Source organism: Gordonia sp. 852002-50816_SCH5313054-c, from assembly GCF_001665925.1.
GTDB lineage: Bacteria > Actinomycetota > Actinomycetes > Mycobacteriales > Mycobacteriaceae > Gordonia > Gordonia jacobaea.
On the sequence record NZ_LZTE01000061.1, the window covers coordinates 1 to 57,671 of the forward strand.

Genomic DNA, 57,671 nt, shown 5'->3' on the forward strand with positions numbered 1-57,671 from the left:
GTCGATCAGCGCGAGCGCGATGCCCTGCTTGAGGGTCGGCGAGAACGTCCCGGACGTCGTCTCGCCGACGGTCTCGCCACCCGGCCCGGCCAGCACCGTCAGTCCCGCACGCGGAACGCCGCGACCTGTTGCCTTGAGCCCGTAGAGGCGTCGGGCCGGCCCGGCCTCCTTCTCCGCCACAAGAGCGTCATGCCCGAAGAACGCGGGCTTGTCCCACCCGACCGCCCATCCGCTGCGTGCCTGGTTGGGCGTGATCTCTTCGGTGAGTTCGTGGCCGTGCAGCGCGTAGCCCATCTCGGTGCGCAACGTGTCACGGGCGCCGAGCCCGGCCGGCTGGCCTCCGGCGTTTGTCACCTCGGTGAGCAGAGCGTCGAACACGGGGCCGGCGTCGCTCCATCGCGGGAGGATTTCGTACCCCCGCTCGCCGGTGTATCCGGTCCGGCATACCCGCACCGGATACGACGCATCGTCGGTCTTGAGGTCGGCATCCGCGTACGCCATGTACTCCATGTCGGTCGGAAGACCAACGGCGGCAAGCACATCGGGGCTCTTCGGCCCCTGGACAGCAAAGACTGCGTAGTCACGATGTGCGTCGGTGATCTCGACACCTTCCGGCGCGACGGCCTGTAGCGCCGCGACGACCTTCGCGGTGTTCGCGGCGTTCGGCACCAGGAACACTTCGTCGTCGGAGACGAGGTACGCGATGAGGTCGTCGACCACTCCCCCGGATTCGTTGCAACACAGCGTGTACTGCGCCTTGCCCGCGTGGATCTTCCCGAGATCGTTCGTCAGCGTCGAATTGACGAAATCTGCTGCGCCAGAACCCTTCACGAGCGCCTTGCCGAGATGACTGACATCGAAGATGCCGACTGCCTCGCGGACGGCGTTGTGTTCTGCGACGGTGCCGGCATACGAAACGGGCATATGCCATCCACCGAATTCGGCGAAGGTGGCACCGAGTGCGTAGTGACGGTCGGCGATGGGTCCGGCGAGCAATTCGGTCATGCGGGCAGATTACCGATCGACGTCGAGCCCGCGCACCTCGCACGACACGACGACCGGCTCAGGGGACGCCATAGCCCTGCACGCCCTCGACCGTCCGCAGATCGAAGTGGTCGACAGTGATCCCCTGCGCTTCGGCGCCGCCCACTGTCGTCACCCGCGAGGCCGGACGCCACCGCCCGCTCGCGTGCAGATAGTCGGTAAGCGTCGCGACGCCGGGAATTCGCCATGATCCGGAGTTCGGATTGTCAAACGGCACACCGGCTTTGCGCATCACCGTGCTGACGAAGTCGGCACACCACGATTCGTCGACCCCCTCGGAGTAGGTCGTGCCCGCCGCGTTGCGGTCGTACTCAGAGTGCACGATGTCGACGATCCGTGAGCGCACCGGATCCACTCCGCTGGTGTCGACCGCGGGGAACGCCTGACGAGACGAACCCACGCCGACCTTCGCGACGGCCAGGCGCGCCTCTTCGAACTCACGCTCACCGGGTCACCGTAGGCAGCGTTGCCGGTGTCGGACCCGCTCGGCGGAGATCGTGTCGGTCCGCGGAATGACGTGGCAGAGTTGAGCGGGTGAGTAAGAACGAGAGCGTCGACCGGACACGCGGTCCCAAGATCCAACTGGCAACCTCCCTCGACAAGAACGACGAGGTACTCGTCATCGGGCTCGTGTCACCCGAGAGTTCTGAACCCGAGGACTCCACGAAAACGGACTCCGACGCGGCGCCCACCCTGTTCATCGGCGACGGACTCCTCGACGACGCGCAGGCGTCGGCCATCAGCGACGCGCTCGTCGCGGTCGGTGCCAGCGGCGCACACGGGGATGTCTCGACCGTTCCCGCCCCCGAGTCGCTCGGCGTCGACGCCGTGGTGGCCGTCGGCCTCGGCTCGTCCGACGACGTCGAGAATCCCGAGAAGCTTCGCCAAGCCGCGGGCATCGTGGCTCGAGCACTGAACGGTCACGAGCAGGTCGCCACCACTCTCGCGGCGGGGGGCATCGAGCCCGTAGCCGAGGGCTTCTTCCTCGGCGCCTATCGGTTCGACGAATTCCGTTCTGCCAAAACGCTTCCCACGAAGACTCCGCCGACCTCGGTGCGCCTGCTCGTGGAGAACACCGGGAAAGCTGCCACCGCGCAGCTCGAGCACGCCGTCTCCGTCGCCGATGCCACCGCGATCGCCCGCGACTTCGTGAACACCCCGCCGAGCCACCTCTATCCGGAGGAGTTTGCCGAGCGCGCCCGCTACCTCGGTAGCAAAGTCGGCCTGAAGGTCGAGATCCTCGACGACACCGAGCTGGAGAAGGGCGGGTACGGCGGGATCGTCGGCGTCGGCAAGGGCAGTTCACGCCTGCCGCGACTGGTCCGGCTGACGCACACGGGAAAGAAGGACGCCAAGAAGGTGGCGCTCGTCGGCAAGGGCATCACCTTCGACACCGGCGGCATCTCGATCAAGCCCGCAGCCAACATGGATCACATGACCTCCGACATGGGGGGTGCCGCCGCCGTCATCGCGGCCACCATCCTGGCCGCTCGTCTCGACGTCGACGTGTCGGTCACCGCCACGGTGCCGATGGCCGAGAACATGCCGTCGGGCACCGCCCAGCGTCCCGGCGACGTACTCACGCAATACGGCGGAACCACGGTCGAGGTCTTGAACACCGACGCCGAGGGTCGACTCGTCCTCGCCGACGCGATCGTGCGCGCATGCGAGGACGAGCCCGACTACCTCATCGACACCGCAACGCTCACCGGCGCCCAGATGGTCGCGCTCGGAGCGCGCACACCGGGTGTCATGGGCACCGAGGAGTTCCGCGACCGCGTCGCCGAGCTCTCGCAAGAGGTGGGCGAGAACGCGTGGCCGATGCCGCTTGCCTCCGAACTGCGAGCCGATCTGAAGTCCCGGGTCGCCGATCTCGCCAACGTCACCAATCACCGCAACGGCGGCATGCTCGCCGCGGGCCTTTTCCTCAAGGAGTTCGTCGCCGACGGCGTGCAGTGGGCCCACATCGACGTCGCCGGACCGGCTTTCAACTCCGGAGCGCCGTGGGGTTACACCCCCAAGGGCGGAACCGGCGTTCCGGTCCGCACCATCGCGCGCGTGATCGAAGACATCGCCGAGAACGGCTGAGCGCACCCCTATCCGCCACCATCCCCGACTCGCCAACGCAGTTGCGTCGACACGCCACATGGCGCGGGCCGGTGGCGGGTAGGGTTTAGCGCGTGGGCATCGGCCACCCGCCGACGCCCGTGTCTCGGAGGCGCACACACCACCGCGACAGACCACACATAACCCAGACACATACGTCGAGTCGAGGAGTCAACAACGATGGCCTTCTCCGTCCAGATGCCAGCCCTTGGTGAAAGCGTCACAGAGGGGACAGTCACCCGGTGGCTGAAGGAGGAGGGAGACACCGTCGAGGCCGACGAGCCATTGCTCGAAGTCTCCACCGACAAGGTCGACACCGAAATCCCCGCTCCGACATCCGGTGTGCTGACGAAGATCGTCGCCCATGAGGACGACGTCGTCGAGATCGGCGGCGAGCTCGCGGTCATCGGCGAGGAGGGTGAAGCAGCCCCGTCCGACGATTCGGATTCGGATTCGGCAGGCGGCACCGAGCCGGAGCAGGCCGCCGAACCCGAGCCGGAGCCCGAGGCACCGTCCACCGACGCCGACGCCCCCGCCGAGAAGCCCGCCGCGCAGGCTGCGCCCAGCGGATCGGCATCCGGAACCGACGTCCTGATGCCGGAACTCGGCGAGTCCGTCACCGAGGGCACCGTCACCAACTGGCTCAAGCAGGTCGGCGACGAGGTCGCCGAGGACGAGCCACTCCTCGAGGTCTCGACCGACAAGGTCGACACCGAGATCCCGTCGCCCGTCGCAGGCACACTGATCGAAATCGTCGCCAACGAAGACGATGTCGTCGAGATCGGCGGCAAGCTCGCGGTGATCGGCGACAAGTCTGCGGCCGGCGCGGCGCCAGAACCCGAGCCGGAGCCAGAGCCCGAGCCGGCAAAGGCAGAACCCGAGCCAGAGCCGGAACCCGAGCCAGAGCCAGAGCCAGAGCCCGCCAAGGCTGCTCCGGAACCCGAACCCGCGAAGGCCAGCACTGCGCCAGCGGCCAAGGAATCCTCTGATCCGCCGACCGTCGAATCCACGCCGTACGTGACCCCGCTGGTCCGTAAGTTGGCCTCCGACAACGACATCGACCTCAACTCCATCAAGGGAACCGGTGTCGGTGGCCGTATCCGCAAGCAGGACGTGCTCGCGGCAGCAGAGGCCAAGAAGGCACCCGCGCCCGCTGCTGCACCGGCGGCATCGTCGGCTCCGGCTGCTGCCGCATCGGCGCCGGCCGCACACGGCCCCGAGGTTCGCCCCGAGCTCGCCGAGCTGCGCGGAACCACGCAGAAGATCAACCGCATCCGGCAGATCACGGCGAAGAAGACGCGCGAGTCGCTGCAGGAGAGCGCACAGCTCACCCAGGTCTTCGAGATCGACATGTCGAAGGTCGCCACCCTGCGCAAGGCGGCCAAGGAGTCGTTCAAGGCCGCCGAGGGTGTGAATCTCACCTACCTCCCGTTCATCGCGAAGGCCGTCGTCGAGGCGCTCAAGGCGCACCCGAACGTCAACGCGTCGATCAACGAGGAGAAGAAGGAGATCACCTACTACGACAAGGTGCATCTCGGAATCGCCGTCGACACCGAGAACGGACTGCTGTCCCCGGTGATCCACAACGCCGACGACCTCTCGCTCGCAGGTCTGGCACGCGCCATCGCCGACATCGCGGCGCGGGCTCGCTCGAACGGCCTCAAGCCGGACGAGCTGGCGGGTGGCACGTTCACGATCACCAACATCGGCAGCCAGGGCGCGCTCTTCGACACCCCGATCCTCGTTCCGCCGCAGGCGGCGATGCTCGGTACCGGCGCGATCGTCAAGCGTCCGGTCGTGATCACCGGCGACGACGGTTCGGAGTCGATCGCGGTGCGCTCGATGTCGTTCTTCCCGCTGACCTACGATCACCGCCTCATCGACGGTGCCGATGCGGGCCGCTTCCTGACGACCATCAAGAAGCGTCTCGAAGAAGGCGCGTTCGCAGCGGAATTGGGGCTGTAAGGCTCGCATGCTGATTGCCGTCGCGGGTTCTCATGGGCTGATCGGTTCGGCTCTGGTCACCTCGCTGACCGAAGCCGGCCACACGGTCCGACGCCTGGTTCGTCACGAACCGCTGTCCGACGACGAATTCGGTTGGGACCCCGAGACTCTCGGGGTCCCGGCCGAAGCCCTCGACGGTGTCGACGCTGTGGTCAGCCTCGGCGGCGTCGGGGTGGGCAACCAGTTGTGGACGGGCCGGTTCAAACAGGAGCTGCGCGACACCCGGATCACTCCGACCGAGGTGCTCGCCGAAGCCGTACGGACCGCGGGAGTCCCGACGTTCCTCAGCGCCAGCGCGTCGGGCTACTACGGCGATACCGGCGAACACGCGGCGATCGAGTCCGACGGCCCCGGAGGCGGTTTCCTCGCCGATCTCGTCGTCGACTGGGAGGACGCAGCGGTGAGCAACGCGGGTGAGGACACTCGCGTCGTGCTGTTGCGCACAGCTCCGGTGCTCTCCGGCTCCGGCGGGCTGCTCGCAAAGCTCCGACCCCTGTTCAAGCTCGGCCTCGGCGGCACCATCGGCAGTGGGCGCCAATACTTTTCGTGGATCACGCTTGAAGACGAGATCCGCGCCATCGAGTTCCTTCTGTCGTCGACGATCAGCGGACCGGTGAACCTCGCCGCTCCCGACGCGGTACCGTTCGCCGACTTCGTGTCGGCGTTCGGTCGGGCCGTACACCGTCCGACGATCGCACGGGTGCCCGGTTTCGCCGCGAAGTTCGTCGGCGGCGAGATGGCGCAGGAAATGATTCTGTTCAGTCAGCGCGTTGCACCCGGAGTGCTCAGCGACAACGACTTCACCTTCACCCACCCGGACATCGACTCCGGGCTGGCCTACGCGAACCGGTAGGGATCCCCATGCCACGCGAATCCATCCGTACCGATCCTGAGACCCCTTTCGAGGTACGCACCCTCGGCGTCGTCGACTATCAGGACGCCTACGACACCCAACACTCCCTCGCGGCCGAGCGCGCCGACGGCACGCTCGATCACGATCTCCTCCTGCTCCTCGAACACCCCTCCACATACACGGCGGGCAAGCGCACCGAGCCGTCCGACCTCCCGACCAACGGCGCCAACGTCGTCGACGTCGACCGTGGTGGACGCATCACCTGGCATGGTCCCGGCCAGCTCGTGGGCTACCCGATCGTCGCTCTCGCCCAGCCGCTCGACGTCGTCGATTACGTACGACGCATCGAGTCGGCGCTCATCGCGGTCTGTGCGCGGTTCGGCGTCAGCGCCGGGCGCGTCGACGGCAGGTCGGGAGTGTGGGTCTGCGACGACGCGGGCGAACGCAAACTCGGCCAGATCGGCATCAGGGTTGCACGCGGAATCACCCTGCACGGGTTCGCACTGAACGTGAACCCCGACATGAGCGCATTCGACGCCATCGTCCCGTGCGGCATCGCCGACGCAGGCGTCACCTCGCTCGCACTCGAAGCGGGCCACGAGATCACCGTCGACGAGGTGCTCGTCGACATCGTCGACGCGGTGCGCTCGGCATTCGACCACCGTGACGTCGGCGCCGATGTGATCGGGGTAACGGACCAGCAGGCGAGCGTCGCGCCGGGCGTAGCATCGGTGCGGTGACCGTGTCTGATTCACAAGCCTCCACTCCCACCGCCCCCGACGGCCGCAAGCTGCTGCGTCTCGAGGTCCGCAACGCGCAGACCCCGATCGAACGCAAACCCAAGTGGATCAAGACGCGCGCGACGATGGGCCCCGAGTATTCGGAGCTCAAGGGACTCGTGAAACGCGAAGGGCTGCACACGGTCTGCGAAGAAGCGGGGTGCCCCAACATCTACGAGTGCTGGGAAGACCGCGAGGCCACCTTCCTGATCGGTGGCGAACAGTGCACTCGACGCTGCGACTTCTGCCAGATCGACACCGGTAAGCCGGCCGATCTCGACCGCGACGAACCACGACGTGTCGCCGAGAGCGTGCAGGCGATGGGTCTGCGCTACTCGACGATCACCGGCGTCGCGCGCGACGACCTCCCCGACGAGGGCGCGTGGCTCTACGCCGAGACTGTGCGAGCAATCCACCGACTCAACCCCGGCACCGGTGTGGAGAACCTGATTCCCGACTTCCACGCCAAGCCCGACCTTCTCGACGAGGTCTTCGACGCACGTCCCGAGGTGCTGGCGCACAATCTCGAGACGGTCCCCCGCATCTTCAAGCGCATCCGGCCTGCGTTCCGATACGAGCGGTCGCTCGACGTCCTCACCCAGGCACGCGACTTCGGGCTCGTCACCAAGTCGAATCTGATCCTCGGGATGGGCGAGACACCCGAAGAGGTCCGCGAGTCCATCGTCGACCTGCATGAGGCGGGCTGCGACATCCTCACGATCACGCAGTACCTGCGGCCGTCTCCGCGGCACCATCCCGTCGAGCGCTGGGTGAAGCCCGAGGAGTTCGTCGAGCATTCCGACTTCGCGCGTGAGGTCGGGTTCGCCGGTGTGATGGCCGGACCGCTGGTTCGTTCGTCGTATCGTGCCGGGCGTCTCTATGCACAGGCGATGGCCCATCACGGTCGCGAAATCCCCACCGCGATGGCTCATCTCGCCAACGAGGGGTCGGCGAGCCAGGAAGCGTCGAGCGTCCTCTCACGCCTCGCGCGCTGATTTCCGACGAACCCTCAGGCGTCGGCTCCAAAAGCCCTGACGCCTGAAAGCTCGGCCAACCCCCGGCGTGCCGGTCGGCGGTCGGACGTATCCTAGAGGGCATGGCAAAGGCGTCTGCAGCAAGCAAAGAGGAAAAGGCCGCGGCGAAGAAGGCTCGTCGTAAGGCCTCGCGCGAGCGTTACACGCAGCTCTGGCAGGCGTTCCAGATGCAGCGTAAAGAAGACAAGCGGCTCATCCCGTACATGGTCGGTGTCTTCTTGCTGGTCGTGGCGGTGTTCGTCGTTCTCGGATTCGTGTTCGGCAGTCCGTGGCTGTTCATCCCGGTGGGCGTCATCCTGGGTCTGCTCGCGGCGTTCGTCCTGTTCGGTCGTCGTGTCCAGAAGACGGTGTACACGCGGGCCGAGGGACAACCGGGCGCAGCCGGTTGGGCGCTGGGCAACATGCGCGGGCAGTGGCGGGTCAGCCAGGCCGTCGCGGGCACCAGCCACCTCGACGCCGTGCATCGCGTGATCGGCAAGCCCGGGGTGATCCTCGTCGCCGAGGGCTCCCCCACCCGAGTGCGCTCGTTGGTGGCACAGGAGAAGAAGAAGGCCGCACGCGTCGTCGGCGACACACCCATCTATGAGGTGTACGTCGGCAACGACGACGACCAGGTGCCGCTCTCCAAGCTCGAACGCCACCTCAACAAGCTGCCCCGCAACATCGACGGCAAGCGCATCGACGCCCTCGAGGGTCGGCTCAGCGCGCTGAGCAGCCGCGGCTCCGGACCTGCGATGCCGAAGGGCCCGCTGCCCGCGAACGCGAAGACGCGCAGCATGCAGCGCACCGCGCGTCGTCGTAGCTGAGCTCGCGGCACCCCGATGCGTGAATTCAGAGAAGCGGTCGAGCGCGGCGACGAAGCCGCGATGGCCGCATGCCTCGCCGACGACGTCGTCTTCACCAGCCCGGTCGCCTTCACGCCGTATGAGGGCAAGGCCATCACGGCGGCGATTCTGCGCGGCGTGATGCGGGTCTTCGAGGACTTTCACTACGTGCGAGAGATCGGCGATCCCGACGGGCGCGACCATGCACTGCTGTTCGAGGCAAAGGTGTCGGGTAAGACCGTGTCCGGTTGCGACTTCCTCCACCTCGATGACGACGGCAGGATTGTCGACTTCACGGTGATGGTGCGGCCGTTGTCGGCCGCGATGGCCCTCTCCGAGGCGATGGGCGCCCAGTTCGACCAGATTCGCGCAGAGGCGACGGCAGAGCTCAGCGGGTCCTGATCATCGCTGTGCCGGTAGCGCGATCATGCAGCGCGCGGCCGTTGTAGTCGTTCATCAGCGCGGGCACGATGAACACAATCAGCACCTGGCGCGCAAGCGCGCGGATCGGGCCGACCGCTGCGAAGTGCTCGGAGCCGCTCACCTCTGCGGAGGTGCGATCGGCGCCGTAGTCGACGCGGGCCACGCGGGTACCCACGGCGAATTGCCCCGGCGTGAAGCCGAACAACGTCACGGTGACGACACCGACGACGAACCACACCGCCAGAATGACCGTGCCCATGTCGGGTGAACCGAAGCGGACGAACAGCAACGAGAGCCCGCCTGCGATCAGCCAGTCGACCATCAATCCGGCGACGCGATGCCAGCCACCCGCGAGCGAGCCGGGACCGGTCTCGGGGAGCCCGAGGTCGGCGCCACGGTATTCGACGTCGACGTCGTGCCCAGCCTGAGGCCCCGACAGCCATGATCCGGTAGCGCGGCCCATCGCAGGCACCCTCTCTCCTCGACCCCCGACAGGTGAACCGCCGGCGGGATGTACGCCCGACGAGCCCGTGCAAAGCGCTCGTCCTTGCACGTCAGTGTATGCCCCGCACATGAGAGCACCGGCAGCCCCGCACAGGTCGGCATCGGCACTCGTCGTCGAGCTTCCGTACGTATCGCCGATGAGTGGTCAGATTCACCACGCGCGCAAGGCCGGAATCAGGAATAGTTATGGTGTCCCACGTCCGCGGTGTGTAACACAGGAGAAACACGTCCTTGACGCGCGGGCAACGTCCGATCCATACGGTCTGAGCTGAGATCCGCTGCTGTCTCTCGGTGGCGGACGAGCGTGTCGGGTGACCGTCTCGTGGCCACCCGCCGGCGAAATAGTGAAGGAGTCACCGCACGGTGTACAGCAGCAAAGAAGAACTACTCGAGGGCATCAAGAAGGAAGGTGTCGAGTACGTCGACATCCGATTCTGCGACCTGCCCGGCGTGATGCAGCACTTCTCCATCCCGGCAACGGCGTTCGACGAGAGCGTCTTCGAAGAGGGCCTCGCCTTCGACGGTTCGTCTGTCCGTGGATTCCAGTCCATCAACGAGTCGGACATGATGCTGCTGCCGGATCCGGCAACCGCTCAGATCGATCCCTTCCGCAAGGCCAAGACGATGAACGTCAGCTTCTTCGTCCACGACCCGTTCACCCGTGAGGCCTACAGCCGCGACCCGCGCAACGTCGCCCGTAAGGCCGAGGACTACTTGGCCTCTACCGGTATCGCCGACACCTGCTTCTTCGGTGCCGAGGCCGAGTTCTACATCTTCGACGGCGTGTCCTACGGCTCGGAGATGAATGGCACCTACTACGAGGTCGAGTCCGAGTCGGGCTGGTGGAACGCCGGTTCGCCCGTCGACCCCGACGGTTCGCCGAACCTCGGTTACAAGGTCCGCCCCAAGGGCGGCTACTTCCCGGTGGCGCCGTACGACCACTACGTCGACCTGCGCGACGAGATGTCGACCAACCTGACCAACGCGGGCTTCGAGCTCGAACGTGGCCACCACGAGGTGGGCACCGGCGGCCAGGCCGAGATCAACTACAAGTTCAACACGCTGCTCCATGCGGCCGACGACGTGCTGCTGTTCAAGTACATCATCAAGAACACGGCGTGGGCGAACGGCAAGTCGGTCACCTTCATGCCGAAGCCGCTCTTCGGCGACAACGGCTCGGGCATGCACGCTCACCAGTCGCTGTGGAAGGACGGCAAGCCGCTGTTCCACGACGAGGCCGGCTACGCGGGGCTGTCGGATCTGGCTCGCTACTACATCGGCGGCATCCTGCACCACGCGCCGTCGCTGCTGGCGTTCACCAACCCGACCGTGAACTCGTACAAGCGTCTGGTGCCGGGCTACGAGGCTCCGATCAACCTGGTGTACAGCCAGCGCAACCGGTCGGCCTGTGTGCGTATCCCGATCACGGGCAACAACCCGAAGGCCAAGCGCCTCGAGTTCCGCTGCCCCGACAGCTCGGGCAACCCGTACCTCGCCTTCGCCGCGATGATGATGGCCGGACTCGACGGCATCAAGAACAAGATCGAGCCGCACGAGCCCGTCGACAAGGATCTCTACGAGCTTCCCCCGGAGGAGGCCAAGAACATCCCGCAGGCACCGACCTCGCTGAGCGCCGTCATCGACAAGCTCGAAGAGGATCACGAATACCTCACCGCCGGTGGAGTATTCACCGAGGACCTGATCGAGACCTGGATCGCGCTCAAGCGTGAGAACGAGATCGAGCCGGTTCAGATCCGCCCGCACCCGTACGAATTCGCGCTGTACTACGACTGCTGAGTCGCAGCACAACAGCACCGCACGCCGCCCGCCCGACCACTTGGTCTGGCGGGCGGTGTGCGTCGGGCGTCATCCACACGGCAGACCCTGACGCCGACAACAGAACTCGACTCCGACCCGCATCCGACCCCATGCGATGCTGTTTCCATGACCTACCCAGGATCGGGACAAAACGGACCGTGGCCCCCGCAAGGACCTCCACCGCAGGGCCCCTATCCCTCCTACCCTGGCGGTCCGGGACCAGGGGGATACGGAGGCGGAGGATACGGAGGCGGAGGGTTCGGAGGACCCCCACAGCCGCCCCGACGCGGCAACGGCGGGCTCGTCGCCATCCTTGCGGCCGTGGGAGTGCTCGTCGTACTCGCGATCGTCGCGGTGGTCGGTGTGGTGATCTGGGCGTCCAACCGCTCCGACGACTCGTCGACCGTTGCGTCGTCGAGCACGACGACCACGACGACGACCGATGACTACAGCGCGCCGACGACCCGCGACTTGGATTCGACCGCTACTCCCGGCCTCCCTCCCGCGGCCCCGGCCCCTGCTCCTGTCGACTACTACGGCGCCATCGCGGTCTCGACGCAAACCAGTGACGTCGGCTATGCCGTCAACTCGCTGTCGCGGGCGGAGGCCGAGCGTAACGCTCTCTCTCAGTGCGGAGTGTCGAGTTGTCAGGCGGCGATCTGGTGGCGCAACGCCTGCGGTGCCATCGTTCAATCCCAGGCCGACCTGTCGTGGGGATGGGCATGGGCGACGACCGAACGGGCCGCGAGCGACGCGGCAGCCACGCGACTGACCGGCGGTTCACCAAAGGTGATCTTCAGTCGTTGCACCTCCAACGCGGGCTGACTCCACGCCGGTGATGCACTTCACAGGGGCTAATGGGGCCTTCGTACCCTCACACGACATGCCAACTACACGTAATCTCTTGGTCATGACCCGCATGCTCTTTGTTGAAGATCTCGTGCCAGGTGACCGCATCAGCATCGACGGGATCAAGGCCGTCGTCCGCAAGCAGGTGCCCCACGGAGAGACTCAGCGACTCATCGAACTCGCACACAGCTCCGACAGTCGCACCGACATGATCGTCGACGTCGGCGTCAAGATCGAAGTCTTCTGAGTTCAGCACTCTCCTGACGATCGGCCACGTCGGACGTCCTCGTCATCCACACCACGAGTAGCGCTGTGGACACGAGCACCCCGACGCCGACCCAGGCCGCGACCGACGCCCCTTCGACAAATGCTCCGCGGGCAGCGTCGAGCACATTCGACGCCTGAACCTTGTCGAGATGCTTTGCGGTCGCCGCTGCACCCGCAAGGCTCGTACCCGCCTGCCCCACCGCCAGATCCGCGGGAAAAGCCATGCGGTACACCAGGTTCAACACACTACCGAGCACCGCGATACCGACTGCCCCGCCGAGTTCGCTCGAGGTCTCCAAGAGTCCCGACGTCGCACCGGCGCGCTCAGCGGGCGCCACACCGATCACGTAGTCGGCGATCACCGACGACGCCGAGACGATTCCTGTCGCGATCGACGTCGACCCGATCAGCGCAACGAGAAGCGTGTGCACTCCCAGCAATCCCGCGAGCACACCGAATCCTGCTGCTCCCGTCAGCAATCCGGCGATCATCACCATCGGTCTGCCCCATCGCACCGAGGCGACGGCTGCGAGTGGTGCGGCCACCGCGACCAGCGCGCTGGGCGCGATACTCCACAGCGCGGCCTTCAGCGGCGAGTAGCCGAGGACCGACTGCAGGTACTGCGTCACGATGATCGAATTCCCGAGCAACGCGAACATACACACGACGTTGGTCCAGATCGACACCGAGAAGCGCCGATCGTCGAACAGCCCGAGGTCGATCATCGGATCGCTGAGTCGTTTTTGGCGCGCGACGAAGACCGTCCCGAGCGTCAACCCAACCACGAGTGCGAACCCACGCTCCACCGACCATCCTTCCGCGGCGAATTCCTTGATCGCATAGATCGTCGGCAGTATCGCTCCGAGGACGAGCAGCGCACTGAGGATGTCGACGCGCCGATCGACGACCGCGGTATCGGCCGGTAGGAGCAGGGGCGCGACAACGAGCAGCACGGCCATCACCGGAACGTTGATCAAAAACACCGATCCCCACCAGAAGTGTTCGAGCAGCAGGCCGGAGACGATAGGGCCCACCGCGACCCCGCCCGCGAGCACCGCGTTCCACGCCGCGATCGCCTTGGCCCGATCGGCGTCGTCGAGGAAGATGTGGCGGATCAACGCCAACGTCGACGGCATGAGCGTCGCACCGGACACCGCCAGCACCGCTCGTGCCAGGATCAGCAGCGAAGCCGTCGGGGCAAAAGCAGCAAGAATCGACGCGCCGCTGAATCCGACGGCACCGATCATCAGCAAGCGCCGATGTCCGACACGATCGGCGAGCGAGCCCATCGTCAACAGCAGGCCGGCCAACACGAATCCGTAGATGTCGAAGATCCAGAGCTGTTGTGTTGCAGATGGATTCAGGTCCGAAGCGATGAAGGGAACCGCAAAGAACAGCACCGAGACATCCATCGAGACGATCAGCATGGGCATGCACAGCGCCGCTAGCGCTGCCCACGGTGAACGAGAAGACATGACACCACCACCTCTTTCTGCGTATTGCATAGACTGTTTATGTAGTACGCAGATACTAAGCGGTTAACTGCGTACAGCACAAGCAGTTTGTAGGATGGCGGCATGAGCACCACGGAAGATTCGACACCCTCACAGCTCCCCCGCTCGGTCGCGCAACTCTGGGGACGCGAACCCGTCGCCGTCCGACGGGGGCCCAAACCGTCGCTGACGATCCGCGAGATCGCACGCGCCGCGGTCGCCATCGCTGACGAGCGCGGCTGGGAAGCGGTGTCGATGAAGGCCATCGCCGACTCGCTGGGACTCTCCACGATGTCGCTCTATCGCTACGTCGACGGCAAGGACGACGTCGTCGACCTCCTCGTCGATGAGGCTTACGGCCTTCCGGACCCCGAACTGACCGCATCGGGGCCGTGGCGCGACCGGGTCGGTGCGTGGGCAAGGTCGGCGGCAACGGTACTGCGGGCCCGGCCGTGGATCACCGAGATCCCGATGTCCCGCCCGCCGATGGGTCCCAACACCGTGTCGTGGACCGAAGCGGGTGTGCGAGCGTTCGACGACGTCGAACTGTCGGGTCAGGAGAAGCTCAACGCGCTGCTACTCGTCGACGGATTCGTGCGCCACCATGTACGCCAGGCGACTCAGATGGGACTGCTCGGACAGCCAAACGACACCGATACGTCCGGGAGTGGCAACGACTACGAGACGACGATGCTTGCCCTGGTCGACGCGGAGCGGTTTCCAGCGCTCACGGCGGCGGTATCTCAGATGCACGATGGTGATGACGACTACTTCACCGAACAGTTCGACTTCGGGCTGCGAGTGCTCCTCGACGGACTCGAGGCAATGATCTCGCGCGCTCAGGCCGGTCGGGCACCCACGCGCGCGGCGTCGAGATCCGCGAACAGCTCCTGATTCAACTCGAACGCCGAGATCGCTTCTGCCACAAGGTTGTCGACGCCGCTCTCGTCGATGTCGAGTGCGTCGATCCGATCCCGGTAGGCGTCCTTGTAGCGCTTGAGTTTGTCGATACCGTCGAACGAGTAGAAGCTCAGCGTCGACGCGTCGAGACCGTAGTGCTCACGCATCCGATGAGCGACAACCTGCCCGCCCGACAGGTCGCCGAGGTACCGCGTGTAGTGATGCGCGATGTAGCGTGCCGGCTCGTTGATCGTCGCCTCGATCGCGGCGACGTACCGTTCGACAGCGGGCAGCGGTGTGATGGTCTGCGGGTCGATGCCGAGCGCGACGAGATCGGAGCGGAGCCGTTCGGTCCGACGCAGCCGATCGTCGAGTACGGCGCCGGCAATCGGATCTCCGGCCAACACGGTGCCGACCTCTTCCAGCGCGCGGTACACGAAGTACAACTGAGCGGCCAGCCGTCCGTACTGATCGGCGTCGAGGCGGCCGGACAGCAGATCGTCGATGAAGGTGGCGCTTTCGGCCTGCCGGTGGGCGACGGCGGTTGCCTCGCGCAATCGTTGGGAGATGGTCGTCATGGTGCAACCAGTGATACCACCACGCCGCGGTGATCGGAACCGCGGAGATCGAAGGTATCGACCGACGACGCGGTGAAGCCACGAACGACGACGTGATCGAGCGCGAGGAACGGCTTACCGCCCCATTTGTCCGTCGGATAGGTGGGCACGAAGCCCGCGCCGGATTGCTCGGCGGTGTCGGCGAATCCGTTCTGGAGGAAGTCGCGATAACGAACCTGATCCCACGTCGCGTTGAAATCACCGGCCATGATCGCCCGCCCAGCCGGAATCGACTGCATCCGAGTGTGTAGGAGGTCCATGTCGCGTACCCAGACGTCCGTCCGGCCTCGCAATGGAGCTCCGGGATGCATCGCGAACACCTGGGTGTCGCGCGCTCCCGGCAGGTCAGTACGTGCCTTCAGATTGTGCAGAACCGTGTTCGGATCCATCTCGCCCTGCCCGCTCAGCGGCGTACGACTGAATATCGCGGTGCCCATCGCGAACGTGCCGGGCACGGCGTAGGAGTACGGGAGTTCCCTCGCGACACCGCTGGCGTTCAGACGCGCGAGCGACTCGGGTGTGACCTCCTGCAACGACGCGAGGTCGACGCCTTCGCGCGTCACCACATCGGCGAGCTGGTCGACGTCGGCCTGGCCGAACAGCAGATTGGCCGTCAGCACGGTGAACCTCTCCCCCGCAGGCGGCGTCTGTGCGACCCACAACGGCAACTGGGTGAAACACAGCGCCAGCACCGCGGCAATGGCCACCGGCAGGATCAACCAGCGTCGGAACACGACGAACACGACGACAGCCAGCACACCGGGAACGATCGCGAACGGCACAGCGCTGGTGAGGAAGATGGTCAGCTCGCCGCGCGAGCGCGAATAGTGCAGCCAGACCGCAACACCGACTGCGACCACCATCGCCCAGCCGACGAGCAGCAGTGCGAACCTGAAAAACCGACGCATCAAGCCCCGAATACTCTCATCACGCGCCAAAGACCTTCAGCACAACGGCTTTCGCGCGGCGCGTGACCCGGAGGTAGTGGTCGAGGAACTCAGCCGCCTGGTCCTCCGGCCAGCCTGCGGCAAACGCTATCTGCCGCAACTGCTTGCCCGGGCCGGGGAGCTGGTCGACGGGTTTGCCACGTACCAGGACCAGGCAGTTGCGTGCCTTGGTCGCGGTGATCCACGCGTCCTTGAGGAGCGCGACGTCGTCTTCGGCGAGCAGCTCTGCGGACCCGATCGCGTCGAGCGACTGCAGCGTCGACGTGTTGTGCAGCGACTGATAGCGGTGCCCGTACTTCAGTTGCAGCAACTGGACGGTCCACTCGATGTCGGCGAGTCCGCCGCGGCCGAGCTTGGTGTGGGTGGCCGGATCCGCTCCGCGCGGCAACCGCTCGGCGTCGACACGTGCCTTGATCCGACGGATCTCCTTGACCGCGTCGGCGGAGACGCCGCCTTCGGGGTAGCGGATGCGATCGGCCATGTGCAGGAACTCGATTCCGAGATCCTCGTCGCCCGCGACCTGGTGGGCACGCAGCAATGCCTGCACTTCCCACGCCTGCGCCCACTGCTCGTAGTACGCGGCGTACGCGGCGAGCGTACGCACCACGGGACCGTTGCGTCCTTCGGGACGCAACCCCGTATCGACGATCAGCGGCGGGTCGTCGCTGGGCGTTCCGAGCATCGAGCGGACCACCTCGGCGATGGTCTGCGCCCACCGCACGGCCTTGGTCTCGTCCTCGCCGGGGTTCGGTTGGCACACGAAGAGCACGTCGGCATCGGAACCGTAGCCGAGTTCGCCACCGCCGAGCCGGCCCATACCGATCACCGCGATCCGCGCGGGCGCGGGGCGACCCTCGTCGCGCTCGGAGTCCTGGATCGCAAACGTCAACGCGGCGTTGAGAACTGCGGCCCACACGCTCGACAGCGCCTCACATACCTGCGGTACGTCGAGCAGGCCGAGAACATCCGCGGACGCGATGCGTGCGAGTTCGGCGCGCCGGTGCGACCGCGCCGCCGCAACCGCACGACGCAGGTCGGGCTGTCGGACCGTCGACGCGACGAGTCCCTTCGCCACGTCCTCGGGTCGCACCTCGCACAGTCGTGGACCGTCGGCTCCGTCGGTGTAGAGATTGATCACCTCAGGTGAGCGCATCAACAGGTTGGCGATGTACTCCGACGTGCCCAGCACATGCATCAGGCGAGCCGCGACGACGCCGTCGTCACGCAGCAGACGCAGGAACCAGTCGTTGTCCATCACGTCGCACAGCCTGCGGTAGTTCAGCAGACCGGCGTCGGGATCCGGTGTGTCGCCGATGTATTCGAGTAGCTGCGGCAGGATCAACCGCTGCACCTGGCCACGTCGCCCCGACACGGATGCGAGCGCGCGGATGTGACTGAGCGCCCGCTCGGGCTGCGCGTAGCCGAGCGCGGAGAGGCGCCGCTGCGCCGACTCGTCGGTCAGCGTCAGCTCTGTGGTGTCCAGGCGCACCGCCGCCTCGAGCAGCGGACGGTAGAACAGCTTCTGGTGCAGTCGTCGCACCCGCAGGCTCTGATGCTTGATCTGCCTGCGCAACACCGACGTGGCGTCGAGGTCGCCCTCGCGCCTGATGTGGGCGGCGCGTGCCAGCCACCGCATGTTGTCGTCGTCGTCGAACTCCGGGAGCAGGTGGGTCCGCGACATGCGCTGCAACTGCAGGCGGTGTTCGAGCAGTCGCAGGAACTGATACGACGCGTTGAGGTTGGCGCCGTCATCGCGGCCGACGTATCCGCCTGCCGTCAGCGCATCGAGTGCCTCGACGGTCGAGCGAACCCGCAACGTCTCATCGACGCGGCCGTGCACCATCTGCAGCATCTGCACGGCGAACTCGACGTCGCGGATGCTACCGCTTCCGAGCTTGAGGTTGCGGTCGCGTTCCTCTTCGGGCACAAGCGATTCCACACGACGTCGCATCGCCTGGACCTCGGGCACGAAGTCGTCGCGCTCGGAGGCCTGCCACACCATCGGGTTGATGGCGTCGTGATAGCGCTGACCGAGCTCCATGTCGCCGGTCATCGGTCGCGCCTTCAACTGCGCCTGGAACTCCCACGTCTTGGCCCACCGGTTGTAGTACGCGACGTGTGAATCGAGCGTGCGGGTGAGCGCCCCGGACTTGCCCTCCGGGCGCAGCGCGGCGTCGACCTCGAAGAAGGCCAACGACCCGACGCGCATCATCTCCCCCGCGATACGCGCCGACGTCCCGTCTGCCGGCTCACTCACGAACACCACGTCGACGTCGCTGACGTAGTTCAGTTCTCGCGCACCGCATTTGCCCATCGCGATCACCGCGAGTCGGACCGGGATCGGCTTGTCGCCACACACCTCGCGGAATGCGACAGCGAGCGCGGAGGTCAGTGCTGCGTCGGCGAGGTCGGCGAGAAGCGCTCCGATCTCGGGAAACCAGATGACCGGTTCGTCCTCGACAGTCGAGGCCACGTCGTGCGCCGCGACCTGCAAGACGAGGTTGCGGTAGGCGGCCCGCAGCGCGACCACTGCCTTCGGACCACTGAATCCCGCACGATAAATCTTGTTGCCGCGCTCGATCTCGCCCGGTTCGGCGACCGCGTCGACGGCCGCGAGCATTTGCCGGTTGATCTCCGCGGTGTCGGGCAGTTCCGCCGGAATCAGACGTCGCCACGCCTCCGGCTCGGCCACCATGTGGTCGCCGAGGGCGTCCGACGAGCCGAGGACTGCCAGGAACCGGCCGCGAAAACCCTTGTCGGTGCGCAGCAGCGTGTCGATCTCCGACCAGTCGTCGCCCAACTGCGATCGCATCCGGACAATCGCGCGCAGTGCGAGGTCGGCGTCGGGAGAACGCGACAGCGACCACAGGAGTTCGATGGACTCCTCGTTGTTCCAGCCGAGGTCGGAGAGATTCTTCTCGGCGTCGGGGTCAAGCAGACCCAGACGCCCTGCTGCCGGTACGCCGCCCCGACCTCGAAGTGTTGTCACACCTAAGAAAATAGCGTCCCGCATACCGATACCGGACACGGGTTGCCAACATGGAGCTAGAGCGGCAGGTAGTTCTTCAGCTCGAACGGCGTGACCAGGCTGCGATAGTTGTCCCACTCAGCCCACTTGTTGCGCAGGAAGTAGTCGAAGACGTGCTCGCCGAGTGTCTCGGCCAGCAACTCCGACTTCTCCATCTGGTGCAGTGCATCGGCGAGGCTGCCCGGCAGTTCCTTGTAGCCCATTGCACGACGCTCCGCGGGCGTGAGCGCCCACACGTCGTCCTCGGCCTCATCGGGCAGTTCATAGTCCTCGACGACCCCCTTCAGCCCAGCGGCGAGCAGCACCGCGAAGGTCAGGTAGGGGTTGCACGCGGAGTCAGGGCTACGGACCTCGACGCGACGCGACGACGCCTTGTTCGGCGTGTAGAGCGGCAGACGCACGAGCGCCGAGCGGTTCGCACCACCCCAGGTGGCCGCTGTCGGAGCCTCACCACCGTAGATGAGGCGCTTGTAGCTGTTCACCCACTGATTCGTGACCGCGCTGATCTCGTTGGCGTGGTGCAGGATTCCCGCGATGAACTTCTTGCCGGTCTCCGACAACTGCATCGGATCGTCGGGGTTGTGGAAGGCGTTGGCGTCACCCTCGAACAGGCTCATGTGGGTGTGCATCGCCGATCCGGGGTGATCGCTGAACGGCTTGGGCATGAACGTCGCCCACACACCCTCACCGATCGCGACCTCCTTGATGAGGTACCGGAACGTCATCACGTTGTCGGCCATCGAGAGCGCATCCGCGTAACGCAGGTCGATCTCCTGCTGCCCCGGCGCACCTTCGTGATGCGAGAACTCGACGGAGATGCCCATCGACTCGAGCGCTTCGATCGCGTGCCTGCGGAAGTTGGGAGCGGCGTCGTGAACGGCCTGATCGAAGTAGCCACCGCTGTCGGCGGGCGTTGGCACGCTGCCGTCGAGGGGTGCGTCCTTGAGGAGGAAGAACTCGATCTCGGGGTGGACGTAGCAGCTGAATCCCTGGTCGGCAGCCTTGTTGAGCTGGCGACGCAGCACATGCCGCGAGTCGGCCCAGCTCGGCGTGCCGTCGGGCATCACGATGTCGCAGAACATGCGTGCCGAGTGGTGTCTGCCCGACGACGTGGTCCACGGCAGGATCTGGAACGTCGACGGATCGGGCTTGGCGACGGTGTCGGCTTCGGAGACACGCGAGAAACCTTCGATGGCCGAGCCGTCGAAACCTATACCCTCTGAGAACGCGCCTTCGAGTTCTGCGGGCGCGATCGCCACGGATTTCAGATATCCCAGGACGTCGGTGAACCAGAGACGAACGAATCGGATGTCGCGCTCTTCGAGGGTCCGCAGCACGAATTCCTTTTGGCGATCCATGACCGCCGACATTAGAAGTAGCCTGTTAAATCGGTGTTACGTTCATAATTCAAACTCGACAACCTGCACATTTGGCGCGGCCATCTCAGCATGCGAGAGGTCCGTTCAACCCATCGAGATTCAAAAGGTAATCGTCAACGGCCTCGTCGACACACCGATTACCCTGTAGCGCCGCGGTGTGGCCGTATCCGTCGACGGTGATCAACGTGCCGTGTGTCCGCCGAGCCATCTCCTCGCCCACGGCGTACGGGGTCGCCGGATCGTGCGTCACCGCGACGATCAGCGGCGTGGGAGTCGGCACACTCGACGCCACCCCCGGCTCCGACCGAGCCGTGGCAGCGCTCTCCGGCGGCCAGAAGGCGCACGGATCGAGCGGGGCGTGCCCTGTGCCGCGGCCGTCGTCGGAGTAGGGCGCGGCGGCGCGAAGTCTGCGATCGAGGTCGTCGTTGGCGGCGCGGTCGGTGATGCGCGGCCCGTCGGCACACCCGATCGCGAGGTAGGCGTCGGCGGAGTTGTCGTAGGTTCCGCCGGGTCCACGGCCCTCCAACAGGTCGGCGAGTGACATCAGCGTCTCCCCGCCACGTCCGGCAGCGAGGTCGGCGAGTCCTGAGCGCAGCGTCGGCCACAGGTCGGTGCGATACAGCGCCATGCTCGTGCCGTCGACGGCCGATTGAAAGTCGAGAGTCCGGCCGCCTCCTGCGGGCACGGGGCGCTGTGACAACGGCCGCACGAGACGTTGGTACTGCACCAGCGCGCCCGCGGGGTCGGCGCCGAGCGCGCACCCGGGCATCCGCGTGCAGTCACGAGCGAAGGCGTCGAAGACCTCCTGGAACGACCTCGCCTGCGCGACGGAGGTGTCGACCGGATTCGCGGCGGGGTCGACCGCGCCGTCGATGACCATCCGAAACAGTCGGTCCGGGTAGCGCTGCTCGTACTCGAGCGCGATTTTCGAGCCGTACGAGAATCCGATGAAGTCGATCCGGGAGCGGCCGAGTGCAGCGCGGAGTCGGTCGACGTCGTCGACGACCTGCGACGTACCGACGAGTCCGAGGAACTCGTCGCCGGTTCGCGTCGAACACTTGCGTGCAATGCCACGATTGGTCGCCTCGGCGGCGGCGATTCCCTGCGGCGAACGATCCCCGCTGTCGGCCTCGCGCTCGGCGTCGAGTTCGGTTGCCGTCCGACACCGCACCGTCGGCGCCGACGCACCGACACCTCGAGGATCAAACGCGACCACGTCGCTGTGCGTCGTGAATCGTTGCGCCGCAAGACGATCCGCCGCCCCCAGCAGATAGTCGACGCCCGACGCGCCGGGTCCTCCAGGATTGACCACCACCGTCGAGTCGCTGCGCTGCGATGCCCGCAGCCGGGCGACCGCGAGCGTGATCGTGCGGCCCTGCGGCTTTGCCGGGTCGAGTGGCACCGCGAGCGTCCCGCACTCCACCCGCGCGGCGGACGGGCCTGTGCCCACACCCTGTGCGCACACTCCCCACTCGATTGCCCCGGTGTCGGCGGCGTGCTCGGTCGACGCGCAACCCGCGCACACCAGCAGACCCACCATCACCGCGGTCAGCAGCCGCACGTGACGCCGGCCTGACACACGCCGAGACCGCACAGGCCGCCGCGCAAGAAAAGAGCAGGTCACCACGGTGATGGTACGGGCGCGAGCATCGCCGCCCCGACAACACCCGCACTCCAGATGTGAGCAATCACACGTCTACCGGGGGTTTTCGCGGAGCGCTTCGGTGGGACCATGGAGGCGTCCGAACACAGCCCGGGTACCCGCCATGCGGGACTCGAGGAAGAAAAGAGACAACGATGTCCCACGAGGCAGCTCATTCCGACGCGCCCATCTACGGTGGCGCTCCAACATCCGGCGAAGCCGCTCCGCGTCGACGCACCACCCGCATCCATCATCTGGCACAGATGAAAGAGCAAGGCGAGAAGTGGTCGATGCTGACCGCATACGACTATTCGACGGCCCGCATCTTCGACGATGCCGAGATCCCGGTTCTGCTGGTCGGCGATTCCGCCGCCAACGTCGTCCTCGGTTACGACACCACCATCCCCGTCTCGATCGACGAGCTGATCCCGCTCGCGCGCGCCGTCGTCCGCGGCGCACCCCACGCGCTCGTCGTCGCCGACCTCCCGTTCGGCAGCTACGAAGCAGGCCCGCAGCAGGCACTCGAGACGGCCGTCCGCTTCTTCAAGGAGACCGGAGCACACGCGGTCAAACTCGAAGGCGGAGAACGCGTTGCCGACCAGATCGCCACGCTGACCGCAGCCGGAATCCCCGTGATGGCGCACATCGGTTTCACCCCGCAGAGCGTCAACGGACTCGGCGGCTTCCGCGTCCAGGGTCGCGGCGACGCGGCGGACCAGCTCATCGCCGACGCGATCGCCGTCCAGGAAGCCGGTGCATTCGCCGTCGTCATGGAAATGGTCCCCGCAGAACTCGCGGCACAGATCACGCGCAAACTCACCATCCCGACGGTCGGCATCGGAGCGGGCAACGAAACCGATGCCCAGGTGCTCGTCTGGCAGGACATGGCAGGCTTCACGCACGGCAAGACCGCACGGTTCGTCAAGCGGTACGCCGACGTCGGCGGCGAATTGCGCACAGCCGCAGCGACTTACGCCGACGAGGTGCGCCGCGGAGTGTTCCCCGCTCCCGAGCACAGCTACTGACCGACAGATCTGATCCACACCCGGCGCGGCCGGTCTGATTCGCATCGGCGCGGCCGATCCGAATCAGGTCGGCATAGGGTGAGGGCATGCGAAGCCTCTACCCGCCCATCGAGCCCTACGCGTCGGGACATCTGGCTGTCGACGACGGCCAGGAGATCTATTGGGAGACCTCCGGCAATCCCGAGGGCAAGCCGGCGGTGTTCGTCCACGGCGGTCCCGGCGGAGGCACCTCCCCCGATCAACGTCGCTTCTTCGACCCCGCGCGCTATCGGATCGTCTTGTTCGACCAACGCGGCTGCGGAAAGTCGCGTCCCCACATCGCCGACGGCGCCGACCTCTCGGTGAACACCACTCCCAAGTTGATCGCCGACATGGAGTCGTTGCGCACACACCTCGGCATCGAGCACTGGCAGGTGTTCGGCGGCTCGTGGGGTTCGACGCTCGGGCTCGCCTACGCGCAGGCACACCCCGACCGCGTCACCGAGTTGGTGCTCCGCGGCATCTTCCTGCTGCGTCGCAGTGAAATCGACTGGTACTACAACGGCGGTGCCGCGCGTATCTACCCCGACGTGTGGGAGTCGTATCTCGCACCGATACCCGAAGACGAACGCGACGGTGACCTCGTCGCCGCCTATCACCGACTACTCACCTCCGATGACCCCGACGTCGCGGTTGCCGCCGCACGTGCCTGGACCGGCTGGGAGCAGGCGACGAGCTACCTCATCCCCAAGCCCGAGGAGGCAGCGGCGTCGAAGGAAGACGCGGGACCGCGGTTCGACCTCGCGTTCGCCTCGATCGAGAATCACTACTTCGTCAATCACGGCTTCCTCGAGGATGGCCAGCTACTCCGCGACATCGACCGCATCGCACACATACCGGCGGTGATCGTGCAGGGCCGATACGACGTCGTGTGTCCGATGCGCAGCGCCTGGGATCTCCACCGCGCGTGGCCGTCGGCGACCCTGCACGTCGTCGCCGACGCAGGCCACGCATCGTTCGAGCCGGGCATCGCACATCACCTCGTCGAAGCGACCGATGTCTTCGCCGATCGCTGACCCGGTCGCCTAGACTCAAATCACCTAATACCGACAGGAGAACGAGTTGCCCGCAAGCGAGCAGGTCGAGGTGGAGCTCAAATTCGATGTCGATCCGGGCATCACACCGCCCGACCTTCGCGTCCTCCCGGGCGTGGTGGCGGCCACGGAGCCGGAGACGTTCACTCTCGACGCGACGTACTTCGACACAGAGAACCTCGACCTGGCGTCGAACCGAATCACCATGCGGCGCAGGCGCGGTGGGCACGACGAGGGGTGGCACCTCAAGCGGCCCGCCGATGTCCCCGGCGCACGACGCGAACTGCAGGTGACCTTCGACGACGCGCCCGCCGACGGCGACATCCCCGACGCACTCGTCGACCCGGTACTCGTCTACACCCGACATCGGCCACTGATGCCCGTGGCGGCGATCTCGACCGTCCGCACGATCACGACGCTGCTGGGAACCGACGGCGTGAAGCTCGCCGAGTTCGCCGACGACCGTGTGACAGCGCAGTCGCTGCTGCCGGGCGGGTCGTCGCAGCAGTGGTCCGAGTGGGAGATCGAACTCCTCGAGGGCGGCACCCCGAAACTGCTCAAGGCCGCACACAAACTGCTCCGTGGCGCGGGCGGTCGGGAACCGTCGAGTGCGTCGAAACTCGCACGAGCCATCGGCTCGACGCCTGCGGTGACACCGCCTGCCACACTGGGCCGTCACCCGTCGGCGCTCGAATTGGTGATCGCCGACGTCACCCGGCACCGGAACTCGCTCATCGCCTGGGATCCGCTGGTTCGTGAGGACGCCGACGACGCCGTGCACCAGATGCGCGTGACCGCACGCCGCATGCGCAGTGTGTTCTCCGGCTTTCCGACGGTGCTCGACGCCGCGCGCACCGACCACATCGCAGGCGAACTGAAACTGCTGGCACGCATTCTCGGCGACGCACGCGATTCCGAGGTGCAACTGGAGATCGACAGCGCTCTGCTGCGCGACGAGGTCGCGTCGGAGACGCTGGTGAACGCGTTGGCGGGCAAGGAATCCGCGGCACACGACCGCGCCGTCGCCGCGACCCACGCGGCGATGAATTCGGAACGCTACTTCCGACTACTCGACGCCATCGACGAACTGATCGCCGATCCGCCTGCCGGACCAGACGCCGACCTGCCCGCGACCACCGCAGTCGACAAGGCGATCACCAAGAGCCGCAAGCACATTCGGAAATCCCAACGCGAACTCGCAGAGCTGACCGAGGGATCGCACGAGTGGTCGGAGCAGTTGCACACCATCCGCAAGCGCGCAAAACGACTGCGCTACAGCACCGATGCCGCCGAGCCCCTGCAGAAGAAGAAGTACAAGAAGATCTCGCAGACGGCCAAAGAACTCCAGTCGGCGTTGGGCGACTACAACGACTCGCGGATCAACCGCGCGCGGCTGGCCGAGCTGGCGGCGTCGGGCGAGTTGTCGGGCTTGGACCTGTTCGTGCTCGGCCGGATCGACGCTCGTGAACAGGCCAACGGCGAGCAGGCGATTGCCGCATACCGCAAGGCATCCAAGGATCTCTGACGCCCAAGCGTCCGATGCGAGCGATCGCTAGGCGTCCGATGGCGCGAAGCGGACCGTCCGCGACGTCGGGTCGGCTGCGGTCAGGGTGACCTCGATGTTGGAGGCCGCGGTCGGAGAACCCTCGGATTCGGCGAGGATCGGCGGTTGCTCGATGAAGATCTTCGCGCGCTTCTTCGCTGTCGCCTCGGAGAGGACCACGGCGTCGAAGCGCTCTCCGACACGGTCGGCGAGGATCACCGACTCGGCGAGGTCGAGACTCTCCCGGTCGGCAGACGACCCGAGCGAGTCGGCGGATCGCAGGATGCCCGGCAGGGTCGGCAGCGCACGTAACACCCAGTCGGGCACCGGGTTTCCCGATGTGACGGCCAGGCACACCTCGGTGGCGAATCGATCGCCGAGGCGTCGCAGCGGCGCGGTCACGTGTGCGTAGACCCCACCGATCGCCGAGTGCACCATCTCGTCGCGCGTTGCAGGGGCCGTGTTCGCCTCGCCGGTCTGCACACCGAGCGGCAGGTACCCCGCGCCACGCATCAGCGAACTCGCCTGCGACATCAGGGCGAGGGTCGACGGCTCGTCGACCGGAAGTCCGGCGAGGAACTGTCCGGGAGTCGCGTCGTCGGGCCATGTCACGTCGAGAGCGTCGGCGGTCGCCCTGAGTTTGTCGACGGCATCTGCTGGCGCCGGCGGCAGCGTGCGCAGCAGACCGATTCCTGCGTCGGCCATGATCGTTCCCGCGCAGGTGCCGGTGAGTAACGACAACTGCGAGTTCCACATATCGGCGGGCGTGCGAGCCGCGAGGGAGAGCACCCAGCCGTCGTCGACGCGGGTCACCTCTTGGTCGGGAAGGTCGAGCTCGATTGCTCCGCGCGCCAACGCAACTCGACGTCGGAGCTCACCGAACGCCGGGAGCGCGCTGATCGACGGATGCAGGGTGCGCGCGGCGGCGTCCGCGGTCACTCCCGCATAGTCGAGTCGTGCGACCGATTCCACGAGTGCGCGCTCGAGTTGCACTCCGGCCACTTCGCCGTCGGGTGCGACGCGAATCGTCCACAGCACCGCGGGACGCGTCACGCCGGGGAGCAGCGATCCCGATCCCTCCGACAGCACCCTGGGATGCAACGGCACCGAGCCGTCGGGAAAGTAGATGGTCGCGCCGCGGCGTCGACTCTCGGCGTCGAGTGCATGCTCAGGCCGAACGAGCGCGGCGACGTCGGCTATCGCGTAGTGGACCTCGAAACCGTCTGCGTCGAACGACATCGCAACCGCCTGGTCGAGGTCCATCGACCCCGGCGGGTCGATCGTGACCAGCGGAATGTCGCGGCGGTCAACCCGCTCGGCGGCGTGTGCGTCGACCGCGTGCTCCGCCTCGTCGAGCGCGGCTTCGCCGTAGTCCTCGCAGATCCCCAGCTCGGTGCGGATCGACTCGAAGTCGATATCGGGGGCGGAGAATCTGCGCTGCACACACTCGACACTATCGCCGACCGTGCGCTCCAGAATGCCGACTGGGCGCACCAGAACGCCGACTGGGCGCCTCTCACCGTCGACTGGGCGCCTCTCACCGTCGACTGGGCGCAGCAGGACGTCGATCGTGCGCTCCCCACTGCTCACCGGGCGTGCTGTGCGCGCGTGTCAGCGGGCTAAGCTGTACGGGCGAACGAGTCGGCCGGGCGGCCGCGGCGAGCGGAACGGCCAGGTCACTGGTAATGCCGCGCGCCGAGGAAAGTCCGGACTCCGCAGAGCAGGGTGGTTGTCAACGGCAACCCGGGGTGACCCGCGGGACAGTGCCACAGAGAACAGACCGCCGACCGCGAGGTCGGTAAGGGTGAAACGGTGCGGTAAGAGCGCACCAGCGGCGCGGGTGACCGCGCCGGCTTGGTAAACCCCACCCGGAGCAAGGCCGAAGCACGGACCGTGAGGTGCGTGTGCACGGATGATCGAGGGCTGCTCGCCCGAGTCCGTGGGTTGGCCGCTCGAGGCACCCGGCAACGGTGTGTCCAGATGGATGGTCGCCGCCGACTTCGTGTCGGCACAGGATCCGGCTTACACGCCGACTCGTTCGCCCTCGGTCCTGATATACCCACTCGGCACTACACGACGCCCACTCGGCGGTATGCGACGCCCAGTCGACAGTGTGTGACGCCCAGTCGACAGTGTGTGACGCCCAGTCGGCGGTACGCGACGCCCAGTCGGCCCGGTCAGGGCAGGTGCGCGGTCTCGTTGACCGAGCGCACCACCGAGCCGCCGTCGGGGTAGAACTCGGTGACCGATACGGACGCGAGGTCGAGGTGGAGGTGGAACAGCAGCTCCGGCCCGACCGTCAGCGCGTGTTGGAGCAGCGTCTTGATCGGGGTCACGTGCGACACCACCACAACGGTCTGCCCCGAATACTTCTGCACCAGTTGGTCTTTCGCGGCGACCACCCGCTCAGCAACCTGCGCGAAGCTCTCGCCGTCCGGTGCCGGGGCGGTGTGGTCGCCGAGCCAGCGGGCGTGTATCTGCGGGTCGCGGGCAGCGGCCTCGGAAAACGTCAGCCCTTCCCAGCCACCGAAGTCGTTCTCGATGAAGCCGGCATCCTCGATCACCTCGCCGCCGATCCGGTCGACAACGGCCTGCGCGGTCTGGCGTGCGCGGTCGAGTGGCGAACTGACCACGGCGGCGACCTCGACCTCCGCGGCGATTCTCGACGCCGCGGCGAGTGCCTGCTGCTCCCCCAGCTCGGTCAGCCGCGGGTTGCCCCGCCCCGAATAACGTCGTTCGATCGACAGCGGCGTCTGGCCGTGACGTAGGAGCACCAGGCGCGTCGGTTCTGCGCGCTGTCCCTGCCACGACGGTGTGGCCACGGAGCCAGAGCTCACGGTTACGCCTACAGACCGGACTCGTTGGTGCGGACGAGAACCGCGCCGCACTCCTCGCACCGGACCACGTCGTCTGCGGCGGCAGCGGCGATCGACGCGAGGGTCCCGCGGTCGAGCTCCATCCGGCATGCTCCGCAGCGTCGTGCCCGCAACAGACCCGCGCCAACCTTGCCCGCGGCGCGCTGACGGTCGTAGATCGCGAGAAGGTCGGCGGGAATGTCACCGGCGATCGCCTCGCGGCGCGTCGTCGCGACCTCACGATCGGCGTCGATGGTCGCTTTGGCCTCGTCGCGTCGTTTCTCGGCGTCGGCGAGCTGGGTCTGCAGATGTTCGACTGTCGCCGAGGCGCGTTGCCGTTCTGCTTCGACGGCTTCCTGTCGTTCCATTACGCCGAGGAGGTCGTCTTCGAGGACTGAGCGGCGGCGCGCGAGGCTGCCGAGTTCGTGCTGCAACTCCGACAATGCCTTGGGCGCCAGGCCCCCGCCGGCGAGCAACGCGGAGTCCTTGCGCTCGCGGTCGGCCATCCCGGTCACCTCGCTGTCGACGCGTCGATACTCGCGGGTGAGGTCTTCAGCGGAGATGTCGGCGCGCACGAGGTCGTCGCGAGTCGAGTCGATCCGGGTGGTGAGCTCGGCGATCTCGGCTACCTCTGGAAGTGATCTGCCGCGATGGTCGACGCGGGCAACGACGGCATCGGCGTCGGCAAGGTCGAGCAACTGCCGCTGCGCGGACGGGTCGGCCTTCACTCGGCATCGACTTTCATGGGGCCTCCTCGGTTCACACGTTCGGTCAACGGTACGCGGTACCCGCCGTGGCTCAGCAATCCGCATGCACCGTGAACGGGTCCGTCGGCGTCGCGAAGACCTCGACGTCGAGCGCGAGCTTGTCCGCCAGCAGTTCGGCAACCTGTGTGCACCACGGGAATTCGGTGGCCCAGTGCCCCGCGTCGACCAGCACCGGTCCGCCGGCGCGTAGTGCCTCGTCGACCGGATGGTGCCGCAGGTCGCCGGTCAGATACAGGTCGACGCCGAGGCCCCGCACCGTATCGAGCAGCGAGTCGCCGGCCCCGCCGCACACAGCAATGGTCTCGACTACACGGTCGGGCTCACCGGTTGCACGCACTCCCCACGGCGAGCGCAGCGCGCCGGCGGCTCGCGTCACGAACTCCCCGACCGTCGACGGCGATGCGAGCCGCCCGATTCTGCCGAGACCGGTATCAGAGTCGATGGCTTCCTCGGCGAGGATGTCGAACGCGGGCTCCTCGTAGGGGTGAGCAGCGCGCAACGCGGCAAGCACTGAGCGGCGCAGCCCCCGCGCCGCGACCATTTCCACCCGCGCTTCGTCGACATGCGTACGTTCGCCCAGCGACCCGATCGTCGGGTTGGCCGCACCTCGCGCCTCGAACTGCCCGACGCCGACCACCGACCACGCGCAGTCGCGGTATTCACCGATCGCCCCGGCTCCCGCGGCGAACATCGCCTCGCTGACCTGCTCGGCGCTGCCCTCGGGCACCATGACCACCCACTTGTCCATCGGTGCCAGCGGCGCCGGCTGCAGCGGCGACGTGTCGACGACACCGAGTACGTCTGCCAGCGCATCCGACACCCCCGGACGCGCGCTGTCGGCGTTGGTGTGCGCGGTGAACAACGCCGTGTGCGAGCGGATCAGCCGATGCAGCACAGAGCCTTTCGCGGTGTCGGCGGCAACCGAATCGACGCCCCGCAACAGCAGCGGATGATGCGCGACGATGATGTCGACGTCGCCTGCGACCGCCGCGTCGACGACGGCATCGGTGACGTCGACGCAGATCAGCGCCCGCGCAACGGCTTCCGTGCGATCCCCACACACGAGTCCCACCGAGTCCCACGCTTCCGCCAACCTCGGCGGGTAGACGCGATCGAGTAGATCGGCAACCGACCCCACTGATGTCTCAACCCCTGATGTCCCCGTTGCGAACTCATCCTCATGCGTCATCGTCGACGTCCTTTCGTGCGCGGGCGAGTGCGTCGACCATCGCGGTGACAGTGGCGTTGTCGCGTACCGCGAGCCGCAGGTGATCGCCGTCGAGGCCGACGAAGTTGGCGCAGCTCCGCACTCCGAAACCCGCTGCGCGAAGGGCATTCTTGACCGCGATGCCATTCGGCATCTCGATGAGGATGAACGGCGCGGTGGGTGGTGTGCACACCCTGATCCCCGCGAGTGCGAGCCGCTCCAGCATGAATTCTCGCTCGGCCGCGACGGCGCGAGCGGCGTCGTCGCAGAAGCGTTGTCCGGCGGGACCGACGCACTCCGCCAGCGCGGCGAGCGCGGGCGTCGACAACGGCCATGGTCGACGCCCTCGGCTCAACCGTTCGACGATCTCGGGTGACGCCAGGAGGTACCCCGCGCGCAGGCCGGCAAGTCCGAAGGTCTTTGTCACACTGCGGATCACAACGACGTCGTCGGCTCGCATCGACGCGACGGACTCCGGCTCACGCTCTCCGGTAACCGCGTCGACGGTGAGGTCGGCGAACGCCTCGTCGACGACGAGTATTCGACCCGGCCTGCGCATGGCATCGAGCGCGGCTCTACTGTGCAACACCGACGTCGGGTTGGTCGGGTTGCCGACGACGACGAGGTCGGCATCGTCGGGGATACGGTCGGCGATGTCGTCGGGGTCGATGCGCCACGGCGGCGGCAATTCCACCTGGGTGATGGGGATTCCGGCTGCCCGCAGCGCGATCTCCGGCTCGGTGAACGACGGCTGGACGAGCGCGGCATGCCGAAAGCCGAGCCGCGGCAGCATCTCGAACCCGTCCGCGGCACCCGCGAGCAGCATGACCTCGCTCGGATCCCGTTGGTGCAGCGCACAGATCGCAGCGATCGCGGTATCGGCGTGCGCGGCACTCGGATACGACGCGAGGTGTGCACAGGCGTCGACGATCGCTGCGCGGACGAACTCCGGCGCCTCGCCGCGGACGTTGACGGCGAAATCGACGACGCCGGGCTCAACGTCGACGTCGCCGTGTCGGCTGAGCCGGTACACGCCGTCCTGCGGAATCGAGCCTGCTGTCATAACCGTCGAGCCTAACGGTCGAGGGCCGACGGACACCCCGACCGCACCACGCTATTCGGACACCCACGGCGGTACATGTCACGATGGAGCCGTGACTTCTCCGGCAGATCCGCGTGATCCGCGGACAGCACTGTTGTTCGACCTCGACGGCACGATCACCGACAGCTTCTCCGGCATCGTCAACAGCTTCCGGTACGCCCTCGCCGAGGTCGGAGCGCCCGAGCCACCCGACGACGTGGTCGCGGGAGTCGCGGGACCGCCGATGATCGACACGCTCACCGGCCTCGGACTCGATCAGGAGACCGCCGACGAGGCGATGCGCGCCTATCGCAAGCGCTACACCGACGTCGGATGGCTCGAGAATTCGGTGTTCCCGCAGATCCGCGAGCTTGTCGAGGATCTGGCGGCCCGAGGCCGGAAGATGACGATCGCGACGTCGAAGAACGAGAACACGGCGCGAGCGATCCTCGAGCATTTTGCGCTCGCCGACCACTTCGAGGCGATCTGCGGTGCCAGTGACGACGGTTCACGTCGCAGCAAGGCCGACGTGATCGCGTGGGCACTGAGGCAATCGGGCATCGCGCCCGACCCGGACACCGGACTTCCCGATCACCCCGTCGTGATGATCGGCGACCGTTCGCACGATGTCGAGGGTGCCGAGAGCTTCGGAATCCCGACGGTCTTTGTCTCGTGGGGTTACGCTCGGGCCGGGGAAGGGGACGCTGCCTCGTGGCGCGTCGATTCTGTTGTCGATCTGCGTGAGGTCCTAGGTGTCTGATCAACTACACGTCTGTTTCGTGTGCACGGGCAACATCTGCCGGTCGCCGATGGCGCAGAACATTTTCCGCTCCGCCATCGACGACGCCGGGCTCTCCGACAGGGTCCGAGTGACCAGTCGGGGTACCAGTAGCTGGCACGTCGGCGAACCCGCCGACAATCGCGCACGCACCGAACTGCTCGCCCACGGCTACTCCGACGCCCACACCGCGGCACATCTGGCCCCCGACGACTTCGATGCGGACCTGCTCGTCGCGATGGATTCCGGCCACGCCAAGGATCTCGAACGCAAACGGCTCGGCGACCGCGTGCGCCTGCTGCGCAGCTTCGACCCCGACGCAGGCGACGACCTCGACGTCGCCGACCCGTACTACGGGACACAGGGAGATTTCGCGCTCACCCGTCAACAGATCGAGGCGGCCGTTCCGGGTATGTTGGCCTGGGTCAACGACCGCCTGGGCAACAGTTAGCCGCCGCGGCGTCGAACGGCGCCCCGCACAGGCGACGTCTGCGGGCACCTCGGTACCGTTGAGGCATGCGTGTGCTGCGAACCTTCCTCCGACCTGGGTGGATTGCCCTGGCCGTGGTGGTCGTGGCATTCGCGGCGCTGTGTTTTTCCATCCTCGCTCCGTGGCAACTGGGTAAGAACAGCAAAACCAGCGACCGCAACCACCTCATCGAGCAGGCGGTGTCGATCGCGCCCGTTCCCCTGGCGTCCGTGGCGCCTGCCGGTAGCGGATTCCGATCCGACACCGAGTGGCGCGAGGTTCACATCACCGGCACCTTCCTGACCGACAAGCAGGCCCTCGTGCGATTGCGTTCGGTCGGCGAGCGCCCGGCCGTCGAGGTCCTGACACCGTTCCGGGTCGCGGATTCAGACCGCGTGCTGGTCGTCGACCGTGGATACGTGCGACCCGAGCAGGGCCAGACTCCGGTCGTTCCCCCACCGCCACAGGGTGAGGTGACCATCGACGGTCGAATCAGGGCCGGCGAGGGCACGTCGCCGGGTCGGGGCGCGGCGGTCGTCGACGGCGCGCTGTCGGTGTACACGATCGACCCCGGTGAACTGTCGCGCGCGACGTCCACCGCAATGGACCCCTTCTATATCCAGATTTCGCCGAACCAGCCGGGAGCGCTCGGTGAGATCCCGCTTCCCCAACTCGATTCCGGCCCCTATCTCTCCTACGGGCTGCAGTGGCTCGCGTTCGGAATCATGGCTCCGCTCGGGGCCGGGTACTTCATCTATGCCGAGATCAAGCAGCGTCGCCGGACACGCGGCACGGCGTCGACGGATTCCGCTGCGGTGACCACGGATTCGCAGCCCCCCGCCGCCGCGACCTCTGCGAGTGTCACCTCCGAACGCGCCGCGCGCCGCAAACGATTGCGCGCAGAACTGCGTGGCGACACCGCCGTCGACGACTCCGACCACTCCGAGACGACTCGGATCGGCCTCGGTCCGGACACCGAACACGCGCCCGACGACGTCCGCGACAAGCTCACCCAGCGCTACGGCGGCTGAGCAGCCGACGCTGTCGAACTGCGCCGAGCACGCACGCGATCAACGCACTCGATGCCAGAGCTCCGAGCTGTACCCGCCGCGACAGGTGCGTCGTCGAATACAGATCCGCAACCTCCGGCGGGTGACCGTCTCCGAGCGCGGGACGCTCTTCGACGCCGTGCGGGTACACCGTGCGACCGCCCAGACGAAGCCCCAGCGCTCCCGCGAACGACGATTCGACGACGCCCGCGTTCGGACTCGGATGCGCCGCGGCATCGCGTCGCCACGCGCGCAGAGCGCCTGCGCGGTCGTCTCCGAGCACAACGACCAACACCCCGGCGAGCCGTGCCGGCACGAGGTTTGCGACGTCGTCGAGTCGCGCCGAAGCCCATCCGAACCGTCGGTACCGGTCGCTGCGGTAGCCGACCATCGAATCGAGGGTGTTGACGGTTCGGTACGCGATCAGCCCCGGCACACCCGCGACGCCACCCCAGAACAGCGGGGCCACAGCAGCATCCGAGGTGTTCTCGGCGATCGATTCGACTGCGGCACGCACGATCCCGGCAGCGTCGAGGTGTTCGGGGTCGCGACCACACAGGCTGGGTACCAGGGCGCGGGCGGCGTCGATGTCGTCGACGGAGAGACTGTCCGCCACCTCGCGCCCGACCCGGTTGAGCGTGGTGCCACCGAGTACTGCCCAGGTCACCGCGGCAATGGTCGCAATCCGCACAGGGGAGAAATCGACGCGCCTGGTGGCGCTGTCGACTCCGACGCCGACGGCGATCGCCGCACAGACCGACGTCGCGGCGAAACCTACGCCCGCCGAGCGCGAGTCGGCGTAGACGCTGCGCTCGAGTCGGCCGATCGCGCGCCCGATACCGGCGACGGGATGCCACCGGCGTGGGTCGCCCAGTGCGCGGTCGAGGAGGTAGCCGACGCACAGGCCGACGGGGACGTCGAGTGCTCGACCCGCCGGACCTAACGCGCGCGGACTGGTACTGGATGGGGCTCGACGCACCGCGCGATCGTATCGTCACCTCATGGCCAAACCCCGTCCCGCACCCGTCCCGGGTAGCCACCCGATCGACAGCGGCACCGCCGAGGTGGTTGCCGATCCCATCTCGGGCGGCTGGCTGCTCCTCATCAACGGGACACACAGTTCGCACATCCACCCCGACGATCCGTCGGCACTCGATTTCGAATATCTCCGGCAGATGGCGGCGGTCATCGAGGACAGATATCCCGATACGTCGACGCCGCTACGAGTTCTCCACCTCGGCGGGGCGGCGTGCGCGCTTCCCCGGAACCTGGCCGACCGCTACCCGCGGGCGAGGCAGGTTGCGGTCGAGATCGACGCGGAGCTCGCCCGATTGGTGCGGGAGTGGTTCGACCTGCCGCGCACCGCTGTTACGTATTCGCGTCGGCGATGCGCGGTCCGTGACCGAGTCGCTGACCGAGGGGTCGCGGGACGTGGTGATCCGCGATGCCTTCGCCGACGCGCGTACGCCGTCGCATCTGACGACCGTCGAGTTCGTACAGGCGGTCAAACGAGTGTTGACTCCCGGCGGGCTCTATCTCGCCAACTGCGGCGATGCGCGAACTCTCGACCTGGTGCGCGCCGACGCCGCAGCAGTCGCGGAGGTCTTCGCCAATGTCATGCTGATCGCCGATCCCGCGATGCTCAAGGGACGTCGAACCGGCAACGTCGTCGTCGTGGGCAGCGACGACGACCTCGGTCCGTCGTCGACCTTGGTGCGCACCCTGCTGAGCGATCCTCTACCCGCACGCACGATTGCAGGAAGCGAAGCCCGAGCGTTCGGGCGTGGAAAGCAACTTCGCGATCCCGAACAAGGTGTGCGATAGGGGTATTTAATACCCCCCGATACCCCCGGTATCGATCGTTCAGATGACACTTTCTTGGGTAACTAAAATTGACCGATGCGATATCTCAAAACCCGATAGAAAACCCGTTCGACGTCTCAGATCACATAGTCGAGCCGAGCGAGCACGTCCTTCGCCAGCCCCTCGTCACCGGTGACGTGCACCGTGCTCGGATCCGCATCACGCCGACCGCCGACCAGGCGGGCCAAGTCGACTCCGTCGACCCGCAGGGTGACGTCCGCGGCGTCGTCGCCACCGTCGAATGACTCGACGAGCCCGGCACGCCCCTCCACCGCGACCCTGGCGTCACGAGGTGCGACACCACCGATCTCGAACCGAACCCTGCTGCCCTCGGGCGCCGACGCACGCTTGCCCACCACGAACGGCAACGACGAGCAGATCTCGTCGAGTGCGACGCCCGCGGCGACAGGATCGGACGGCACGCCGTCGGCAAGGGCGTCACGCAGATCGATCTCGTGAATCCAGCAGTCGAAGACGCGGATGCGCATGAATCGCCCGTAGGTGTCGGGCCCGGCCGGAGTGGCCGTCTGCGCGTCGAACTCGTCCCGCGTCATCGCCGTGAGTGCTGCGGTGCGCACCTCGATGATCTCGTCGAGTGCGGCGAGTACCTCTTCCCGAGGCTTGTCACGGAAGTGATCGGCCCATCGCTCGTTGAGTTCGCCGATCGGATTCTTCACGTGCGTTCGCGAGGCGATGTCGTCGGCAGCCTCGACATCCCGGCCGGCGAGCATGCTCTCCGTGCCGATGATGTGCGCAACGATGTCGGCGTTGGTCCAGCCCGGGAGCACAGATGGCGCCGACCACTGCTCGTCGCTCAGTTGCGCCGCGAGTGACCGCACAGTGGACCACTCGGCGAAAAGTGCCGCGGTGATCGAGTCCTTGTCGACGACGGTGAGTGGCATGTTCTCGTCCTTCGGGTCCTGCGGCGCTGTGCGCCTGCGCGCGGGGCTGTCAATGCACCGCTGACACTAGCGGTTCTCGAGGGCTCCGAGGTGCGGTTGGCGGTCGCCGAAATGGCGAAAGTGGGCGCGCTCAACGGCTTTGGCACCGAGAAACTCGAGGTAGCGTTCGCCGACCGGCGTTTTGCCGATGATGCGGTGGTTCACCGTATTGCGCAGCCACGCGGAACCGATTGCCCACGGAAGTGCCTGTCGCTGCCCCAGATCTCGCATTCCTCTAGGGCCGAGAAAAGCTTGCAGCATGCTGAGCAGTCGGAGCCGGGTGTAGATTGCCGACGCAGCGGGAAACCACTTGTAGTTCAGATCTTTCTGCGAATCGACCAGCGCTGTCGTGAGCTGCGCTCCGGCGTCGGTGACGTCACCCTGCGCCAACAGCACCGCGTAGCTGAACTGATGCTGGGCTACCTCCTCGTCGAACAACCAGTCGTCGTCGACACCGACCAGCCACCCCACGTACTTCCACAGATGCATCAACGCGCGAGAGTCCTCGCGACTGACAGGCACTCCCAGCGCCCGCACACCCATCAGGAGCGTCCCGCTGAACAGGCTGAGCGTTCCGGCCAGGTCGGCTTGATTGATCGGTAGCCCGTGACGGGCGACGTCCCACCGGCCGTTGTTCTCGAACGAGTGGTTGACCAGTGCGTGCATGAGTCGCACGTGAACCGTGAGTTTCCAGCCTTCGCCCCTACGCTGCATGCCGCCACGGCGGCCGACCTCGATCCCCCAGGCCTGGGTTTCGCCGAGCCTGCGCATGACGGTCGATCCGGTGAGGCCTCCGGTGGCGACAAGGAGATCGGGAGGCCCACCGAATCGATAGCCTCCGATCAACGACAGTTGCAGGAGGACATCGTTGGCGTTCTGTCCCAGCCGTCTGTACACACCGGCGCCTCGCTCGAGGAGGTCGGAATCAACCCACTCGGGCGTGTTCTCGACGGTGGCGAAGAACTCGCGCAGGGCCGGGGGTGCATCGGCAGGAACCTCCTCGAGCGCGTCGCGGAACTGTTGCATGCTGACCCGATCGGCCGAATCCCGTGGTGCGCGCATCGCCCGGACCAGAGCGGCAGCAGGTTCGTCGCGCATCATCATGCGCTGACCGATGATGTCGAGTTCGGCGGTGGTCGGCTCACGCAGGCGCATGGAGACCTTCAGGATGCGTCCGATTCGTCGACCTCGTCGCTCGGCCGAGTGGAATCGCAATGGTGGATGTATCGCCGAGCCCTCGGGCCGTTCCATGACCGACATGAGACTAAACTAACAATCTGTCTCACTCACCGCAATGACCACTTGTCCGACACACGGATCGCTGCGGGTCAGCGCACCGGCTGGTCGCAACTCGCGGGAGCGGCGACCAGCGAGCACCACTGGGCGGGGCGAGTCGGACGATACGTCGACCCCACCCCGTTGCGCGCGGTGATGTCGCGATAGGCCGCCACCGCGTCGGTCGGTTGTCTGCGCAGCGTCGGATCTGTCTTGACGTCGACGGTGTACAGCCCGAATCGTGGTGTGTACGAACCCCATTCGTAGTTGTCGGTCAGGCTCCAGTAGTTGAACCCGATGACCGGGATGTGGGCTGCGCGCGCCCGTCCGACCCAGTAGACGAGGTCACGCAGGTGATCGCCGCGCCGATAGCCGTCGGGGCGCGGTGCGCCGTTCTGGGTCGGCATGCCCGTCTCGACGACGTAGAGGGGCGTGCCGGGATAGCGCCGCGCGAGATCACGGAGGGCGTAGTAGATGCCGTCGGCCGATACCGTTGCGTTCCAGTTCTTTCCGGTGGCCGCGTTGATCGCGCTCAGATCGGTGACCGATGCCGAGTAGTAATAGTCGACGCCGATGAAGTCGAGCGAATCGCGCACCCGATCGACGAACGCGGCGTCGACGATCGGCTCGACTGTCGGGACGTATGCGATGTTCGACGACACCATGGCGCCGGGCTGGCGTTGGTGAATGTATCGGTAGATCGAGGTGTGCACGTCGATGAGCCGATCGCGCATCGTCACGCTCGCGGACACGGGAAGCCCACCCATGCGCAACTCGTTGACGGCGTAGATCGTCGGCTCGTTGATCGTGATCCACAGCGGATTGGCACGTGCGTACCTGTCGACGACGAATCGCGCGTTCCGCAGCCACGCCCGCGGAGTCGACGCATCTGCCCACCCACCGCGTGCTGCGACCCATCCCGGGTAGACCCAGTGGTCGAGGGTGATCATCGGCCGCATCCCCGCGCTCACGATCGCTGCGATGAGGTCGTCGTAGTAGGCGAGCTCACGACGGTCGACGACTCCGGGCTTCGGCTCGATGCGGGCCCACTCGACGCTGACCCGAAAGACCGTGACACCGAGCGACTTCGCGAGCGCGATATCCGAGCGATACCGATGACGAAAGTCGACGGCCGACCCCACCTTGTCGTCGGTTTTTCCCGCCGCGACATATCGTGTCCAGTTGCTGTCCGGTGACGATCCTTCGGACTGGAAACCCGACGACGACACTCCCCAGAGGAATCCCGGAGGCAGGGTTCCCGGTCCACCTGCCGACGGATGCGCTCCAGGCGGTTGCGCTCCTGCCTGGGCGGGAAGAGCACACACCGCCGCGAGCAAGGCGACCACCAGCAACATCAGCGGTGTGCCAGCGTATTTCCGACGAAGAACCCCACAGACTCCCCTGCCGATCGGTGTGTGGGCCGGGCGACGCACCATCATGGCGCTCAGCATCGCAAACAAGACGCTTCGGTCGTGCCGAATCGGCACGACTGCACCGCGAGGCTGCGCCGGCACGTGAATCCCCCGGACGGATCACACCGATGTTTGCGCCGACCCACTATTCTTGCCGGGTGCCGCGATCCGCCCGACGCCGTGCCTGGCGCACTGCACTCTCACTCGTCCTCGGCGTTCTCACCGCTGTCGCTGTTGCCTCGGTTGCCGAGACCGTCCCGGCGGCGAACGCCGTCGAACCACGTCATCACGTGGCCGACCTCACCGGTTGCGCCGGGCCGCACCGCCTCGCACCGGGGACGTCGAAGCATACGACGACTGTCGGCGGCGTCGAGCGCACCTACAGCGTCAACGTGCCCGCCGGTTACAGCGGGCAGTCGACGTACCCGTTGATTCTGGCGTTTCACGGGCACGCCGAACCCGCAGCGACCTTTGCACGGTTCACCGGTCTCGCGCAGCTCCCCGCGATCGTCGTCTATCCGGAGGGACTGCGCGGCACCGATGGCTCGTCTCGTGGCAAGGGGCGCCGTACTCCTCGCCGCGCGCCGACGACATAGCCTTCACCAGAACGATCCTGCGCGAGATGCGGGCGGCGGCATGTATCGACTCGAGCCGCACGTACGCGGCGGGCCGGTCGAACGGTGGCGGACTCGTCGCGATGCTCGCGTGCAGGCTGCCCGCCGAGTTCGCCGCCTACGCGGTGGTGAGCGGGGCGTTCTACGACGCCGGGCGCCCGAATTGTCCCGGTGCCCCGCCCGCGTCCATCATCGATTTCCACGGCACGGCCGACCGAACGATCCACTACGACGGCGGCGTTCGCCACGGCGGCGCCTATACGCCCGTGATGGATTGGCTGTCGGGGTGGGCGGCACGCGACGGTTGCCTGCCGCAGCCGCTCAAGTTTCCGGTCAATCGCTACGTCACCCGTATCGACTGGCCGTTCTGCGCAGCGTCGGGTCACGAAATCACCCACTACCGCGTCAATGGCGGCGCGCACGTGTGGCCGGGCTCCACCGGAAGCCCGTCACAGGCCGGGCAGATGAGCAATTCGATCTCGGCAACGTCGTTGATCTGGCAGTTCTTCACCCGCCACACAAAGTGACACGATCAGCGCATTGCGGACCACAATTGTCCGCAATGCGCGCAACAATGACCCCATGCTCGATTCGTCTGCGCGACTACTCCAGCTCCTGTCCCTACTCCAGATGCGCCAGGAGTGGTCGGGCGACGATCTCGCCACGCGACTGAACATCACCAAGCGGACGGTCCGGCGCGACGTCGACAAGCTGCGCGACCTCGGATATCCCGTCGACTCGACAGTCGGTGTCGGAGGCGGGTACCGGTTGGGCGCGGGAGCGGAGATGCCCCCACTGTTGCTCGACGACCAGGAGGTACTCGCCGTCGCGCTGGGACTCAACGCGATCAGCAGCGCCGCCGTCAGCGATATGACCGAGGCGTCTTCGGGTGCACTGGCCAAGTTGCGGCAGGTGATGCCCTCACGGTTGCGGCATCGACTCGACGCGCTCACGCTCGATTCCCTTCCGCAGGGACCGCGCGACACCGAAGTGGCCGCAGAGGTGCTGTCCGACATCGCGACCGCCTGCCACCGCACGGAACGCCTGCGATTCGACTATCGACGCCACGACGGAACCGAGAGTCGACGCGAGGTCGAGCCATACAGACTGGTGCGCAAGGGATCTCGGTGGTATCTGGTGTCCTGGGACCCCGACCGCGACGACTGGCGTTCGTTTCGCGTCGACCGCATGACGGTCAAGACACCCAACGGGGCACGTTTCGTCCCTCGTGAACTCCCCGAAGGTGGTGCCGCCGCATATCTGGCGCGCAGCCTCGGCGCTGCGTATCGGTCCGCCACCGCGCGGGTGCGCATTCACGCACCACTGGCCGTTGTCGAGAAGATGGTCGACGATGCTTGGGGCACAATCGAATTCGGCGATGGTTCGAGCTGCGAGCTCACGATCTACAGCACCTCGCTCACCTCGATCGCACGCTGGTTACACGCCTTCGACTCCGACTTCTCGGTTCTCGAACCCGCGGCACTGCGCGACGAGTGCCGGGCCGTCGCGGAACGCCATGTGCAGCTCGCCGAACGGTACCGCCGCGCCTGACCCCCGCGCGATGTCGCCGTGATGCGTCCGTGATGCCGTAATCACGAGTGGGCCACGCCGCGGTGTGCTGGCTAGTGTGGCGACAATGCGGCTCCTGGTCACCGGTGCAACCGGATACGTCGGCTCACGACTCGTCGACGCCCTTCTCGCGTCCGACCACGAGGTGGTCGTCGCGTCACGATCGCCAAAGCGGTTGTCGCGGTACGGATGGTCCGACGATGTGACCGCGGTCGAGATGGACGTCGACGACGCCGATTCGGTACGTGCCGCCATCGACGCGGCCAGCCCCGACGACCACCCGGTCGACGCCCTGTACTACCTCGTGCACGGCATCGGGCAGGCCGACTTCGCCGACGGCGACCGCGCCGCCGCACGGGCCGTCGCACAGGCGGCGCGCAGTCGAGGCATCCCCCGCATCATCTACCTCGGCGGTTTCGTGCCCGACGGCGACGAGATGTCGGCGCACCTACAGAGCCGCGCGGACGTCGGTGAGGGACTCGCTATCGACGGCGGCGCCGAACTCGTCTGGTTGCGTGCAGCGGTGATCCTCGGGGCGGGCTCGACGTCGTTCGAGATCCTGCGCTACCTCGCCGACCGCTTCCCGGTGATCCCCGAGCCCGGCTGGATCGACAATCCGATGGACCCGATCTCCATCCGCGACGTCATCCACTACCTCGTCGCGGCCGCCGACCCGTCACTACCGGCGGGCTCCTACGACATCGCCGGCCCGGACACCGGCGTCTACCGATCGATCCTCGACGAGTATCTCCGCGCGGTCCGCATGCCTCGCCTACGCGTGCGCGTTCCGTCGATCAGCACCCGGCTCGCGGGTAAGGTCGGGGGCATCATCACGCCAGCCCCAGCAGCATTGACCGAAGAACTGGTCACGTCGCTGCGGTATCCGATGCGCGCCTCCGAGCACCGCATCACCGAGTTCGTGTCCCCACCGACCGGAGGTCTCACCACCATGCGAGACGCCATTCGCGCGTCGGTCGAGTCGCCTTATCCCCGTCCGGTTTCCGAGCTCGACGATCTGCACCACCTCGCCGACACCGACCCCGACTGGGCGGGCGGCGACCTACTGCGGGCCCGCCGCGCAGCACTCGGCGCGGCGGTCGGCGTGATCGGAACAGTAGCGGGCGTGACGCTCGTCGCCCGGCGTGTTCTCGGGCAGTTCCTGCCCTGATGTCGACCGCCTCCCTGCCCCGGTCGGTGACCCGACTCCTCGACGCTGTCGCCGTCGACCGCAACACAGATCAACCCATCTATTCGACGCGCCGTCGCCTCGCCGTGGTCGGATTCCTGCTCATCGGCGCCGTCTTCTTGGGGGTCTCTCTCTCGGTGACACCCGGCGACACCGCGTTCTACCCGCTGACGCTCGGCCTCGCGGCCACCTGGATCATCGGGGCGATAGCCACCAGCAGGCTCTCTGCCGGAAGGTTCTCCCTCGACGGCGAGGGCTCGACGTCGGGCGCCGTTGCGCTCGGAGTGGTCGCGGGCGTTGCGATGGGCGCGGTGTTCGTCATCGGCGCATTCCTCACCAAGCTGATCGGACCGCTCAGCGAGCTCGTCAGCAACGTGCTCGCCTTCGCCGACTACGGCAGCATCGCGGTCGTCACCGCGATCACCCTGATCAATGGCGCCGCCGAGGAATTGTTCTTCCGCGGCGCGGTGTACTCGGCGGTGCGGCCGCATCACCCGGTCGTCGTGTCCACGGTCGTCTACACGATCGCGACCCTGGCCAGCGGAAACGTGATGCTCGGATTCGCCGCGATACTCCTCGGCGCGGTGTGCGCCATCCTGCGTCGCTGCACCGGCGGAGTGGTGGCACCGATCTGCACGCACGTCGTCTGGTCGACGATCGTTCTGTTCGCCCTGCCGCCGATTTTCGGGTGACCCCGGTTTGCGGCTGACCCCAGGACGCTTCCGGCCCTCCACCGCCGACCCGCGTCGTAGATGTGTGTCTTATCGAAGGATGTGTGTGCTGCAGCACCCACATCCTTCGATTCGACACACATTTACGGTGCCGCTCGGCCGCCCGGGGCTTGCAGTTTGGGTTCCGACCAGCCGACCGGCTAGATTCGTGTGTTGACGCGCGAGGCCTCGGCCCGACGACGCGTCGAGCGCGTATAGCTCAGCGGTAGAGCTCTGGTCTTACACACCAGCGGTCAGGGGTTCGAATCCCTTTGCGCGCACACATTCATCATCATCCCGGCAGTGTGATTCCAGCAGCGTGATCAGGGCATCTCACCTCCGCACCCACTCGCTCGGGCTCGCTGTCGGTACCGGCTGATACGTTTCCGCCATGCTGATCAAAGACGCGCCGGTCGACGTTTTGCCGCACGACGGTATGCAACACGACGACGCGCAGAACGTTCGCGCCTCCCGACGCGCCGACATCGTCTGGCCCATCGCCGTGACCGTTCTCGCCGCGAGCGCGCTGGTCCCCGCCGCGACGGCGCACGCCGCGCCCGCGCCGGTCACCCCATCTCAGGTGGCGCAGTCGAGCGCGCGCACGACGCTCGAGTCGCTCGCAGTGAAGGGACGCGCGCCGAAGACCGGTTACGAGCGGTCACAATTCGGACAGGCATGGTCCGACGACGTCTCGGTCGCCGACGGCCACAACGGGTGCGACACCCGCAACGACATCCTCGGACGTGATCTGTCCGGCGTGACCCTCAAACCCGGAACCAACGGATGTGTGGTGCTGTCGGGAACGCTCGACGATCCGTACACGCGAACGTCGATCGCTTTCACGCGCGGCTCGGCGACGTCGTCGAAGGTCCAGATCGACCATGTCGTCGCGCTGTCCGACGCGTGGCAGAAAGGCGCGCAACAGCTTTCGGCCGAGCAGCGCCGCAACCTCGCCAACGATCCGCGCAATCTGCAGGCCACCGACGGCCGCACCAACCAGGCCAAGGGTGCCGGCGATGCCGCGACATGGTTGCCGCCCAACAAGTCGTATCGATGCACCTACGTCGAGCGGCAGATCGCGGTCAAAGCCAACTACCACCTGTGGGTGACCGCGGCAGAGAAGCAGGCCATGATCCGCATCCTGTCGAATTGCTCTGCACCCGAAGCTGATTCACCCAAGCCCGCCCCGGCCCCACAGACCGCACCGCCAGAGGCCGTGGCCCCGCCGCAGGTCGCACCGTCGAGCACCACCTACGCCAACTGCGCCCAGGCACGTGCGGCCGGCGTCGCGCCCCTGCACCGCGGGCAGCCGGGCTACTCCGCGAAGCTCGACCGCGACGGCGACGGGGTCGCGTGCGAATGAGCAGGTTTCGTCGCCGCGATCAGTCGGGCGCGCCCAGGTTCATCTCGTCCGGGTGTATGCCCACCCGCTGACCGTCGTCGAGAGCGGCGATCCGAGCCATGTCCTCGTCGTCGAGTTCGAAATCGAACACGTCGATGTTCTGCTTGATGCGGTCGTCGTGCACCGATTTCGGGATCACGATCAGCCCGAGCTTGATGTGCCAGGCGAGGACCACCTGGGCGGGTGACCGTCCGTACTTGGTCGCGATGTCGCCGATCGTCGGGTCGGTCAAGACGGTGTTGGGCTTGGAGTTCGGACCCCACCCCGACCCCGACGTTCCGCCGAGCGGGCTCCACGACTCGATCGCGATTCCGTGCTCCCCCGCGAACTCCCGCAGTTCGCGTTGTTGTAGGTGCGGATGCAGTTCCACCTGGTCGACGGCGGGCAGCACTCCCCCGCGATCGATGAGCCATTGCAGGTGATGCGGCTCGAAGTTGCAGACGCCGATCGAGTGCGCCTTACCGTCGGCAAGGATCTTCTCCATTGCGTCCCAGGTGCGCAGCAGTCGGTCGCGATCCTGCAGCGGCCAGTGGATCAGGTACAGGTCGACGTAGTCGGTTCCGAGCGCGCGCAGACTGGTGTCGATCGCCGCGAGAGCGCGGTCGTATCCGTGATCGGAGTTCCAGAGCTTCGTCGTGACGAACACCTCCGAGCGCAGCACCGACGCGGAGGCAATGCCCTCGCCGACGCCCGACTCGTTGCCGTAGGCCGCAGCCGTGTCGATGTGTCGATAGCGGGCCTCGTCGATCGCGAATCGGACGGCGCGCTGCGCCTCCTCCGGAGTCGACTGCCACACCCCCAGTCCGAGCTGAGGGATCTCGATGCCTGAATTCAGTTCGATGAGGGGAGCACTCATCTCTCCGGTCTACCAGAGGCACCCGCCCAGTCGGCACGGCTGCCGCAACCGCTTTGCTCCCGTATCGTCACCTTCGGCGTCGCGCGATCGCCGAGACGTGATCGTCTCGCCGCCCTCACCGACGAGAAGGGACGTTGATGACCGGGACCATCTCCCCCGGAGATCCGTCGATCCTCGGAGCGACCGTCACCGAACGCGGAACCAATTTCGCCGTCAGTTCGGGCGGAGATGCGGTGTGGCTCTGTCTCTTCGACGACGCCGGCGCCGAGACCCGACTGCTGCTTCCAGGGCGCGAGATCGACGTGTGGCACGGCGTCGTCGACGGCGTGCGTGCCGGAACCCGATACGGATTCAGGGTCGACGGCCCCTTCGCACCCGAGCGCGGTCGGCGCTACAACCCGGCCAAACTCCTCCTCGATCCCTACGCCCGACGCATCGTCGGCGACATCGAGTACTGCGACGCGCTCCTCGACCACGACGTCGACGACCCCTCACGTCCCAGCGCGCTCGACTCCGCACCGTTCGTACCGCGCAGCGTCGTCGTCGAGCAACCGGCGGTAGCCCGGACCGCCGCCACACCGGGCCCGCGCCGACCGGCGTCGGAGCTGGTGATCTACGAGGTGCACGTCCGCGGGTTCACGCAGTCCCACCCCGACATTCCCGCCGAGCTCCGAGGCACATTCGCCGGACTCGCACACCCGGCCGCACTCGACTACCTGACATCGCTCGGGGTGAACGCCGTCGAGCTGCTTCCGGTGCATCGCAGCGTGTCCGAACGCGAACTCGCCCAACGGCACCTGACGAACTACTGGGGTTACAACACCATCGGCTTCTTCGCCCCGCACAACGCCTACAGCGCCGCCGACCGCGCCGGCCGGGGTGAGGATTCCGTCGCTGAGTTCCGCCACATGGTCGATGCTCTGCACGGCGCCGGGATCGAGGTGATCCTCGATGTCGTCTACAACCACACCGCAGAAGGCGACGACTCCGGCCCCACACTGTGCCACCGCGGCCTCAACAATCGCGCGTATTACGTGCTCGACCCGGACGACGGCTCGTACGTCGACACCACCGGATGCGGCAATTCCGTTGCGGTGGCGCATCCGACGACGCTGCGCATGGTCACCGACTCCCTGCGCTACTGGGCGTCGCTGGGCGTCGACGGATTTCGCTTCGACCTCGCGCCCACCCTTGCGCGCCAGGGCACCGACAGCACCCGAAACGATTGGGGTGGTGGACCTTTCGACCCCACCGCAACCTTCCTTCGCGTACTCGGCCAGGACGACGTGCTGTCGCGGGTGCGGCTGATCGCCGAACCCTGGGACGTCGGTCGAAACGACAGTCATCAACTCGGCGCATTCGGTCCGGAATGGGGCGAGTGGAACGACCGCTACCGCGACAGCGTCCGCGACTTCTGGCGCAGCCACGAAGGCCTGCTCGCACCGATGGCACGACGCCTGACCGGCTCGGCCGACATCTTCGGGGGCCGTCGTCACAATCCTGCGACGGTCATCCGACGCCGCGCGGCGTCGATCAACTATGTGACGTCCCACGACGGTTTCACACTGCACGATCTCGTGTCCTACGAGCGCAAACACAACGCGGACAACGGTTCCCACAATTCGGACGGCACCGACGACAATCGGTCGTGGAACTGCGGAACCGAAGGGCCAACCGACGACGAGGCCATCATCGCGCTACGTCGACGTCAGATGCGCGCCATGCTCACGACGCTGCTGCTCTCTGCGGGCACGCCGATGCTGCTCGGCGGCGACGAACGGGGCCGCACGCAACGCGGAAACAACAACCCCTACTGCCAGGACAACGAGATCAGTTGGTTCGACTGGACCTCGGGCGACGACGCGCTCGTCGCATTCACCAGCAGTCTCATCTCACTACGCCTGCGTCACAGCGCCCTGTGCCGGCCGGCGGTCGAACTCTCCGACGCACCCGACTGGTTCACCCCGGACGGCACACCCATGTCCGACGACGACTGGCAGGACCAGGCTGCGCGCAGCGTCGCATGGTCGCTCAGGCCACCGCAATCGGCCGGCGCCCGTACGCTTCTGGCGGCCAACGATTTCGTCATCCTGCTGAACTCGTGGTGGCGGGGCGTCGACTTCGTGCTGGCACCTGTTCTCGCACAACAGAAGTGGGACGTCGTGGTCGACACGTTCGCACCCGACGCGTCGTCGTCGATCGTCGGCTCGACATGTCACGTCCGGGCGCGATCTATCGTCGTCCTGCGTTCTGTGGTTCCACGCTCCGGCGGGTAACGCCCGTCCGCAAAGTCACTCGGCGCCGCTCACTGTGTAGCTGCCGCGGCGAGCGCGATCTCCCAGTGGGTTTCGGTCCGCGCCTCACCGGGCCCGACGACGTCGCGAAAGACGATCCGGCCGTCACGTCCGACGAGAAATGTCCCGCGCTGGGCGAAGCCACGGCTCTCGTCGAACACCCCGTAGCTGCGCGCGACCTCACCGTGCGGCCAGAAGTCGGAGAGAATCGGGAAGAGGAAACCCTGCGCCGACGACCACACCTTGTGTGTGGGCGGCGGTCCGATCGAAACAGCAACTGTCGCAACCTCATCGTTGATGAACCGATGGTAGTGGTCGCGAATGAAACCAAGCTCTCCCTGACATGTTCCAGTGAAGGCGAGCGGAAAGAACACGATGAGCACCTGACGCTCTTCGAGCAACCGCGAGAGGCTCACCCGCTGATTGTTCTGATCACGCAGCTCGAAGTCGGGTGCGACGTCGCCGACTGACAACACGGCCTGCGGCTGGGTTGGAACAACATCGGTCGTCGCCACATCGGTGGCGCGAGCAACCGAATCGACCTCGGAGGTCGAGTCGTCGCTCATGCCCGCTTTCCGGACCGCGCCTTCGGCTGCACCAGGCGTGAACCCGACCATTCACCCAAACTCACGACGTTGGTCTGTGTGAGCCCGGCCGTCGGAGCGGCCTCGGCGATCTCACTGGGATCGACATACCCGGGGTTGCCGGTCTTGGGTGACACGACCCAGACGTATCCGTCGTCGGCGAGCGGTGTGATGGCGTCCATGAGGCGATCGACGAGATCACCGTCGTCGTCGCGCCACCACAGCCATACGACGTCGACCACGTCGATCGCGTCCTCGTCGAGCATCTCGGCGTCGATCGCGTCCTCGATGTCGGCGCGCAGATTGTCGTCGGTGTCCTCGTCCCAACCGAGTTCCTGCACCATCATTCCGGGCGCGAACCCGAGTTTCTGGGCGTTGCTGCCCTCGGAGCCACTGCCCCCGCTGCCCTCGGAGCCATTGCTCCCTGTGGCGGCTACCACCGCGTGTCGACCTCCTACCGGTACGTTTTCAGATTTCATCGCTTCTCAGCTTACGAGACAGCGTAGTGGACCTCAGTGCAACACGAGGACACTCCGCGCGCCAACTAGCGACACGAACTCCGACACCAGCCGAACGGAGGACATCACCCAAACCAGGGATGGGCCAAACGGAGGACCAGGCCATCATCCTGCACCCGTCAGCCCGTCGGCCGCGGCGACGATGTGGCCGGTGCCGACGGGCCAGGTGCCGATGAGCCAGGGCTCGACTGCGGCGCCGCGGTCGCCGATGTCGCGGGAGGCGTTGGAAGGTAGGCGCGGCAGACGTCGAGCACCGTTCGCCTGTCACCCGTCCAGCGGGTCGACGCTGTGTTCAACTCGGCGGTCTGCCGGCGGCCGATCACATCGCCCAGCGCGCTGCTGCTGGTCACGAATGATGCGACGACGGTCCCGAGGTCACTGGGAACCTCGGCTGTCTGTTTGGGCTTGACCATGTCGGTGCCCGCGATCATCGCGGCTCGGGCTTTGTCTCCAAGGTCGCCAACCTTGTCGTAGGACTGCACCTCGTTGAGCCGCGCGACGAACGCGTTGTACCCGCGCAGCATCACGACCATCGACTTCGTCGACGCCTCGCAGAGTTCCGCTCCGGCCCTCAGCGACTGCGCCTGACGGGACGTCGACACATCAGATCGATAGGCCGCAGCCTCTCCCGGTGCGGGACTTGCGCTACCCCCGACTGCGGAACAGCCCTGCAGCGTGAACGTCGTGAGTGCCGCAGCGAGCAGCATCAGACGCGTGCCCGTTGCACGGCAGCGCAGTCCTCTTGTCATGTCTCCCCCACGGCTGTTTCCCCGACGGCCGTTGCCCATATCTGGCACCAAACACCGAAACGCTACCGCAGGCGGGATCGACGATCCCGGGCAAGACCGTCCAGACCGGTGCCAAGCGACGTGACATGGGGCACGATATGGATGGACGACGGAGTCCACACACCAACGCGACCCGTCGCCGAATTGTCGTCATGCCGGGCACCACCGTGCCCAGGCCAAACGAGGGAGTGGGCATCACCGTGACCGAACAGGCAGCCAGCACCAACACCGGAAACACCGACGTTGGAAGCGGGACCGCAGACGCGTCGAAAAATACTGCCGCGTCGAATCAGGTCGGCAGCCAGCAGAGCCAGCGAGTACGCGTCATCCGTGAGGGCGTGGCGTCGTATCTGCCCGACATCGATCCGGAGGAGACCAGCGAGTGGCTCGAGTCCTTCGACAAGCTCGTGGAATCCGAAGGGCCCCAACGCGCTCGGTATCTGATGCTGCGTCTCCTCGAGCGCGCGGGCGAGAAGCGGGTCGCCATCCCATCGCTGACCTCGACCGACTACGTCAACACGATCTCCACCGAGGGTGAGCCGTGGTTCCCCGGCGACGAGGACGTCGAACGTCGGTTCCGCAACTTCCTCCGCTGGAACGCCGCGATCATGGTTCACCGGGCGCAGCGGCCCGGCGTCGGCGTCGGCGGGCACATCTCCACCTATGCGTCATCGGCAGCGCTCTACGAGGTCGGCTTCAACCACTTCTTCCGCGGCACCGATCACTCGGGCGGCGGCGACCAGATCTTCATCCAGGGCCACGCGTCTCCCGGAATCTATGCGCGCGCATTCCTCGAAGGTCGGATCAGCGCCGACCGCATGGACGGGTTCCGTCAGGAACACAGCCACGCAGGCGAGGGCGGCGGCCTGCCCTCATACCCGCATCCGCGGTTGATGCCGGAGTTCTGGCAGTTCCCGACGGTCTCGATGGGCCTCGGCCCGATGAATGCGATCTACCAGGCGCGATTCAACCACTACCTGCATGACCGGGGTATCAAGGACACCTCCGACCAGCACGTGTGGGCGTTCCTCGGCGACGGCGAGATGGACGAGACGGAGTCACGCGGATTCGCCAGCTTCGCCGCAACCGAGGCTCTCGACAACCTGACCTTTGTCATCAACTGCAACCTGCAGCGTCTCGACGGACCGGTCCGCGGCAACGGAAAGATCATCCAAGAACTCGAGTCGTTCTTCCGTGGGGCCGGGTGGAACGTCATCAAGGTGATCTGGGGTCGCGAGTGGGATGCCCTCCTGCATGCCGACCGCGACGGCGCGCTGGTCAACCTCATGAACACCACGCCAGACGGCGACTTCCAGACCTACAAGGCCAACGACGGCGCCTTCGTTCGCGAGCACTTCTTCAATCGCGATCCGCGCACCAAGGAACTCGTCAAGGACATGTCCGACGCGGAGATCTGGCGCCTCCGCCGCGGCGGTCACGACTACCGCAAGATCCACGCGGCCTATGCCGCAGCGCTCGCCCACAAGGGTCAGCCGACGGTGATCCTCGCGCACACCATCAAGGGCTACACCCTCGGCAAGCACTTCGAAGGTCGCAACGCGACGCACCAGATGAAGAAGCTGACCCTCGACGACCTCAAGGCGTTCCGCGATTCCGTGCGCATCCCGGTCAGCGACGCCGAACTCGAGAAGGATCCCTACCTGCCGCCCTACTACCACCCGGGGATGGATGCGCCGGAGATCCAGTACATGCTCGATCGTCGCAAGCAGCTCGGCGGCTTCCTCCCGGCCCGCAGCTCGGCGTCGAAAGCACTCAAACCCGATCTCAGTGGCGCGATCAAAGCGACGGCAAAGGGGTCGGGCAAACAGCAGGTCGCGACGACGATGGCACTGGTGCGCGTCTTCAAAGAACTGTTGCGCGACAAGGAGGTCGGCAAGCGGATCGTGCCGATCATCCCCGACGAGGCGCGCACATTCGGCATGGACTCCTGGTTCCCGACCCTCAAGATCTACAACCGCAACGGGCAGCTCTACACCTCGGTCGACGCCGAGTTGATGCTCGCCTACAAAGAGAGCGCGCAGGGACAAATCCTCCACGAGGGCATCAACGAAGCCGGATCGGCCGCTTCGTTCACTGCGGTCGGGACGTCGTACGCCACCCATGGCGAGCCGATGATTCCGCTCTACATCTTCTATTCGATGTTCGGCTTCCAGCGCACCGGCGACAGCTTCTGGGCTGCGGCCGACCAGATGGCACGCGGCTTCGTCATCGGCGCGACCGCCGGCCGCACCACGCTGACCGGTGAAGGTCTCCAGCACGCCGACGGCCACTCGCCGCTGCTCGCGGCAACCAATCCCGCTGTCGTGTCCTACGACCCCGCGTTCGCTTACGAGCTCGCGCACATCGTCCAGGACGGGCTGCGTCGCATGTACGGCGACGAGCCGGAGAACATCTACTACTACCTCACCGTGTACAACGAGCCGATCAGCCAGCCCGCGCAGCCGGAAAACCTCGACGTCGCGGGCCTGCTCAAGGGCATGTACCTCTACCAGCAGGCGCCGTCGGACAAGCAGCTCTACGCCAACATCCTCGTCTCCGGCGTGACGATGCCCGACGCGTTGAAGGCCGCGGCGATACTCGCCGACGACTGGGGCGTCGGAGCGAACGTCTACTCGGTCACCTCGTGGGGCGAGCTGGCTCGTGACGGGATCTCGTTCGACCGCGCCGCCGTGCGCGAACCGGGCGTGACACACCCCGAGCCCTATCTGACCGAGGTACTCGCGCAGACCGTCGGCCCGTCGATCGCGGTCAGCGACTACATGCGCGGCGTCCAGGAACAGATCCGCGCATATGTGCCGGGGACCTATCTGACGCTCGGCACAGACGGTTTCGGATTCTCCGACACCCGTCCCGCTGCACGCCGGGTGTTCAACGTCGACGCCGAGTCGATCGTCGTCGCAACCCTGGTCGGCTTGGCGCGCGACGGGAACATCCCGTTCACCACGGCGGCTCAGGCGGCGGAGAAGTATCGGATCACCGACGTCAACGCCGCCGAGGTGTCCTACGCCGATACCGGCAGCGCGTAGGAACGTCGGGCCAGCGTAGTCTCAGGGTCGTCGTCTCAGGGTCCTCTCCTCGGGTCCGCCCGATAGTCGGACCCTGAGCCCATCGAGCCCGACTACATTGAGGGTGTGTCCGAGCCCAACATGACGCCCCCGCCCGTCGATGTCTTCGGCGCGCGGGGCGCTCATGTGCCCGCACCGGCAACCGTTCACGACGCACTGCCCGACACACTGTTGCGCCGCGTCAAGCAGTACAGCGGCCGACTGGCGACCGAGGCCGTGCATTCGATGGCCGATCAGCTGCCGTACTTCTCCGACCTCGACGCCGCACAGCGCGCGAGCGTGCAGTTGGTCGTCCAGACCGCCGTCGTGAACTTCGTGGAGTGGATTCAAGACCCCGAGGGCAACGTCAAGTTCACCGTTCAGGCGTTCCAGGTGGTTCCCCAAGACCTCGCACGACGCATCTCGCTGCTTCAGACGGTCGAGATGGTTCGCGTCGCCATGGAGTTCTTCGAGAAGTGGCTGCCGTTGCTCGCGCGCAACGACACACAACTACGTGCCCTGACCGAATCGGTGCTGCGCTACGGCCGTGAGATCGGATTCGCCGCGGCGTCGATCTACGCGTCGGCCGCGGAATCGCGCGGAGCCTGGGATTCGCGCCTTGAAGCGCTCGTCGTCGACGCCGTGGTCCGCGGCGACAGCGGACCTCAGTTGATGTCGCGCGCGGCAGCCCTGAACTGGGACTCGGATGCGCCTGCGACCGTGATTATCGGAGCGCCCCCGCCGGAACAGAACGTGTCGGTGCCGCTCGCCATCCACAACACGGCCAAACAGCACGACCGCGCCGCACTGTCGGTCGTGCAGGGGTCGATGCTGGTGGCCATCGTCAGCGGACCGATCGCGACGAGCGACGCCTTCAGCGGCGCGCTCCTCGATCACTTCGCCGACGCCCCGGTCGTCATAGGACCGACAATGCCCAATCTGACCGCCGCCCACGCGAGCGCCAACGAGGCAATGGCCGCGATGGCCGCCGTCGACGGCTGGCCGAACGCCCCGCGTCCGGTACACAGCGTCGAATTACTCCCGGAGCGCGCGCTGAATGGAGATCCGTCGGCGACCACGGCACTCATCGATACCCTCGTTCGGCCACTCGCCAAGGGCGGGCCCACGTTGGCGACGACCCTCGAGACCTATCTCGACACCGGCGGCTCCGTGGAGGCGTGCGCACGCGAACTGTTCATTCATCCAAATACTGTTCGCTATCGCCTCAAGAAGGTCGCCGAATTGACCGGACGTGATCCAACACACTCCCGAGATGGCTATGTCCTACGAATCGCCGCCACAGTAGGACGTTTGACACACTTCAAGAACGAATCATCGTCACGAGCCACATGAGAAACATCGTTAACAAGACCTCCGTACCGTTTTCGCAGGCAGACGCGTTTTGGGCACATTTGTGTAACGAATCTCAGAGTGGTGACGATGGGGTAGCCACTGAGGTCACCATTGTGGGAACTCCACAAAAACTCTCGTGAAGGTTCATCGACCTCAACACCCACAAATTCACGCCAGAGGGTGTTCTCTGGTCACGTGCTTTCCTTGCTAGCGCCCGGACAGGGCTCACAGACACCCGGCATGCTCGCTCCTTGGCTAGAGCTTCCCGGCGCGCGTGACCAGCTGGCCATCTGGTCCAAACTCGCGGGACTCGACCTCGAACGGCTCGGGACGACCGCAACTGCCGACGAGATTACCGACACCGCGGTCACCCAGCCGCTCGTCGTGGCGAGTGCGCTTCTGGCGTTCAACGAGTACGCCAAGAACCACGAGCTACCCGACGATGCTGTCGTCGCGGGCCACTCCGTCGGCGAGCTCACCGCGGCAGCCATCACCGGTGTGATCACCTTCGACGAGGCCGTTACGCTCGCCGCCGTGCGCGGCGCCCAGATGGCCAAGGCATGCTCGCTGCAGCCGACCACGATGGCCGCCGTCCTCGGAGGCGACGAGCAGGAAGTCCTCGCACGTCTCGACGAGCTCGATCTGGTCCCGGCGAACCGCAACGCCGTCGGCCAGATCGTCGCAGCCGGTGACGTCGCAGCGATCGACGAACTCATCGCCAATCCGCCCGAGAAGGCACGCACCCGCAAACTGGCTGTCGCGGGCGCCTTCCACACGCGCTTCATGGCACCGGCTCGCGACGCCGTCGCGCAGGCGGCCGCGTCGATCACCCCCGCCGACCCCACGCGCACGTTGCTGTCCAACTCCGACGGCCAGCCCGTCACGACGGGCACAGAAGCCCTGAGCAAACTCGTCGAGCAGGTCACCTCACCTGTCCGCTGGGATCTCTGCTCGGCCTACATGCGCGACGCGGGCACCGACAGCATCATCGAGCTGACGCCGGCCGGAACGCTGGTCGGGATCGCCAAACGCGAACTCAAGGGCGTCGGTTCGGTGGCGCTCAAGGTCCCCGCCGACATCGAAAAGATCTGACCGAGAAAACCTGACCGAGAAGGTCGACAAGCTTGGATAGCGGTCGCGCTCATCCGCGACCCCCGGAAACCGGATGAACCGGTTGTCCAAACATCAGTGGCCACGCGCCAGCGATGTTCCGGAGTTCACATTCACAAGCACAACGAAGGGAACCACACAGTGGCTGCCACCCAGGAACAACTCATCGCCGGCATCGCCGAGATCATCGAAGAGGTCACCGGCATCGAGCCGTCCGAGGTGACCATGGAGAAGTCGTTCGTCGACGATCTCGACATCGACTCGCTGTCGATGGTGGAAATCGCCGTGCAGACCGAGGACAAGTACGGCGTGAAGATCCCCGACGAGGACCTCGCGGGCCTGCGTACCGTCGGCGACGCCGTCTCGTACATCCAGAAGCTCGAAGCAGAGAACCCCGAGGCTGCGGCCGCGATCCAGGCACAGGTCGCGTCCGATCAGAAAGCCGGCTCGTGACCTCATCGCTCCGCGATTACTCCACGCTGGGGGGCAACTTCCCCAGCGTGGTGGTCACGTCGATGGTTGCTTCGACATCGCTCGGTGAGGACCTCGATTCGACCTGGAAGGGTCTTCTCGCAGGCGAAACCGGCATTCGTGAGCTGACCGACGACTTCGTCACGAAGTACGGTGAGCTCCCCTGCCGCGTCGGTGGCCGCATGGTCAAGGACCCCGCGGAAGAGGTGACCCGGATCGAGGCACGCCGCATGGCGTACGTCGAGCGCGTCGCCCACGTCATGAGCAAGCGCCTCTGGGCGCAGGCGGGCGAGCCCGAGGTCGATCCCGACCGGTTGGCCGTTGTGATCGGCACCGGACAGGGTGGCGGTGACGCGATGGTCGACGCCGTCAAGGCGATCGAACAGTCCGGCAACTACCGCAAGGTGTCGCCGCTGGCCGTCTCGATGGCCATGCCGAACGGTCCCGCGGCGGTCGTCGGACTCAACATCGGTGCCCGTGCGGGCGTCATCACCCCGGTCTCGGCGTGCTCGTCGGGTGCTGAGGCGATCGCCCACGCATGGCGTCACATCGTGCTCGGCGAGGCCGACATGGTGGTTGCCGGCGGCGTCGAAGGACACATCGATGCGATCCCGATCGCGGCGTTCTCGATGATGCGCGCGATGAGCACCCGCAACGACGACCCGGCAGGCGCTTCGCGCCCGTTCGACAAGGATCGCGACGGCTTCGTCTTCGGTGAGGCCGCAGCCATGCTGATCATCGAACGCGAAGAGCACGCCAAAGCACGCGGTGCGCATATCCACGCGCGCATCCTCGGTGCGGGTATCACGTCGGATGGCTTCCATCTGGTCGCACCTGATCCGAGTGGTCAGGGCAACGCGCGGGCGATGACCCGCGCTATCCAGACGGCGGGCCTGCAGCCCTCCGACATCACCCACATCAACGCTCACGCCACCTCGACCCCCATCGGCGACACCGCCGAGGCAGCGGGTATCGCGGCGGCGATCGGCAATCACGCCGCCATCTACGCGCCCAAGTCCGCTCTCGGTCACTCGATCGGCGCGGTCGGTGCGCTCGAGTCGGTGCTGACCATCAAGAGCGTCGAAGAAGGCGTGATCCCGCCGACGCTGAATCTGGAGAACCTCGACCCCGAGTGCGGCGACATCGACGTCGTGCACGGCGAGTCGCGGTATGGGCAGATCGATTACGCCCTGAACAACTCGTTCGGATTCGGTGGACACAACGTGGCATTGGCCATCGGTCGCTACTGAGTAGCACCCCGACCGGTCAGTGCTACTGACCGCGACGTCGACGTCTCCGATG

The 57,671-nt window shown here is 66.4% G+C and carries 50 protein-coding genes, 1 tRNA gene, 1 other RNA gene and 2 pseudogenes; 32 read left to right on the forward strand and 22 right to left on the reverse strand.

Annotation, left to right across the window (positions count from 1 at the left end; all coding sequences use genetic code 11):
- Both gcvT and A5788_RS15830 read right to left on the reverse strand, forming a co-directional pair.
- Positions 1-1,005, reverse strand: a 1,005-nt coding sequence (gene gcvT / locus A5788_RS15825) for a glycine cleavage system aminomethyltransferase GcvT (protein ID WP_064907310.1), incomplete at its 3' end; no start/stop codon positions are given.
- 58 nt (positions 1,006-1,063) lie between these two features.
- A pseudogene (locus A5788_RS15830) lies at positions 1,064-1,459 on the reverse strand (CHAP domain-containing protein); the annotation flags it as partial.
- 119 nt (positions 1,460-1,578) lie between these two features.
- On the opposite strand from A5788_RS15830, the gene A5788_RS15835 reads away from it, so the two are divergent.
- From A5788_RS15835 to A5788_RS15865, 7 genes are all read left to right on the forward strand, one after another.
- The gene (locus A5788_RS15835) at positions 1,579-3,132 is read left to right on the forward strand and encodes a leucyl aminopeptidase (protein WP_064867896.1); all 1,554 of its coding nucleotides are present in this window, start codon (positions 1,579-1,581) and stop codon (positions 3,130-3,132) included.
- A 198-nt stretch (positions 3,133-3,330) separates the two neighbouring features.
- A complete protein-coding gene (gene sucB / locus A5788_RS15840) occupies positions 3,331-5,115 on the forward strand; it encodes a 2-oxoglutarate dehydrogenase, E2 component, dihydrolipoamide succinyltransferase (protein WP_064867899.1) in 1,785 nt (594 codons plus the stop codon).
- A 7-nt stretch (positions 5,116-5,122) separates the two neighbouring features.
- Positions 5,123-6,007 carry a TIGR01777 family oxidoreductase gene (locus tag A5788_RS15845; RefSeq protein WP_064867902.1) on the forward strand — a complete coding sequence of 295 codons (885 nt, stop codon included), beginning with the start codon at positions 5,123-5,125 and terminating at the stop codon, positions 6,005-6,007.
- Between the two features lie 8 nt (positions 6,008-6,015).
- The gene (gene lipB, locus A5788_RS15850; protein ID WP_064867905.1) at positions 6,016-6,747 is read left to right on the forward strand and encodes a lipoyl(octanoyl) transferase LipB; all 732 of its coding nucleotides are present in this window, start codon (positions 6,016-6,018) and stop codon (positions 6,745-6,747) included.
- Positions 6,744-7,781 (forward strand): lipoyl synthase, encoded by a 1,038-nt coding sequence (gene lipA, locus A5788_RS15855; protein WP_064867908.1) that lies wholly within the window; start codon positions 6,744-6,746, stop codon positions 7,779-7,781. Before lipB ends, lipA begins: the two co-directional genes overlap by 4 nt.
- A gap of 101 nt (positions 7,782-7,882) precedes the next feature.
- Positions 7,883-8,626, forward strand: coding sequence for a DUF4191 domain-containing protein (locus A5788_RS15860; protein WP_049698278.1), 744 nt, complete (start codon positions 7,883-7,885; stop codon positions 8,624-8,626).
- A gap of 15 nt (positions 8,627-8,641) precedes the next feature.
- Positions 8,642-9,046 carry a nuclear transport factor 2 family protein gene (locus tag A5788_RS15865; RefSeq protein ID WP_064867911.1) on the forward strand — a complete coding sequence of 135 codons (405 nt, stop codon included), beginning with the start codon at positions 8,642-8,644 and terminating at the stop codon, positions 9,044-9,046.
- Here A5788_RS15865 and A5788_RS15870 read toward each other — a convergent pair.
- Positions 9,033-9,530 (reverse strand): hypothetical protein, encoded by a 498-nt coding sequence (locus A5788_RS15870; RefSeq protein ID WP_064867914.1) that lies wholly within the window; start codon positions 9,528-9,530, stop codon positions 9,033-9,035. The genes A5788_RS15865 and A5788_RS15870 overlap by 14 nt on opposite strands.
- A gap of 404 nt (positions 9,531-9,934) precedes the next feature.
- On the opposite strand from A5788_RS15870, the gene glnA (A5788_RS15875) reads away from it, so the two are divergent.
- The 3 genes from glnA (A5788_RS15875) (at position 9,935) to A5788_RS15885 (ending at position 12,485) form a co-directional block, all read left to right on the forward strand.
- Entirely contained in the window at positions 9,935-11,368 is a 1,434-nt protein-coding gene (gene glnA, locus A5788_RS15875) for a type I glutamate--ammonia ligase (protein ID WP_049698281.1), read from the forward strand.
- Between the two features lie 342 nt (positions 11,369-11,710).
- Positions 11,711-12,214, forward strand: a complete 504-nt coding sequence (locus tag A5788_RS15880; RefSeq protein WP_231895599.1) for a DUF4189 domain-containing protein — start codon at positions 11,711-11,713, stop codon at positions 12,212-12,214.
- Between the two features lie 85 nt (positions 12,215-12,299).
- Positions 12,300-12,485 carry a hypothetical protein gene (locus A5788_RS15885; protein ID WP_049698283.1) on the forward strand — a complete coding sequence of 62 codons (186 nt, stop codon included), beginning with the start codon at positions 12,300-12,302 and terminating at the stop codon, positions 12,483-12,485.
- Here A5788_RS15885 and A5788_RS15890 read toward each other — a convergent pair.
- Complete coding sequence (locus tag A5788_RS15890; RefSeq protein WP_064867920.1) at positions 12,466-13,980, reverse strand: MFS transporter; 1,515 nt, start codon at positions 13,978-13,980, stop codon at positions 12,466-12,468. The two genes, A5788_RS15885 and A5788_RS15890, sit on opposite strands and share 20 nt — an antisense overlap.
- 102 nt (positions 13,981-14,082) lie before the next feature.
- Between A5788_RS15890 and A5788_RS15895 the strand changes: the two genes are divergently transcribed.
- The gene (locus tag A5788_RS15895) at positions 14,083-14,892 is read left to right on the forward strand and encodes a TetR/AcrR family transcriptional regulator (protein ID WP_064867923.1); all 810 of its coding nucleotides are present in this window, start codon (positions 14,083-14,085) and stop codon (positions 14,890-14,892) included.
- Here A5788_RS15895 and A5788_RS15900 read toward each other — a convergent pair.
- The 5 genes from A5788_RS15900 to A5788_RS15920 form a co-directional block, all read right to left on the reverse strand.
- Positions 14,838-15,476 carry a biliverdin-producing heme oxygenase gene (locus tag A5788_RS15900; RefSeq protein WP_064867926.1) on the reverse strand — a complete coding sequence of 213 codons (639 nt, stop codon included), beginning with the start codon at positions 15,474-15,476 and terminating at the stop codon, positions 14,838-14,840. The two genes, A5788_RS15895 and A5788_RS15900, sit on opposite strands and share 55 nt — an antisense overlap.
- Positions 15,473-16,423 (reverse strand): endonuclease/exonuclease/phosphatase family protein, encoded by a 951-nt coding sequence (locus A5788_RS15905; RefSeq protein WP_064867929.1) that lies wholly within the window; start codon positions 16,421-16,423, stop codon positions 15,473-15,475. Before A5788_RS15905 ends, A5788_RS15900 begins: the two co-directional genes overlap by 4 nt.
- Positions 16,424-16,442: 19 nt before the next feature.
- Complete coding sequence (locus tag A5788_RS15910) at positions 16,443-19,451, reverse strand: bifunctional [glutamine synthetase] adenylyltransferase/[glutamine synthetase]-adenylyl-L-tyrosine phosphorylase (RefSeq protein WP_082937775.1); 3,009 nt, start codon at positions 19,449-19,451, stop codon at positions 16,443-16,445.
- Between the two features lie 56 nt (positions 19,452-19,507).
- Entirely contained in the window at positions 19,508-20,848 is a 1,341-nt protein-coding gene (gene glnA, locus A5788_RS15915; protein WP_064868019.1) for a type I glutamate--ammonia ligase, read from the reverse strand.
- 85 nt (positions 20,849-20,933) lie between these two features.
- Entirely contained in the window at positions 20,934-22,448 is a 1,515-nt protein-coding gene (locus tag A5788_RS15920; protein ID WP_231894021.1) for an alpha/beta hydrolase, read from the reverse strand.
- A gap of 218 nt (positions 22,449-22,666) precedes the next feature.
- Here A5788_RS15920 and panB point away from each other — a divergent pair, with 218 nt between their 5' ends.
- The 3 genes from panB (at position 22,667) to A5788_RS15935 (ending at position 26,134) form a co-directional block, all read left to right on the forward strand.
- The gene (gene panB / locus A5788_RS15925) at positions 22,667-23,536 is read left to right on the forward strand and encodes a 3-methyl-2-oxobutanoate hydroxymethyltransferase (RefSeq protein WP_064867932.1); all 870 of its coding nucleotides are present in this window, start codon (positions 22,667-22,669) and stop codon (positions 23,534-23,536) included.
- 86 nt (positions 23,537-23,622) lie between these two features.
- Positions 23,623-24,591: a prolyl aminopeptidase gene (pip, locus tag A5788_RS15930; protein WP_064867935.1), complete on the forward strand. Its 969-nt coding sequence runs from the start codon at positions 23,623-23,625 to the stop codon at positions 24,589-24,591.
- A gap of 46 nt (positions 24,592-24,637) precedes the next feature.
- Positions 24,638-26,134 carry a CYTH and CHAD domain-containing protein gene (locus A5788_RS15935; RefSeq protein WP_049698290.1) on the forward strand — a complete coding sequence of 499 codons (1,497 nt, stop codon included), beginning with the start codon at positions 24,638-24,640 and terminating at the stop codon, positions 26,132-26,134.
- A gap of 27 nt (positions 26,135-26,161) precedes the next feature.
- Here A5788_RS15935 and A5788_RS15940 read toward each other — a convergent pair whose 3' ends face one another.
- A complete protein-coding gene (locus tag A5788_RS15940) occupies positions 26,162-27,595 on the reverse strand; it encodes an RNB domain-containing ribonuclease (RefSeq protein ID WP_064868025.1) in 1,434 nt (477 codons plus the stop codon).
- 194 nt (positions 27,596-27,789) lie between these two features.
- Here A5788_RS15940 and rnpB point away from each other — a divergent pair.
- Positions 27,790-28,193: RNase P RNA component class A (gene rnpB / locus A5788_RS15945), an RNA gene on the forward strand.
- A gap of 136 nt (positions 28,194-28,329) precedes the next feature.
- On the opposite strand, the gene A5788_RS15950 is transcribed toward rnpB, so the two are convergent.
- From A5788_RS15950 to cobC, 4 genes are all read right to left on the reverse strand, one after another.
- Positions 28,330-28,989, reverse strand: coding sequence for a histidine phosphatase family protein (locus A5788_RS15950; RefSeq protein WP_064867938.1), 660 nt, complete (start codon positions 28,987-28,989; stop codon positions 28,330-28,332).
- Positions 28,990-28,997: 8 nt separating this feature from the next.
- Positions 28,998-29,735, reverse strand: a complete 738-nt coding sequence (locus tag A5788_RS15955) for a zinc ribbon domain-containing protein (protein ID WP_049698292.1) — start codon at positions 29,733-29,735, stop codon at positions 28,998-29,000.
- A gap of 70 nt (positions 29,736-29,805) precedes the next feature.
- Positions 29,806-30,963: a Nif3-like dinuclear metal center hexameric protein gene (locus A5788_RS15960; protein WP_064867941.1), complete on the reverse strand. Its 1,158-nt coding sequence runs from the start codon at positions 30,961-30,963 to the stop codon at positions 29,806-29,808.
- The gene (gene cobC, locus A5788_RS15965) at positions 30,953-32,044 is read right to left on the reverse strand and encodes an Rv2231c family pyridoxal phosphate-dependent protein CobC (protein ID WP_064867944.1); all 1,092 of its coding nucleotides are present in this window, start codon (positions 32,042-32,044) and stop codon (positions 30,953-30,955) included. The genes A5788_RS15960 and cobC overlap by 11 nt, the downstream gene beginning before the upstream one ends.
- Before the next feature lie 91 nt (positions 32,045-32,135).
- On the opposite strand from cobC, the gene A5788_RS15970 reads away from it, so the two are divergent.
- From A5788_RS15970 to A5788_RS15980, 3 genes are all read left to right on the forward strand, one after another.
- Positions 32,136-32,822 carry an HAD hydrolase-like protein gene (locus tag A5788_RS15970; RefSeq protein ID WP_049698295.1) on the forward strand — a complete coding sequence of 229 codons (687 nt, stop codon included), beginning with the start codon at positions 32,136-32,138 and terminating at the stop codon, positions 32,820-32,822.
- Entirely contained in the window at positions 32,815-33,291 is a 477-nt protein-coding gene (locus A5788_RS15975) for a low molecular weight protein-tyrosine-phosphatase (protein WP_064867947.1), read from the forward strand. The genes A5788_RS15970 and A5788_RS15975 overlap by 8 nt, the downstream gene beginning before the upstream one ends.
- 65 nt (positions 33,292-33,356) lie before the next feature.
- Positions 33,357-34,340 carry an SURF1 family cytochrome oxidase biogenesis protein gene (locus tag A5788_RS15980; protein WP_064867950.1) on the forward strand — a complete coding sequence of 328 codons (984 nt, stop codon included), beginning with the start codon at positions 33,357-33,359 and terminating at the stop codon, positions 34,338-34,340.
- Here the strand turns inward: A5788_RS15980 and A5788_RS15985 are convergent.
- Positions 34,318-35,337 (reverse strand): cobalamin biosynthesis protein, encoded by a 1,020-nt coding sequence (locus A5788_RS15985; RefSeq protein ID WP_064867953.1) that lies wholly within the window; start codon positions 35,335-35,337, stop codon positions 34,318-34,320. The two genes, A5788_RS15980 and A5788_RS15985, sit on opposite strands and share 23 nt — an antisense overlap.
- 22 nt (positions 35,338-35,359) lie before the next feature.
- Here A5788_RS15985 and A5788_RS15990 point away from each other — a divergent pair.
- A pseudogene (locus A5788_RS15990) lies at positions 35,360-36,182 on the forward strand (spermidine synthase).
- A gap of 116 nt (positions 36,183-36,298) precedes the next feature.
- Here A5788_RS15990 and A5788_RS15995 read toward each other — a convergent pair.
- The 3 genes from A5788_RS15995 to A5788_RS16005 form a co-directional block, all read right to left on the reverse strand.
- On the reverse strand, positions 36,299-37,123 hold the full coding sequence (locus A5788_RS15995; protein ID WP_064867956.1) for a maleylpyruvate isomerase family mycothiol-dependent enzyme: 825 nt from the start codon (positions 37,121-37,123) through the stop codon (positions 36,299-36,301).
- 66 nt (positions 37,124-37,189) lie between these two features.
- Positions 37,190-38,422 carry an oxygenase MpaB family protein gene (locus tag A5788_RS16000; protein ID WP_082937776.1) on the reverse strand — a complete coding sequence of 411 codons (1,233 nt, stop codon included), beginning with the start codon at positions 38,420-38,422 and terminating at the stop codon, positions 37,190-37,192.
- 68 nt (positions 38,423-38,490) lie between these two features.
- Positions 38,491-39,792, reverse strand: coding sequence for a family 1 glycosylhydrolase (locus A5788_RS16005; RefSeq protein WP_064867960.1), 1,302 nt, complete (start codon positions 39,790-39,792; stop codon positions 38,491-38,493).
- Positions 39,793-40,007: 215 nt separating this feature from the next.
- Here A5788_RS16005 and A5788_RS24320 point away from each other — a divergent pair, with 215 nt between their 5' ends.
- From A5788_RS24320 to A5788_RS16035, 7 genes are all read left to right on the forward strand, one after another.
- Positions 40,008-40,445, forward strand: coding sequence for a hypothetical protein (locus A5788_RS24320; RefSeq protein ID WP_231894022.1), 438 nt, complete (start codon positions 40,008-40,010; stop codon positions 40,443-40,445).
- Positions 40,446-40,471: 26 nt separating this feature from the next.
- Positions 40,472-40,990 carry an alpha/beta hydrolase family esterase gene (locus A5788_RS24325; protein WP_231894023.1) on the forward strand — a complete coding sequence of 173 codons (519 nt, stop codon included), beginning with the start codon at positions 40,472-40,474 and terminating at the stop codon, positions 40,988-40,990.
- A 55-nt stretch (positions 40,991-41,045) separates the two neighbouring features.
- Positions 41,046-42,014 (forward strand): helix-turn-helix transcriptional regulator, encoded by a 969-nt coding sequence (locus A5788_RS16015; protein ID WP_039855806.1) that lies wholly within the window; start codon positions 41,046-41,048, stop codon positions 42,012-42,014.
- An 85-nt stretch (positions 42,015-42,099) separates the two neighbouring features.
- Positions 42,100-43,200, forward strand: coding sequence for an NAD(P)H-binding protein (locus tag A5788_RS16020; protein ID WP_064867963.1), 1,101 nt, complete (start codon positions 42,100-42,102; stop codon positions 43,198-43,200).
- The gene (locus tag A5788_RS16025; RefSeq protein WP_064867966.1) at positions 43,200-43,910 is read left to right on the forward strand and encodes a CPBP family intramembrane glutamic endopeptidase; all 711 of its coding nucleotides are present in this window, start codon (positions 43,200-43,202) and stop codon (positions 43,908-43,910) included. Before A5788_RS16020 ends, A5788_RS16025 begins: the two co-directional genes overlap by 1 nt.
- Before the next feature lie 227 nt (positions 43,911-44,137).
- Positions 44,138-44,209: transfer RNA gene (locus A5788_RS16030), tRNA-Val, on the forward strand.
- A gap of 110 nt (positions 44,210-44,319) precedes the next feature.
- Complete coding sequence (locus A5788_RS16035; RefSeq protein ID WP_082937777.1) at positions 44,320-45,291, forward strand: GmrSD restriction endonuclease domain-containing protein; 972 nt, start codon at positions 44,320-44,322, stop codon at positions 45,289-45,291.
- Positions 45,292-45,310: 19 nt separating this feature from the next.
- On the opposite strand, the gene A5788_RS16040 is transcribed toward A5788_RS16035, so the two are convergent.
- Positions 45,311-46,186 carry an aldo/keto reductase gene (locus tag A5788_RS16040; protein WP_064867969.1) on the reverse strand — a complete coding sequence of 292 codons (876 nt, stop codon included), beginning with the start codon at positions 46,184-46,186 and terminating at the stop codon, positions 45,311-45,313.
- 137 nt (positions 46,187-46,323) lie between these two features.
- Between A5788_RS16040 and glgX the strand changes: the two genes are divergently transcribed.
- A complete protein-coding gene (gene glgX, locus A5788_RS16045) occupies positions 46,324-48,462 on the forward strand; it encodes a glycogen debranching protein GlgX (RefSeq protein ID WP_064867972.1) in 2,139 nt (712 codons plus the stop codon).
- 29 nt (positions 48,463-48,491) lie between these two features.
- Here glgX and A5788_RS16050 read toward each other — a convergent pair whose 3' ends face one another.
- The 3 genes from A5788_RS16050 to A5788_RS16060 all read right to left on the reverse strand — a co-directional run bounded on the left by A5788_RS16050 (position 48,492) and on the right by A5788_RS16060 (position 50,331).
- Positions 48,492-49,046 carry a redoxin domain-containing protein gene (locus tag A5788_RS16050; RefSeq protein WP_269449550.1) on the reverse strand — a complete coding sequence of 185 codons (555 nt, stop codon included), beginning with the start codon at positions 49,044-49,046 and terminating at the stop codon, positions 48,492-48,494.
- A complete protein-coding gene (locus tag A5788_RS16055) occupies positions 49,043-49,504 on the reverse strand; it encodes a DUF3052 domain-containing protein (RefSeq protein WP_064867975.1) in 462 nt (153 codons plus the stop codon). The genes A5788_RS16050 and A5788_RS16055 overlap by 4 nt, the downstream gene beginning before the upstream one ends.
- A gap of 197 nt (positions 49,505-49,701) precedes the next feature.
- The gene (locus tag A5788_RS16060; protein ID WP_064867978.1) at positions 49,702-50,331 is read right to left on the reverse strand and encodes a hypothetical protein; all 630 of its coding nucleotides are present in this window, start codon (positions 50,329-50,331) and stop codon (positions 49,702-49,704) included.
- Between the two features lie 191 nt (positions 50,332-50,522).
- On the opposite strand from A5788_RS16060, the gene aceE reads away from it, so the two are divergent.
- The 5 genes from aceE to A5788_RS16085 all read left to right on the forward strand — a co-directional run bounded on the left by aceE (position 50,523) and on the right by A5788_RS16085 (position 57,619).
- Positions 50,523-53,417: a pyruvate dehydrogenase (acetyl-transferring), homodimeric type gene (aceE, locus tag A5788_RS16065; RefSeq protein ID WP_064867981.1), complete on the forward strand. Its 2,895-nt coding sequence runs from the start codon at positions 50,523-50,525 to the stop codon at positions 53,415-53,417.
- Between the two features lie 120 nt (positions 53,418-53,537).
- On the forward strand, positions 53,538-54,788 hold the full coding sequence (locus A5788_RS16070; protein ID WP_197494428.1) for a PucR family transcriptional regulator: 1,251 nt from the start codon (positions 53,538-53,540) through the stop codon (positions 54,786-54,788).
- 195 nt (positions 54,789-54,983) lie between these two features.
- Positions 54,984-55,880, forward strand: a complete 897-nt coding sequence (locus tag A5788_RS16075) for an ACP S-malonyltransferase (RefSeq protein ID WP_064868037.1) — start codon at positions 54,984-54,986, stop codon at positions 55,878-55,880.
- A gap of 159 nt (positions 55,881-56,039) precedes the next feature.
- Entirely contained in the window at positions 56,040-56,351 is a 312-nt protein-coding gene (acpM, locus tag A5788_RS16080; RefSeq protein ID WP_005206424.1) for a meromycolate extension acyl carrier protein AcpM, read from the forward strand.
- Complete coding sequence (locus A5788_RS16085; protein ID WP_005206423.1) at positions 56,348-57,619, forward strand: KasA/KasB family beta-ketoacyl-ACP synthase; 1,272 nt, start codon at positions 56,348-56,350, stop codon at positions 57,617-57,619. The genes acpM and A5788_RS16085 overlap by 4 nt, the downstream gene beginning before the upstream one ends.
- Positions 57,620-57,671: the final 52 nt, after the last annotated feature.

Excerpts from the sequence above, each read along its gene's own strand:
- A5788_RS15905 (WP_064867929.1), bottom strand. The coding sequence starts at position 16,423 with ATGCGTCGGTTTTTCAGGTTCGCACTGCTGCTCGTCGGCTGGGCGATG.
- A5788_RS15995 (WP_064867956.1), bottom strand. The coding sequence starts at position 37,123 with ATGCCACTCACCGTCGTCGACAAGGACTCGATCACCGCGGCACTTTTC.
- A5788_RS15960 (WP_064867941.1), bottom strand. The coding sequence starts at position 30,963 with ATGACGCATGAGGATGAGTTCGCAACGGGGACATCAGGGGTTGAGACA.
- A5788_RS15980 (WP_064867950.1), top strand. The coding sequence starts at position 33,357 with ATGCGTGTGCTGCGAACCTTCCTCCGACCTGGGTGGATTGCCCTGGCC.
- A5788_RS16025 (WP_064867966.1), top strand. The coding sequence starts at position 43,200 with ATGTCGACCGCCTCCCTGCCCCGGTCGGTGACCCGACTCCTCGACGCT.
- A5788_RS16020 (WP_064867963.1), top strand. The coding sequence starts at position 42,100 with ATGCGGCTCCTGGTCACCGGTGCAACCGGATACGTCGGCTCACGACTC.
- cobC (WP_064867944.1), bottom strand. The coding sequence starts at position 32,044 with ATGACAGCAGGCTCGATTCCGCAGGACGGCGTGTACCGGCTCAGCCGA.
- A5788_RS16040 (WP_064867969.1), bottom strand. The coding sequence starts at position 46,186 with ATGAGTGCTCCCCTCATCGAACTGAATTCAGGCATCGAGATCCCTCAG.
- A5788_RS15845 (WP_064867902.1), top strand. The coding sequence starts at position 5,123 with ATGCTGATTGCCGTCGCGGGTTCTCATGGGCTGATCGGTTCGGCTCTG.
- aceE (WP_064867981.1), top strand. The coding sequence starts at position 50,523 with ATGCCGGGCACCACCGTGCCCAGGCCAAACGAGGGAGTGGGCATCACC.
- A5788_RS16060 (WP_064867978.1), bottom strand. The coding sequence starts at position 50,331 with ATGACAAGAGGACTGCGCTGCCGTGCAACGGGCACGCGTCTGATGCTG.
- A5788_RS16070 (WP_197494428.1), top strand. The coding sequence starts at position 53,538 with ATGACGCCCCCGCCCGTCGATGTCTTCGGCGCGCGGGGCGCTCATGTG.
- A5788_RS15865 (WP_064867911.1), top strand. The coding sequence starts at position 8,642 with ATGCGTGAATTCAGAGAAGCGGTCGAGCGCGGCGACGAAGCCGCGATG.
- panB (WP_064867932.1), top strand. The coding sequence starts at position 22,667 with ATGTCCCACGAGGCAGCTCATTCCGACGCGCCCATCTACGGTGGCGCT.
- A5788_RS15890 (WP_064867920.1), bottom strand. The coding sequence starts at position 13,980 with ATGTCTTCTCGTTCACCGTGGGCAGCGCTAGCGGCGCTGTGCATGCCC.
- A5788_RS16005 (WP_064867960.1), bottom strand. The coding sequence starts at position 39,792 with ATGTTGCTGGTGGTCGCCTTGCTCGCGGCGGTGTGTGCTCTTCCCGCC.
- A5788_RS15885 (WP_049698283.1), top strand. The coding sequence starts at position 12,300 with ATGACCCGCATGCTCTTTGTTGAAGATCTCGTGCCAGGTGACCGCATC.
- sucB (WP_064867899.1), top strand. The coding sequence starts at position 3,331 with ATGGCCTTCTCCGTCCAGATGCCAGCCCTTGGTGAAAGCGTCACAGAG.
- lipB (WP_064867905.1), top strand. The coding sequence starts at position 6,016 with ATGCCACGCGAATCCATCCGTACCGATCCTGAGACCCCTTTCGAGGTA.
- A5788_RS16035 (WP_082937777.1), top strand. The coding sequence starts at position 44,320 with ATGCTGATCAAAGACGCGCCGGTCGACGTTTTGCCGCACGACGGTATG.
- A5788_RS16000 (WP_082937776.1), bottom strand. The coding sequence starts at position 38,422 with ATGTCGGTCATGGAACGGCCCGAGGGCTCGGCGATACATCCACCATTG.
- A5788_RS16015 (WP_039855806.1), top strand. The coding sequence starts at position 41,046 with ATGCTCGATTCGTCTGCGCGACTACTCCAGCTCCTGTCCCTACTCCAG.
- A5788_RS15895 (WP_064867923.1), top strand. The coding sequence starts at position 14,083 with ATGAGCACCACGGAAGATTCGACACCCTCACAGCTCCCCCGCTCGGTC.
- A5788_RS15900 (WP_064867926.1), bottom strand. The coding sequence starts at position 15,476 with ATGACGACCATCTCCCAACGATTGCGCGAGGCAACCGCCGTCGCCCAC.
- pip (WP_064867935.1), top strand. The coding sequence starts at position 23,623 with ATGCGAAGCCTCTACCCGCCCATCGAGCCCTACGCGTCGGGACATCTG.
- glnA (WP_064868019.1), bottom strand. The coding sequence starts at position 20,848 with ATGGATCGCCAAAAGGAATTCGTGCTGCGGACCCTCGAAGAGCGCGAC.
- A5788_RS24325 (WP_231894023.1), top strand. The coding sequence starts at position 40,472 with ATGCGGGCGGCGGCATGTATCGACTCGAGCCGCACGTACGCGGCGGGC.
- A5788_RS15870 (WP_064867914.1), bottom strand. The coding sequence starts at position 9,530 with ATGGGCCGCGCTACCGGATCATGGCTGTCGGGGCCTCAGGCTGGGCAC.
- glgX (WP_064867972.1), top strand. The coding sequence starts at position 46,324 with ATGACCGGGACCATCTCCCCCGGAGATCCGTCGATCCTCGGAGCGACC.
- A5788_RS16050 (WP_269449550.1), bottom strand. The coding sequence starts at position 49,046 with ATGAGCGACGACTCGACCTCCGAGGTCGATTCGGTTGCTCGCGCCACC.
- A5788_RS15860 (WP_049698278.1), top strand. The coding sequence starts at position 7,883 with ATGGCAAAGGCGTCTGCAGCAAGCAAAGAGGAAAAGGCCGCGGCGAAG.